We start from the raw sequence: 57,671 nt of genomic DNA on the forward strand, positions 1-57,671 counted from the left end.
GAAAATATGATGTAAGAAGAAAGGCTGATTCGTTATCGGGTCAGTCTTTCTTGCAGCCTTTACGGGTATCCGGAGGCAATAGCCTATAGTGCCAATGGTATGTAATAGACACTAACTAATAAATGCGTTAGAATTGAAAAAAGACCGTATTCCATACGTTTTGCATCGTTTTATAGAATAGATTTGGAGGTGTCTAGGCATGACAAATACAAATGAATACATCGTTCCCCTCCTGCCGCTACGAGGGCTGATTGTGTATCCGTCCATGGTTTTGCATTTAGATGTGGGAAGGGATAAATCTGTCCAAGCATTGGAAAAGGCTATGGTTGATGACCATCTTATTTTTCTGACGACCCAAAAAGATACAGCGGTTGCCGAACCGAACGAAGAAGATGTATATAAGATGGGAACCTTAACAAAAGTAAAGCAAATGCTGAAGCTGCCTAATGGTACGATCCGTGTGCTGGTTGAAGGTTTAAAGCGGGCTGAGGCTGTTTCATTTATAGATCAGGATACGTATCTATCCGCTTCTTTAAAAACATATGAAGACCCGGTTGAAAAAGATGCCGAACATGAAGCGTTAATGAGAACTCTATTGGCTTCATTCAAGCAATACATAACCACTGCCAAGAAGAACAGCAATGAGATATACAGCGCGACTGCCGATATTGCCGAGCCTGGCCGGTTGGCGGATATTGTCACTTCCCATTTGCCGCTGCAACTGAAAGGGAAGCAGGAAGTGTTGGAAGCAATCGATGTAAAAGAGCGTTTATCGATTGTTATTGATTATATCAACAATGAGAAAGAAATCCTGCAATTGGAGAAGAAAATCGGAGAACGTGTCAAACGTTCGATGGAGCGCACCCAAAAAGAATATTATTTGCGGGAGCAAATGAAAGCTATCCAGACAGAATTGGGTGAAAAAGAAGGGAAAACGGGTGAAGTTAGTGAGCTGGCTGAAAAGATTGAAGAAGCTTCCATGCCGGATCATGTAAAACTAACGGCGTTAAAGGAACTGGACCGTTATGAAAAAATCCCAGCAAGCTCTGCTGAAAGTTCAGTGATACGGACATATCTCGACTGGCTATTGGCGCTTCCTTGGAATTATAAGACTGAGGATGACCATGATCTCCATAAGGCAGAACGCATTTTAAATGCAGAGCATTTTGGATTGGAAAAGGTCAAGGAGCGTGTATTGGAGTATTTAGCAGTCCAGCAGCTGACGCAATCCCTAAAGGGTCCTATTTTATGCTTGGCAGGACCTCCAGGTGTTGGTAAGACTAGTTTGGCAAAATCGATTGCCACTTCGCTTAATCGCCATTTTGTTCGTGTATCGCTTGGCGGTGTCCGAGATGAATCTGAGATTAGGGGCCATCGGCGCACGTATGTCGGCGCTATGCCGGGGCGTATTATCCAAGGAATGAAAAAAGCGGGAAGCTCGAATCCTGTTTTCCTATTGGATGAAATCGATAAAATGTCCAATGACTTTAGGGGTGATCCATCCTCCGCTATGCTTGAGGTACTGGATCCCGAACAAAACCATACATTCAGCGACCATTATATTGAAGAAACATATGATTTATCGAACGTGATGTTTATTGCCACTGCCAATAACCTGGCCACTATACCTGGCCCTTTGCGCGACCGGATGGAAATCATTACGATCGCGGGGTATACGGAATATGAGAAACTGCATATCGCCAAGGAACATCTGCTGCTTAAGCAAATTAAAGAGAATGGCTTGAAGAAAACGCAGCTTCAGATTAAAGATGATGCCTTGATGTATATTATCCGTTACCATACGAGAGAAGCGGGAGTCAGGGGCCTGGAGCGCCAGTTGGCCAGCATTTGCCGCAAAGCAGCGCGAATCATTGTTTCAGGTGAAAAGAAAAAGGTCATAGTCACTGTAAAGAATATCGAGGGATTTTTAGGAAAAAAACAATATCGCTATGGACAGGCTGAAAAAGATGATACAGTAGGAGTTGCGACTGGTCTTGCCTATACGACTGTCGGAGGGGATACTCTCCAGATTGAAGTGACATTATCCCCGGGGAAAGGAAAGCTTTCTTTAACCGGTAAACTTGGCGATGTCATGAAGGAATCGGCTCAGGCCGCTTTGACATGCGTACGTTCCAAGGCTGCTGAACTGGGCATTGAGGAAAATTTCTACGAAAAGAATGATATTCACATACATGTTCCGGAAGGAGCTGTCCCTAAAGATGGGCCTTCTGCGGGAATTACGATGGCTACGGCCATTGTATCGGCTCTAACCGGCAAACCAATCCGGAAAGAGGTAGGCATGACCGGCGAAATTACACTAAGAGGCCGAGTACTTCCAATCGGTGGATTAAAGGAAAAAACGCTCGGTGCACACCGTGCTGGTTTAACGACCATTATTCTTCCTAAAGACAACGAAAAAGACATTGAAGATATACCGGAAAGTATCCGTAAAGACTTGACGTTTTATCCTGTTTCAAGTGTCGACGAAGTATTAGCTATTGCATTGGCAGGAGGAAAATAGTATGAAAGTAACAAGCGCAGATATTGTTATTAGCGCTGTAAAGCCAGAGCAGTATCCGGACACACATTTACCGGAATTTGCATTGGCAGGACGATCGAATGTAGGGAAATCATCTTTCATCAATAAGATGATTCAACGGAAAAGCCTTGCCCGGACTTCTTCAAAGCCCGGAAAAACTCAGACACTGAATTTCTTTATCATTAATGAGGCGCTTCACTTCGTCGATGTTCCGGGATATGGATTTGCGAAAGTATCCAAAACGGAACGTGCTGCATGGGGGAAGATGATTGAGACATATTTAACGACAAGGGAACAGCTTCGTGCTGCTATCCAAATTGTTGATTTGCGCCATCCGCCGAGCAAGGATGACATCATGATGTACGATTTCTTTAAACATTATGAAATTCCATGCATCATTATTGCAACAAAAGCAGATAAAATTCCGAAGGGAAAATGGCAAAAACACTTGAAAGTTGTCCGCGAGACGTTGCAGGTGGAAAAAAGCGACCAGTTGATTCTTTTCTCATCTGAAACAGGATTGGGGAAAGAAGAAGCGTGGAAAGCCATTCGGGCATTTATGTAGGATCTTAAAAGAGGCAGACATAGCAGTCTGCCTCTTTTGCTTTACCTTTCGGTTGCCGTTTGTTTGATTTTGACAGGAATGAGCATGCCGGAAGAATCCCGATACACAATATGGTCTCTTGTGAATTTTGTCGGGCTGTCTATGCCTGCTGCTGCAGCAAGTGTAAAAATTCCTTCGCGCAAGGACAATATATAATTGCATACACGCTTGGACTTCTCTTCTATATCCAAGGCTTTCTGTAGCTTTGGATCGGTAGTGGCGACCCCTACTGGGCAAGTATTCGTATGGCAAACTTGAGCCTGTATGCAGCCGACAGAAAACATCATTCCGCGGGCGATATTGACAAAGTCGGCTCCTAACGCCAATGCCAATGCGACTTTATCCGGGGTGAGCAGTTTTCCTGATGCAAAAATATGGACTTTATCACGGACGCCAAATTCTTGAAGCACATCGTGGACATAAGGCAATGCAGATAGGATGGGAACTCCAGCAGAATCGGCCAACTCCTGGAACGATGCCCCTGTGCCCCCCTCTGCTCCGTCAATCGTGATAAAATCCGGATGTTGTCCCGTACGTGCCATATAGGACGCCAGCGAGCGGATGTCTTCAGTATGCCCGACAACAAGCTTAATGCCGACTGGCTTCCCGCCTATTTCCCTCAACTGTTCTACAAAGTCGAACATTTCCTTAAATGTTCCGAATTCACGGAAACGATTCGGGCTATCTATGCTTTTCCATGCTTCTACATTTCTGATTTCGGCGATTTCAGGTGTGACTTTTTTGCCGTCTACATGTCCGCCCCTTGTTTTGGCGCCCTGTGCCAGCTTTAATTCAAATGCTTTTACTTCAGGGATCTTGCTCTTCTTTTTAAATTCCTCCCATGAGAAGTTTCCATCCTTCGTCCGGTAGCCGAATAAACCAGGGCCAATTTGGCTGATGATGTCCACTCCACCCTTTAAATGATGGTCAGTGAGACCGCCTTCCCCAGTGTTCATCCAAGTTCCGCCAGCCATCCCGAGGCCGGTTGACAGTGCAGTGATCGCTGATTTCCCCAGTGCTCCGTAACTCATGGCAGATTGGCCAACGAGACCTTTAGGCTGGAATGGCTGCCTGCATGAATCTTTTCCGATAACGGGAGCGTTTTCATCAGTGAGTAAATATGGATCCGCTTCCGCTTCCTCCCGATGCTCTTTGCGGGAAAATAGTTTTTCATGGTCAATGACATATACTTTTGTTTTCACTTTAGGGTTTTGTTGGATTTTTAATTCTTCTTTCTGTTTGGGAAAGAGCGTATTGGCGATGTAGTATCCCGGTTTTTGAAAATCCCTCTCGGATCCGAATCCCATCATTCTGGATTTATACTTTCCAAAGAGGACAGTTTGCGTATATTCTTTTCTGGAGAATGGCTTGCCTTCTGTATCATTCAAGAAAAGGTATTGCCGTAATTCCGGACCCATTTTTTCGAAAATATAACGGATTTTTCCGAGGACTGGATAATTTCTTAAAACAGCATGCTCCTTTTGCTTGGTATCAAAAAGCCAAAGGGAAGCGATTAAGACGATAGGGATTACAATAATCAATAAAACAAGGACAACTGCGATTAATTCTACAAGGGTGTGAGCGTTCATTGTATTCTCCTTTCAGCACCAACAGTCAGGAAAGAATTTCCCTGATTGTTCTTTTTAGTCACTTCTACCACTAAAAGGAGTAAATAAACGACAAAAAGCGGATGCATGCTCGTTGCGGGCGCAGGACAAAAGCAGGATTCCAAGAGAAACCCTGCATGGCAACCAATTATAGGAGGAAAAAGATTACGGCAATCTCCAGGATGAGGGCGCATATTAAGCGGCCGTAGTAGGGCGATGCTGATTTTTTTGCGTCTATAAAGAATAAACTGTTAAAGAGGATGAAAAAAGAAATAATCAGAAACATGGCGATGAAATTCCCGTGCATGGGATGAAGTGTAAAAAGGATAAACCATTCACAAATGCCGATTAGGGTTATGGCGATAAACCAAAAATCTCGTAGCCTGCACACGGTAGACGAATCTCCTTATTCCCGATCGTAACGGCATGTCCCATGAAACAAAGCGGCGATCGGTTATTTTCTGGATGTATTATATGTATATTCGTACCAGATGCAGGAGCGAATGGATATTATCAAATTGGGTGTCGGTTATCACCTATTTTTAATAAATAGAAGGAGGATGCCGCACCCGATCAAGACGACGGGAACAAGAGAAAAGGAAATGTTTTCTAATATGCCGGCTGAATGGATGGTTTTCATGAAAGAATCATTGAATAAGATAAAAACGGATACGGCCAGAAGTACAATGCCGTGTGCCATTCCTTTGTTTGTCTTTTGAGCCTGCAGCATTACCCCAAGGGAAATGATCAGTATAAAGACTCCTACATTATTCGACCATAGATGTATCGTATTGATGACATGGAAATGGATACCGAATCCTAGAAAAGCCACACCCGGAAGAATTTGTTCATATTGCTTGCCTTTATACGCCTGGACTAGGAATGCGATACCAATGATACAAAGCAAGGATGGCCATGTGTACATTCCTGAAAATAAAGAAATATTGGATTGGCTCAATAAAAAATACAAGCCGAATCCGATTAGCAATACGGGGGAAAATAAGTTTTTCATTTTTAGTCACTTCCTCTTAAGAACAAATTACTTGAGAATCTATTTTTAGTTTGTTACGTTATTAGATAGTAATCATTCTAAATTAGTAATCTGCCATTTTTTGGTGGAATCATGTTCATAGACTATATAAAAAGGTCTTTTCCATCAAGATGGGGCCATTGTTATTTTATCATTTATTCCGGCATAAAACAGTATGGCTTTTCTATGGGAAAGGACAACATATATTGTTTGTCCTAAAATATGGTATGTCAATATATGTTCATAATTTTTAGAGAGTTTAAGGGTTATTAATGCTATAATTATGTTAGAAAACTATGTAATTTTCGTGGGGGTGCGGACAAAGGGATGTTTATACTTGCAGTTGGTTTAAATTATAAAACTGCCCCTGTTGAGATTCGTGAACGTTTGTCATTTGATGAAGCCGAACTCATTGATGCGATGAAGGCGTTGCAGCAAAAGAAGAGCATTTTGGAGAATGTCATCATTTCTACATGCAATCGGACTGAAATATACGCAGTTGTCGATCAAATCCATACAGGACGCTATTATATTAAAGAATTTTTATCTCAATGGTTTGATTTGCCTGCTGAAGATTTCTCTCCTTATCTTTTTATCCATGAAGGGGACCGTGCAGTGGATCATTTATTCCAGGTCAGTTGCGGATTGGATTCAATGATACTGGGGGAAACCCAAATTCTTGGCCAGGTGCGATCAAGTTATTCAATGGCACAATCAGAAAAAACAATTGGAACGGTGTTTAATCACTTATTCAAGGAAGCTGTCACATTGGCAAAACGGGCTCATTCCGAAACAGAAATCAATACGAATGCGGTTTCCGTCAGCTATGCAGCAGTTGAGTTGGCTAAAAAAATATTCGGGGATCTGAATGATAAAAATGTCTTAGTCATCGGTGCCGGAAAAATGGGTGAGCTCGCTATTCAAAACTTGTACAGTGCAGGTGCGAAAAAAGTGTCTGTCATCAATCGGACGCATGCAAAAGCAGTTGTTCTGGCTGAAAAATTCTCCGGCAAGGCAAAAGAGCTTCGTGAATTGCAATGTGCCTTGCTTGATGCGGATATCGTCATTTCCTCAACAGGATCAAAGGAATACGTCATTACGAAAGAATTGATGGGAGCCGTGTCGGGATTGCGGAAGGGTCGCCCGATATTCATGGTAGATATTGCGGTGCCGAGGGATTTAGACCCGACTTTGGCTGATATAGACAGTGTATTCCTTTATGATATTGATGACCTGGAAGGGATTGTCGAAGCGAACTTGCAGGAACGGAAAATTGCCGCCGAAGCGATTTTGATGATGATCGAGAAGGAAATTGCCGCCTATAATGATTGGATGAATATGTTGGGCGTTGTTCCTGTCATTTCTGCCTTAAGGGAAAAGGCGCTTGCAATCCAGGCGGATACGATGGAAAGCATCGAACGGAAACTGCCGGATTTATCAGACCGTGAACGCAAAATTATATCAAAGCATACAAAGAGCATCATTAATCAAATGTTAAAAGACCCTATCCTTTATGCGAAAGAACTTGCAGGCCGGAAGGATCGGGAAAAGGCGCTCGCTTCCTTTATGAATACGTTCAATATTGAGCCTTTGAACCGGGAGGCAAGCCTTCGTCCGATAAAAGAAGAGTCAGCAGCAAATCAAGAGTATACAACTGCTGCAGTCAGGGCTTAAGAGGGAGAAAACATGCTTGATGTTTCAATGACCAGGCTTCAAGAAGCCACAGTCGTTCTATATGCCTTAAGTGTTCTTTTATATTTTATTGATTTTCTTCATACAAAACGGAAGGCAAATCAACTTGCCTTCTGGCTGCTTGCGATTGTTTGGTTATTTCAAACAATCTTTTTATTTCTTTATGTGGATAAGACAGGCCGATTTCCTGTGTTGACTATTTTTGAAGGGCTTTATTTCTATGTATGGGTGCTCATCACATTTTCTTTGGCCTTCCAACGATGGCTCCGAGTTGAATTTATTGTGTTTTTTACAAATATCCTTGGATTTATAGTGATGGCCATCCATACGTTCGCTCCTGAGCAAATGTCTACGCAGATCATGGCAAAACAGCTTGTTTCTGAATTGTTGTTCATCCATGTAACTATTGCCATTTTGGCATATGGAGCTTTTACCCTTTCATTTGTCTTATCGGTGCTTTATCTGATTCAGTATGATTTGCTGAAAAGGAAACAATGGGGGAAACGGCTTCGACGTTTAGGGGATTTGTCGAAGCTGGAGAAATGGTCTTATCTTCTGGCTGTTATCGGCTTGCCGCTCTTATTTTTTGCCCTTGTCCTTGGGTTGCAATGGGCAAGGCTGAAACTGCCGGGGATTTCCTGGTTCGATATTAAGATCATTGGTTCGTTTGTTGTCATTCTTCTATATGGTTTTTATATTTATGCTAAGCATCGGGGACGTTTTTACGGCAGGTCTCTGGCTTACTTGAATATACTGGCTTTCATGATTGTATTAATCAATTTCTTTTTATTTGGTAGTTTATCGGGATTTCATTTTTGGTACGCATAGGAGGATATTATGAGAAAAATAATTGTCGGTTCCAGACGAAGCAAATTGGCCCTCACCCAAACGAATTGGGTTATCCAGCAATTGAAGGATTTAGGATTGCCGTTTGAGTTTGAAGTGAAGGAAATTGTGACGAAAGGGGATCGCATCCTTGATGTGACACTGTCGAAGGTTGGCGGAAAGGGCTTGTTTGTTAAAGAGATCGAGCATGCTTTATTAACGAAAGAAATCGACATGGCTGTACATAGTATGAAGGATATGCCGGCCGTACTTCCTAGTGGATTGACGATCGGATGTATCCCGGAGCGCGAGGATCATCGTGATGTCTTGATTTCCAAAGGGCATAAAACGTTGAAAGAGCTAAAAAAAGGCGCAATTGTAGGAACAAGCAGTTTAAGGAGAAGTGCACAGTTATTGGCTGTACGGCCCGACTTGGAGATTAAGTGGATCAGAGGAAATATTGATACACGGCTTCAAAAGCTGCAGGATGAGGAATATGATGCGATAATTTTGGCTGCTGCAGGGCTTTCCCGCCTTGGCTGGAGTTCGGATGTAGTGACTGAATTTTTGGAAAGCGATATGTGTGTCCCGGCAGTCGGCCAGGGTGCCTTATCCATTGAATGCAGAAGCGATGACGAAGAGCTTTTGAAAGGGTTGTCCCAATTCGCTGATAGTGAAACAGATCGAACTGTTAGAGCAGAGCGGACATTTTTGGATGCGATGGAAGGTGGATGCCAGGTGCCGATTGCAGGTTTTGCAACGGTTGAAGAACAAGGTGAAATTACGCTGACTGCATTGGTAGGGACACCGGATGGGAAAACAATCCTGAAAGAGCAAATCAGCGGAAATGATCCTCGGGAAATAGGCTTAAAAGCGGCTGATGCGATCAAAGCGCGCGGCGGCCAGAAATTGATCGACGATGTAAAAGCCGAATCGATGCAATCATGACAGGCGGGGGATTCATTGAAGGCAAGACAGTGTTGGTAACACGCAGCGAAAACGATGCACCTGCCTTTTCACAGCAAATAGCGCTGCGGGGAGGAATTCCGGTATCTGTACCATTAATCGGTTTCCGCCCAGCTGCTTTAGATGCAAGTGAAATGAATAAGCTGTCTAATCTTAAACAGTATGATTGGCTCATTTTCACTTCCCAAAAAGGGGTGGAGTATTTCAGTAAGCTTGTCCCGAATAATAACTTGCCCCAGATTGCAGCTATTGGGGAAAAGACAGAGTCTTCATTAAGGCTTCACGGAATGGAGCCAGCATTTATTCCTTCTCAATTTGTTGCCGAAAGGTTTGCTGAAGAGTTTCCGGAACAGTTGGACAATCATTCCAATATCTTGATTGTCAAAGGGAACCTGGCCAGGGATATGATCGCCAAAAAGTTGGAAGAAGAAGGCCATTTATGTGATGAAATAGTGATTTACGAGAACAGCCTGCCTTCCTCCAGTGAAAAAAGGTTGAAGAATTTATTGGAAAAAGGGACAATCGATATTGTGACGTTTACTTCATCATCCACTGTCCGCCATTTCATGGAGGTAGTAAACAAAAACCAGCTTCAGCTAGGCCGGATGGTATACGCATGCATAGGCCCGATAGCAGCCAAAACGGCTGGAAGTTATGGTTTGCCAGTTGCTGTGATTGCAGAACCTTATACTTCAGAAGGGCTATTAAGCATGCTCGATGATTATATACAATAAAGAGTACAGTGAAAGGAAGACTGAACAAATGGAAAAAATGCAATTTGCACGCCATAGAAGACTGCGCCGGAATGCAGCGATGAGATCATTAGTAAGAGAGACATTCCTTCGTACCGAAGATTTAATTTACCCTATTTTCATTGCGGCCGGAGAAGATGTCCGCAATGAAATCCATTCCATGCCTGGAATCTATCAATTATCGCTTGATCATCTAATGGAAGAAGTGAAAGAATCGGTAGAGCTCGGCATTCAGGCTTTCATTCTGTTCGGGGTACCTTATGAGCATGATAAGGATGAATGCGGAACAGGCGCTTTTAGCCATGATGGATTAATCCAGCAGGGAATCAGAATGATCAAAGAACAGTATCCCGAGGTTCTAATCGTGGCGGATACATGCCTTTGTGAATACACAGACCATGGGCATTGCGGCATTGTAAAAGACGGAGAAATACTGAACGACGAATCGCTCGGCTATTTGGTCAAAACTGCTGTCAGCCAAGTGGAAGCAGGAGCAGACATTATTGCTCCATCCAATATGATGGATGGTTTTGTTGCCGCCATTCGCGCTGGTTTGGATGAAGCCGGTTACCAGCATGTGCCGATTATGTCTTATGCAGTCAAATATGCATCCGCTTTTTATGGTCCTTTCCGCGATGCAGCCAATGGGGCACCGCAGTTCGGAGACCGCAAGACCTACCAAATGGACCCGGCCAATCGCCTGGAAGCAATGCGTGAAGCACATTCAGACGTGTCGGAGGGAGCTGATTTCTTGATCGTTAAGCCTGCACTGGCCTATATGGATATCATCCGCGATGTGAAGAATGAATTCAACTTGCCCATCGTCGCCTATAATGTGAGCGGGGAATACAGTATGATCAAAGCAGCAGGCATCAACGGCTGGATCAACGAAAAGCAAATTGTGATGGAAACATTGATTGGCTTAAAGCGTGCCGGTTCAGATTTAATCATTACTTATTTTGCTAAGGACGTGGCCGGTTGGCTTAAAGAACAATCATGCAATGGTTAAGCACTATTGTAATGAATAAACTTTCCAGTTAAAAGGAGACCTTTATATGCGCAGTTATGAAAAATCCAAACAAGCTTTTCAGGAAGCTTTGAAGTTAATGCCTGGCGGCGTAAATAGCCCGGTCCGCGCTTTCCGCTCGGTCGATATGGATCCCATTTTTATGGAACGCGGCCAAGGATCGAAAATTTATGATATTGATGGCAATGAATACATTGATTATGTGTTATCTTGGGGACCGCTGATTTTAGGGCACTCTCATCCTGAAGTGGTGGAGGCTTTGAAAAAAGTAGTGGAAAGCGGGACAAGCTTCGGTGCGCCGACTTTACTCGAGAATCAATTAGCCAAGCTAATCATAGAACGAGTTCCTTCTCTTGAGATAGTCCGCATGGTTTCTTCTGGTACTGAAGCAACGATGAGCGCATTGCGTTTAGCAAGAGGCTATACAGGCAGAAATAAAATTTTGAAATTTGAAGGGTCTTATCATGGCCATGGAGATTCATTGCTGATTAAGGCAGGTTCCGGTGTCGCTACATTGGGGTTGCCGGATAGCCCAGGGGTGCCTGAAAGTGTAGCCAAGAATACGATAACGGTTCCTTATAATGATCTTGAAGCAGTCAAAATGGCATTTCAGCAATATGGCGAGGATCTTGCCTGTGTCATCGTTGAACCAGTTGCCGGCAATATGGGTGTTGTCCCTCCGCTTCCGGGATTCCTTCAAGGGTTGCGCGATGTGACAAAGCAATATGGGTCATTATTGATATTCGATGAAGTTATGACGGGTTTCCGTGTCGATTACCATTGTGCAAGCGGCTACTTCGGAATTGATCCTGACTTAACATGCCTCGGAAAAGTAGTGGGCGGAGGACTTCCTGTCGGTGTATTCGGCGGAAAAGAAGAAATCATGAAACATGTGGCGCCAAGCGGAACCATCTACCAAGCTGGGACATTATCCGGTAATCCACTTGCCATGACGGGCGGATTTATGACGTTAAGCCTATTGAATGAAAATACGTATAAAGAATTCAAGCGAAAAGGCGACATGCTAGAGAAGGGAATCAGTGAAGCAGCTAAAAAGTATGAAATTCCCCATACCTTCAATCGTGCAGGAAGCATGATTGGCCTGTTCTTTACAAATGAACATGTGGTCGATTATGATAGTGCCAAAACATCGGATCTTGACTTTTTCAGCCAATATTACCGTGAGATGGCTAATCAAGGCATTTTCTTGCCGCCCTCTCAGTTTGAAGGTTTATTCCTGTCTGCTGCACATAGCGATGAAGATATTGAAAAGACCATTGCCGCTGCAGAGCATGCTTTTTCTGTACTGAAGAAATAAAAAGGTGTAAAAAAACCAGAAGAGTAAACTCTCTTCTGGTTTTTTGTTGATACGTTTAATATCAACCAGCTTTAGTTCGCTGTCAGCGAAGATGTCGGAACAAAGCCGATTTCATTCGAAGTTGTTTTAATGAGTGTCCAGTTCCCTACTTGATAGCCGATTGTTACTTGGTCATTCTTTTTCAGAAGGCCTATTTGTCCATAAGAGACAGAAGGCCCTTTTCTGAATGGCAGCGAATCGGTACTGACCGCCATTTCTCCCACAAATGAAATGGCCGGGCTGTCGATGCGGAGGCTGTAGTCAATGGCTCTGGCCAGGAAGACAGCATAATCAGCACGGATGATGTTTAAACCAGAACCGAATGAACCGTCTTTTAATCCTTGTGCAATTCCTCTCGATTTCAGTGCTTGGGCTGCACCGGATGCAGAATTGCCGTAGCTATAATCAAACGCTCTGCTGATCATAAGGGCCATTTCCCCTCGTGTTACGCTAGCATCGGGTTTAAATGTTCCGTCACTGTATCCGGAAAGGATTTTTTTGTCCACAGCAGATTGGATATAACCGGAAGCAAATGAATTCGAGCCGACGTCCTTAAAGATGGTGGTTCTCTTCGCTCCATCCAGATTTAACGTGCGCCCGATCATTGCAGCGGCTTCAGCTCTGTTTACTTGCCGGTCAGGATTGAAATTGCCGTTTAAATCCCCAGTTACGATATTCCCTTGGGCTAAATAAGCAATTTCTTGATATGCCCGGTAACTAGTTGAGAGATCAGAAAAAACAGATGGCTCGGTACCTGGCTTGTCAATTGGCTTATCTGTAGGTTTATCAGTGGCAATCCCATATTTAACGGCAAAGGCTTGAGTGCTTTCAACACCAGTGGCAGAAACAGAGGTAACCTCATACGTATAGTTTTTGCTTGCCGATGCAGTTTTATCGGCAAAAACGGTATTGCCGTTTGTATTGTAGACTACATCTACTATATTGGCGGGATTTTGCCGAGATCCCCCGGTAGTTGCTTCATATCGATAGATAATATATTTTCTGGCCTGTATGCTGTTTTGGTCTTTAATCGTCAGCTTCATCCCTGAAGCATCCTTTGTTACTTGTACGGAAGTGGGGATAGCAGGCTGAGCAGTATTTTTCCAAGGTACGCCAGGCGTAACGGCTGTGTAATTGTATAGTTGCTGTGTAAGAGCGGTGGCATAGCTTAATCGATTAGCCTGAATGTCTTTTAGAGAAAAATGCATCTGGCCAAGGGCTATTTGGTTATTTCTGTTTGCAATGACCTGGTTCGGGAGTTCCGCTTTATTGCTCCAGGCCTTATCGGTATCCTTGCCAACCTTGTAATCTGCCATGCCGATATATAAATTGACTGGGTGCACTTTTGCATACGTTTGGACTTCCTTGCTCCACCAATCTAACAGAATGGAATAATTGGCCGCCGTACTGCTTCTTGACCAATAGACTTGCGGAGCAATATAGTCAATAGTTCCCGCTTTGATCCATTGTCTTGTATCTGCATAAAGATCATCATAGTTGCTCAATGCTTTTGTATTGCTTCCCGTAGAATCAACGGATTTGTTTCTCCACACACCGAAAGGCGAAATGCCGAACTGCACATGTGATTTCGTGTTTTTGATTGAAGTATACAGTTTCTTGATCAGCTGATTGACATTGTCACGGCGCCAATCCTTCACATTTTTGAATGCTGTGCCATATTTTTTGTAGGCTGCACTATCAGGGAAGGCTTGTCCGGAAATAGGGTAAGGATAAAAATAATCATCCATATGGACGGCATCTATATCATAATTGGCTGTCAGTTCTTTTACAGTAGAAACTAGGTAATCCTGAACTTCAGGAAGGCCAGGGTTCAAATAGTATTGGCTGCCGTATTTCACTACCCAGCTTGGATGGGTCCGCGCAACATTAGTGGCCGAAAGGCTTGTTAATGGCTTACCTGGCATAGTGACCCGATAAGGATTGATCCAGGCATGCAATTCCATGCCCCGTTTATGCGCTTCATCGACCATAATCGCTAAAGGATCATAACCAGGGTTGGTGCCTTGTGCCTTTCCGGTTATATAGGAAGACCATGGAGCTAATTTAGACGGATATAAAGCATCATTCGTCGGCTTTACCTGGAAAATGGCAGCGTTGAATTTTTGCGCTTTCAGCTTGTCCAAAGTAGTTTGTGCCCATGATGTGTACTGTGCTTTTGTCATACCGGCTTTCAAATCGATATTTGAAACGGTCGCAATCCAGGCAGCGCGCATTTCATTTTTGGGTTGGGCATTTCCTGCCGCTTTGCCTTGGAAGGGCATAACACCAACGAATAAACTGATGGCCATGGCAAGTGCCATTACCATTTTAACAATCATTTTTCTTTTCATTCTCTTGTATAACTCCCCTTTGCAGATTGATATATTACAAAACATATATCTTTTTAGTTCCAATAGATGGTTCACGATCAAAAGACCGCTCCTATTGGTTCAATATGGCTGAAGGCGGCATTAACTAGATTCAACATTCCCTTTTTCTTATGAAACACCTTCTTTAACTATGTAATGATTGTTGACTGAAAAATAATGAAAAAAGAATGATTTATGTTTTTCATTATTTTCCAAAAAATTAAACACCATCTATTAGTATATCAAAACATCATACAAATAGAAGTAACCATTTATATCCAGATACCTTGCCGGATAGAGTCTCTGTTCAATATGCCTTGCAAACATACGCGGACATAGGCTTTATGCTAGTTTTGCTTGATTGCATCAATAGATCTATTTGCGATCGCAGTAATCGTTCCGCCTTTAACGGTAAGCCAGTAATCTGTTTCAATTCATTTTCGTATTCTGAAAGAACAAAATCCACTTCCCACTTAGCATCCTGCAGCATCGGGGAATAGATTTGGCTGTCTCTTTCTATTTCCCAGCCTGCTTGCCCAATGAGGTTCCTAATGTCATTGGGTGTAAATAGCGTCCTGATATTAGATTGGCTTTCTTCCTTCCAGCATTCATATTGCGCCTGGATAAGGGCCGCCATAAGATGGGGCATTTGCTCTATATCCATTATTCGACTGTCCCATTCCGCAAAGCATAAGGAAGCTCCCCAACTCCGTGTCCTGTGGAAAAGTTTCTGTAATTCTTCCGGAGATGAAAAATACCAAGAGCAATGGGAAAAAATAATATAATCGAATTCATTCTTCTCGAATTGGACGTCCGGCGATAGTAAGTCGAGATTATACGAAAATTGAATGGTCTTCCCTAATGGAGAATCCTTTAAATAAGTTGATGCTTCCCCCAATGTAAATGGGGCCCCATAGGCGGGTGATGCGATATCGACTGCATGGATAAAGCCATCTTTCCCGGCGGCGTATGCAAGCACGGCTGTCATGTCTCCCTGCCCGCAACCAATTTCCAAAATCCTGCTTCCTTTTTTGATCCCCCAGTAATGTGCCAGTTTGAGCCTGTGCTCTGTTTGAATCTCTTGAATGCTTGTATCCTCTCCATGAATCATACAGTTTACTATATAGTCTATAATTGCTTTATCCATGAATGTCTCCTCCTAGTTATCTGGAAATATAGTAGTATATTCCATTTTATCATTTGTTTGAATGTTTTGAATGATATAGTATTGCTTGTTTATCAGAGTGCCAAAAATTGTTATTCGGCAGTATAATAGTAATGAGTGTAAAAACACAGTCTGGTTGGTAGTCCAGGCATATGGAGGATTCTTCATATCAGTAACCTTCCCCCTCGGGATGTCCGGCACTTGATATATTCATAAAGAGGGGGCTGTTTGCATGAAGCTGACAGTGTATTACGATGGCCAATTTTGGGTTGGCATTTTAGAATGGACTGCAGATGGCAAATGAATGGTCCATCGCCATCTGTTCGGCGTGGAACCGAGCAATGAAGAAATCCTGCTTTTTGTACACGATCGCCTGCAGTCTTGTATGGACAGGACGATTCCGGTCGATGTTGTATCTGATATAAAGAAAAAGAGCAGAAATAATCCTAAGAGGGCTGCACGTGAGGCTGCCAAGGAAATGAAAAAGAAGGGGATCAGCACAAAATCGCAGGAAATTGTAAAGGAGTCAATGGCTGCCCGAAAAGAGTGGATAAAAACGAATTCAAAGGCCAAGAAAGAAGAGCATAAGGCCTTTATATGGCAGAAAAAAATGGAGAAAAGAAAGAAGAAACATCGCGGGCATTGAATGGATGATGCCGAAATATGTAAACGGAAAAAGGATCCTGCCTGATAGGATCCTTTTTAAACATTCTAAGGAATAAACGTATGCAATGGCTTTGCCGGATGAATAAAGGTATCTTGGAGAGAGCATATTACACATACTTTAACGTTATAATCCTTTTGCCCTTCTTTGTCATGAAGGGTTTTTATCTGAAGATTGAGAGGAATTTGACTTTTATAAAAGAAATTTTTATACTTAAGTTACTTAATTATTAAGTAACTTAAGTAATTTGTACGCAAAGCGGGGTGAACTCATTGAATGAAGAAATAGAAAGGTCAAGCACTGCAGAATTGATTTTGGCTTTTATGCAATTCCATAAGCTGAATTGGCAGAGAAGTGCAGTTGATGACCATAATCCGAGTGAGATGAGGCTACTAATCAGCATATTTGAAGTGAACCGGCACAGAGGCAAAGATGTAAAAGCCGCTGAATTAAGCCGAATATTGCATATTTCCCCTTCTTCCGTAACCCAGCTTCTGAATAAACTGGAGAAGGATGGTCTGCTCATGCGGCAAATGTCAGAACGGGACCGGCGTTCCATGCTTGTTTCGCTGACCGATGAAGGAATAAAAGCAGCAGACCAGGGGAGGCAGCGTATAGCGGCGGTCTTTGAGGAACTGGTTGGCTATTTGGGGGAAAAGGACAGCCGACAATTGACAGAACTGATGAATAAGGTTTTTGCCTTTTTTAATCAAAGAAAACTATAGAGGAGGCGCTTTATGATAAAACTATTCCGGCAGCTGCGCCCATTCGTGTGGATAATCTTAGCTGTCTTGATATTAGTGTTTCTGCAGTCTCTATCAGACTTATATTTGCCGACATTAATGGCGGATATTATTGATAAAGGAGTAGTGCAGGAAGATATACCGTATATATGGAAAATTGGCGGCTTCATGCTTGCAGTTGCCGCACTGGGAGCCATTTGTGCGATTGCTGCCAGCTATTATTCCGCAAAAGTATCAATGTCGTTCGGAAAGAGATTAAGGGGGAATGTTTTCTCTCATGTAGAAGCTTTTTCGCTTCAGGAATTTGATCAAGTGGGTACAGCTTCCCTCATTACTAGAACAACCAATGATATCACTCAGGTACAGATGGTCTTGAACTTATTGCTTCGCGTTATGGTGACTGCACCGATGATGGCGATCGGCGGTATTATTATGGCTTTTTCAAGAGACAGCAAAATATCAGTAGTGATTTTAATTGCTGTACCGATTTTGTTTGCTGTCGTGTTGTTCGTTGTCAAAAAAGGGATGCCTCTTTTCAAAAAGGTTCAGGTTAAATTGGACCAGGTGAATAGAGTTCTTCGTGAAAATTTGACTGGTGTACGTGTTATCCGTTCATTCAATACCATTGATTATGAAAAGAAGCGGTTTGATTTAGCAAATGGCGACTTGACGGATATTTCGATTAAAGTTAATAAGATCATGGCAGTGATGATGCCGGCGATGATGTTCATTATGAATATAACAAGTATAGCAATCGTTTGGTTCGGGGCAATCCGAATAGATCATGGCAATATGCAGGTCGGCGACCTAATGGCATTGCTCCAATATGCTATGCAGATTATGTTTTCTATGGTCATGCTTTCTATGATGTTTGTACTGATTCCCCGTGCTTCCGCATCAGCAGACCGTATAAATGAGGTGTTGGAAATGAGCCCTGTCATCAAAGAGACAGAGAAAATGGATATCAACGCTGTTAAGAAAGGCTATGTGGAATTCAAAAACGTTACGTTCAGATACCCAGGTGCAGAGGCGCCGGCATTAACGGATATTTCATTCAGTGCCAAGCCTGGTGAAGTGACAGCTATCATTGGAGGTACAGGCTCCGGTAAATCTACGCTCATCAAGTTGATTCCCCGTTTCTATGAAATTGAAGGGGGAAGCATCGAAATAGACGGAGTGGAAAGCAACCAGTACACACTGAATGATTTACGGGCAAAAATGGGGCTTGTTCCGCAAAAGGCGGTCTTGTTCACGGGAACCGTTGCAGAGAATATCCGATTTGGCAATGAAGCAGCATCAATGGAAGATGTGAAGCATGCGGCGGATATTGCGCAAGCGACCAACTTTATTTCTGCTATGAAAGATGGTTTCGACTCTGACATATCCCAAGGAGGGACAAATGTATCCGGTGGTCAAAAGCAACGATTATCGATTGCGAGGGCATTGGTAAGGAAACCGGAAATCTATTTATTCGATGACAGTTTCTCTGCATTGGATTTTAAGACCGATGCCAAGCTGAGGGCAGCACTAAAAAGCGAAACGAAAGAATCTACCATGTTCATCGTTGCACAACGTGTCAGTACGACTATGGATGCAGATCGGATTATTGTACTGGATCAAGGAAAAGTGGCTGGCATAGGGACTCATAAACAATTGATGGATTCCTGCGATGTTTATAAAGAAATCGTATCTTCTCAGTTATCAGAGGAGGAGATTGCATGAGTAAGCATGAAAAAATGCCGAATAAAGCACCAGGGGGCATGGGACACGGCCATGGCAAAGGCGGAATGCCAGCAAAGAAAGCGAAGGATTTCAAAGGGACGCTGAAGCGTTTGATCCGCTACTTGGCTCCCCATAAAATCAGATTGCTGACCGTATTCATAGCAGCAATCCTGAGCACTATATTTACCATTTTATCACCGAAGTTACTAGGGAAAGCCACTACGAAAATCTTTGAGGGCATTGGTATGAAAATGTCCGGCGCACCCGGTGCATCGATTGATTTTGGTTATATTGCCAATATTTTAATTCTGTTGGCTGGCCTATATGTACTCAGTTCGCTTTTCAGTTTCATTCAGCAGTTTGTCATGGCAGGAGTGGCACAGCGAACTGTCTATACGTTAAGAAAAGAAGCCGATGCCAAAATCAACCGGCTGCCTTTGAATTATTTTGATTCAACCACCCATGGTGAGACTCTAAGCAGAGTCATCAATGATGTGGATAATATTTCAACTACTCTACAGCAAAGTCTGACGCAAATCATTACCTCTGTCGTTACGTTGGTCGGGGTTATTGTTATGATGCTCACTATATCCCCTGTGATGACACTTATTTTATTGCTGACATTGCCATTAAGCGCTGTTGTTGCAGGTGTGGTAGCCAAGAGGTCGCAACGCCACTTTATGGGCCAGCAAAGAACATTAGGCCAGCTGAGCGGCCATGTCGAGGAAATGTATACAGGCCATGAGATAGTAAAAGCTTTTGGCCATGAAGAAAAAGCGAAGCGGAAATTTGATGCCATCAATGAAGAATTGTATGAATCCGGCTGGAAAGCGCAATTCATATCAGGCATTATAATGCCGCTCATGTCGTTCGTTAACAATATCGGTTACGTTTTGATTAGTGTGGTCGGTGGCATTATGGTCACGCAAAAAGCGATCACTGTCGGTGATATACAGGCATTTATCCAATATGCACGCCAATTTTCGCAGCCTATCACCCAAACAGCGAATATCATGAATATTATTCAATCAACTGTTGCTTCGGCAGAACGTGTCTTTGAATTATTGGACCAACCGGAAGAAGTGCCAGAAGAAAAAGCGCCGGTTAAGATTATGGATCCAAGAGGCGAAGTGGAATTTAAGCATGTTTCATTCGGCTATAAAAAAGACGAAATGCTTATTCATGATATGAATATATCGGTAAAGCCCGGCCAAATGATCGCCATTGTCGGTCCGACAGGCGCTGGGAAAACGACTTTGATCAATTTGTTGATGCGTTTTTATGAGATCAATTCGGGTTCAATCCTAATTGATGGAGTGGATATCACTAAAATGAAACGCAGTGATTTGCGCAGCATGTTCGGTATGGTGCTTCAGGATACATGGCTATTCAACGGCACCATCAAAGAAAATATAGCGTATGGCCGTTCTGGGGCAAGTGATGAAGAAGTATTTCAAGCCTCTAAGGCAGCGCATGCCGACCATTTTATCCGGACATTGCCCGAAGGCTATGATACCGTCTTGAATGAAGATGCGACGAATATTTCACAAGGGCAAAAACAATTATTGACCATTGCTCGGGCCATTTTGGCCAATCCGTCTATACTAATCCTGGATGAAGCAACAAGTTCTGTGGATACAAGGACGGAGATGTCGATTCAAAAGGCAATGAATGTATTGATGGAAGGAAGAACCAGCTTTGTTATAGCCCATCGCCTTTCCACTATCCAGGATGCTGATTTAATCTTGGTCATGAATGAAGGCAGTGTAATCGAACAGGGCAATCATGAGGAACTACTGGAGCAGGGCGGCTTTTACGCCGACTTATATAATAGCCAATTTTCCTCCAAGCGTTTAGCGTAAAGGAAGTAGACGAGAATAACTATAAACGGATCATTTTACATGAAGTGATTCAAAAACTGAAAAAATCCGGACTAATATGGAACTCTATTAAGGATTTCATATTATCGTCCGGATTTTTCTTTATTAGATATACTTTTGTCCCAGCTCCATCTTTTTTGTTGTGACTAAGATAACCGTAAGCTCGGTCTGATATTCAAAAGTGTGGAAAAACGGATATTTCCGATTGTTCCCTTTTTGTACTAAACGTATAGGCTGCTTCATAAAATGGTATGGATAGTTACTGTTTTCGTGCAGTGATAGAGAGGAGGAAAGGGTTTGTCGAATCAAAATCAATCATGCTTGCGATTTGCCTTGGAAGAGTCGATTTGGTTCCGGAAAGGCCAAGAGGTTCAAGAATTGTATTCTTTAGCGATTGAACCCGAGGTGACGATATCAGAGCGGAATCAATATATAGTGATAGAAGGATCCTTGCAAGTGACGGGGGAGTATGGCGGAAACAGGGAAAGCCAGGTGTGGAACCAGGAAACGGGAGAGGTGCAGGACCTGCAGCAGCATACGGTGCATGGAGTCATGAGGCGTGAAGACGATGGCGTATTCGTATTCCAGCATCATTTTCCGGTGGATATTTCCATCCCTTCGAGCAGAGTCGATAACCGCCACGCTGTTGAAGTTGATATAGCCTCATTTGATTATCATCTGCCGGAGAAGAACTGCCTGAAATTAATGGCAGAACTCGTCATAACAGGCATTTATGACGGTGAACGGGACGATGCACTTGTTCAAACGGATTATACGGAAGAGCAGCCATTGCAGGATATGGAAGAAGAAGAGTATGATGCCATTCAACCGATTTCTATCCAATTCACCCAAGAGGAAAGTGCAAGCAGAATGGAAGAGGACGGAAATGGTGAGTATGAATCTTTTACGGTGGAAGCCTATGCAATTCCTGAAGATGATAAAGAAGAAATGAGTGAACCTATACAAGGCAAAAACATACAAGTTCCAGAATTCATACGGAAAGAAGAGGAGACGGAAGAAGAGATAGAAGAGGGCAAGGTTGAAGCGGAACGAGAACTGCTGGGTGAATCCGGGCTGGTTGAATCTGCTCGATTGCCAGAAAGCTACGATTGGAATCATTCTTCCGATATTTCTTCTCAATATGAAGATATTCCAATGCCTAATTTCACAAGGGAAGATGAAAGCCAACTGTTGGATATTCCATTTCCGGCATTTTCAGAAATGGAAGGAAGAGCGGATTCTTCCAGCTATCAGAAAGAAAGCGTGTTTGAAGAAATAGAGACCATTTCTTCGGAGAGAAAAGAAGAATTAACAGCCACTGAATCCCAATCCCATCACCAAATATATGCCCCTTCTGCTTTTATTGAAAGTGGGGATGCTGAAGCGCCATCAATTGCGGAGCGGAAGGAAGAAAGCAGCATATATGAGTCTCCTTTGGAAAGTATCCATGCCTTATTGGAACAAAAAGAAAAGCAAGCCATCCATGAGAGGATAGAAAGTTCGTTCAATGGACCTCCGCCACCAGCATCAAGCAGGGAAGACCAAATCTATGAATCATCTGGAGCCAGAAAAGGGGTTGAACCGACATTTTCTTCACGCCCGGAATCACCGCTCGAGGAACCGATCGATCGGGTAGGCGCCCAGCCTGAATCGTCTTCGCAGACAACTGTCGAGACAGCCAAAAAATCTGTGAGCCTTACCGATTTTTTTGCGAAAAAAGAAACGCAGACACAGGCACGGCTCCGTGTGTGCATAGTCCAGAATGGGGAAACGTTAACGGATGTCGCCAGCAGATACTCCTTGAATAAATATGATATTATCGCCTGCAATAATATGAAAGAAGAAGAGGACATCCAAGAAGGGCAGGTTTTATATATTCCGAAAAAAACGGTCCATAAGTAGATCGGTGAATCGGGCTATGCCATGAAAGCGAGGGGATAGAATGGAACGGAGCGAAGAGATTCCAAAACATATTGAGGATATTATGAGTCATTATCAGCTTCGTGTCCTCTATTCAGAAGCAATCGGACGCATTCACAAAATCTATAGCAATCATGGGGTGTATGCTTTAAAAAGCATCCCTCCCGAGCATAGTATGGACTTCATTAAGCATGTTCAAAGACTCTATCAACGAGGATATAATCGGGTGGTCCCTATTTATACGACACATGATGGCCGTTATGGGGTCTTGTACGACAAAAGACTTTACTACCTCATGCCGTGGATGAACAACGATGAAAGCGGAGAACGGAACGAGAAGCATAAGCAAATGTTCAGGGAATTGGCCAGGATGCACACATTGACTGTAAAAGATATCAAGGTTGATGCGGAGGAAAGGGAAGCACACTACGAAAAGACAAAGGACTCGTGGAAGCAGCAACAGCAATTCTTACAGGAATTTCTGGAGCGGGCGGAACGGAAATGGTATATGTCCCCCTTTGAATTAATGTTTTGTTCCTATTACTTCGATGTTTCCCAAGCCCTATCCTTTTCAAGTAAAAAGCTGGATGAATGGTATGAAAAGACCAAAGATGATGAGAAAGCGAGGACTGTCGTCGTCCATGGGAAATTGTCCATCAAGCATTTTCTGTTAAATGAAAGGGGAGCCGGCTATTTCATCAATTTCGAGAATGCCATGCCGGCCCCTGCCCATTTTGATTTATTGCCTTTTTTCACGAGATATTGCCAGACCTACCCCGTAAAATGCGATGAATGCGTAGAATGGCTGTATCATTATTACAAGTATTATCCGATGAGGGAAGAAGAAATGATGCTATTCACCAGTTACCTTGCCTATCCGACTTCCTTTTTGCAAACGGTGGAAATATACCATCAGAAGAAGTATGATGCAAAATCGGAAATGGCCTATGTGTCCCTTCTGCAGCGCAATTATTGGCAATTGAAAAATATTGAATACATGGTGATGAAAATAGAAGAAAGGGAGGCGCAAAAAAAGGCAGCAAAACAGGCTGCAGAACAAAGTCAATCATCCTGACACGAAGAAAAAGAGCATGGCGCACGGACCATGTTCTTTTTCTTCGTGGAAAAAAGGCTCCAGTCTATACGCCGCTAAACGATGGCTCTCCGCTTTTCGCATTGTCCAGCTGCGAGCGCCAGCCCCTCGAGGTCTTAAGCCAAGCCACTGTCAAAGGCGAAGGGCAGCCTTTGTCAGTGCCCCGTCTTAAGCTTGTCGGGTCTAAACAGGCGCTCTCCGCTTTTCGTGTTAAAATATATTGAATTTTAGGCTGAAGGCTGCGGCTACTAGTACGAGGAGGAGGAAGATGTCGAATACGGTCGGGAAGAAAAAGGTGCGCACTGCCTGGAATATACAAATCGGTACGATGAATTGGCAACAAACTGCGCGGACATTCAGCAGCCATGGCGGCTTATTATAAGGATTATATCTTTTTCGCATATCAAACTCACTCTTTCTTATGGATTCATTCAAGAATAGAAGGGTGTTCCTTCATGTATAAAAACCATGCATACTATAAGAAGGGGATAATTGGATATCTTGCAATAGTCTATGGGTGAAAGGCATGTTATGTGAAGGAGTCTACACCCTTTTCTTAATAGCAGAATAAATTATGAAAAATGGGAAACAATGATTGACTACAGATTATGTTTTTCTGTACTATAAGGTTAATTAAATAAATGGAATAGCGATGATCGGGAGGAGTACGTACGATTTCTGCTTTAAGAGAGAAAAGCCATTAGCTGGGAGGCTTTTTAAGCAAGAGCGCACAGAAGTAGCCCGTGAGCTGCTTTTACGAACAATGGAGTAGTAAAAGCCGGTGCAGAGCCGTTAACTGATTAAGCGCCAATCATGCCTTGATACAGCCTGATTGGAATAAAGGTGGTACCGCGAACTGACTCTCTTCGTCCTTTTTACAGGAAGAGAGTTTTTTTATTTGTTCAAAAGTATCTGATTTTTGGGAGGAAAAAATGATGGAAGATAACCAACTATCAATGCCGACAAAGTATGATCCACAAAGCATTGAAAAAGGCCGCTATGATTGGTGGCTTGAAGGCGGATTTTTTAAAGCGCAAAGCGATGACAGCAAGGAGCCGTATACAATTGTTATTCCACCGCCGAACGTAACGGGGAAACTTCACTTGGGCCATGCTTGGGATACAACTCTTCAGGATATCCTAACCCGGATGAAACGCATGCAGGGCTATGATGTGCTATGGCTTCCAGGAATGGACCATGCCGGTATTGCGACACAGGCGAAAGTTGAAGAGAAGCTGCGCAATGAAGGCAAGAGCCGTTATGATCTTGGACGTGAAAACTTCTTGAAGGAAACATGGAAGTGGAAAGATGAATATGCGGGCCATATCCGTGAACAATGGGCTAAATTAGGATTAGGCCTTGATTATTCACGTGAACGGTTCACATTGGATGAAGGGCTGTCCAAAGCGGTAAACGAAGTGTTCGTTACGCTTTATAATAAAGGCCTTATTTATCGCGGCGAATATATCATTAACTGGGACCCGTCAACGAAAACGGCGCTATCCGACATCGAAGTTATTTACAAAGATGTCCAGGGAGCTTTCTACCATATGAAATATCCGCTTGCTGACGGTTCTGGTTTTATCGAGATCGCAACAACGCGTCCGGAAACGATGCTTGGCGATTCCGGAGTAGCCGTACATCCAGAAGACGAGCGCTATAAGCACTTGATCGGAAAAAGTGTCATTCTTCCAATCGTAGGCCGTGAGATTCCGATTGTTGCCGATGATTATGTGGAGATGGATTTTGGCTCAGGTGCCGTTAAAATGACTCCTGCCCATGACCCTAATGACTTTGAAGTAGGCAATCGCCACAACCTGGAACGCATTCTTGTTATGAATGAAGACGGCACAATGAATAAAAACGCCGGCAAGTATGAAGGCATGGACCGTTTTGAATGCCGTAAGCAAATCGTTAAGGATCTTCAGGATCTTGGCGTACTGTTCAAAATCGAAGAACATATGCACTCGGTTGGACACTCAGAACGAAGTGGTGCAGTAGTAGAACCTTACCTGTCTACACAATGGTTCGTTAAAATGAAGCCTCTTGCGGAGGAAGCAATTGCACTGCAGTCAAATGAAGATGAAAAGGTCCACTTTGTCCCTGACCGTTTTGAAAACACGTACCTGCGCTGGATGGAAAATATCCGTGATTGGTGTATTTCCCGCCAACTGTGGTGGGGGCACAGAATCCCTGCTTGGTACCATAAAGAAACTGGTGAAGTGTATGTAGGCACAGAGGCGCCGGCAGATCCGGAAAACTGGAAACAAGACAATGATGTGTTGGATACATGGTTTTCATCTGCTTTATGGCCTTTCTCTACACTAGGCTGGCCGGATGCTGATAATGATGATTTCAAACGCTATTATCCGACTGCAGCGCTCGTAACCGGCTATGATATCATCTTCTTCTGGGTATCGCGGATGATTTTCCAAGGCCGCCAATTTACTCACCAACGCCCGTTTAAAGATGTGCTGATACACGGATTAGTCCGTGACAGTGAAGGACGCAAGATGAGTAAGTCCCTCGGAAATGGAATCGATCCAATGGAAGTTATCGATAAATACGGTGCGGACTCATTGCGCTACTTCCTATCCACTGGCAGTGCGCCTGGACAGGATTTGCGATTCTCTATTGAAAAAGTAGAATCGATTTGGAATTTCTCAAATAAGATCTGGAATGCGTCTCGTTTTGCCTTAATGAATATGAATGGCATGACATATGAAGAAATTGATTTAAGCGGTGAAAAATCCGTTGCGGATAAATGGATCCTTACCCGTTTGAATGAAACCATCGAAACGGTGACAAGATTAGCGGATAAGTATGAATTCGGTGAAGTTGGCCGTGTACTATATAACTTCATCTGGGATGATTTCTGTGACTGGTATATTGAAATGGCTAAATTGCCATTATACGGTGAAGATGAAGCGGCCAAGAAAACAACCCGCAGTATCCTTGCCTATGTATTGGATAACACAATGAGATTACTGCATCCTTTCATGCCTTTCATTACTGAAGAAATCTGGCAAAACCTGCCGCATAAAGGGGAGTCCATTACCACGGCTGCTTGGCCTGTCGTTAAGGCTGAGTTGTCAGATGGCAAAGCTGCAGACGAAATGAAGATGCTAGTGGAAATTATCCGTTCTGTACGGAATATCCGTTCAGAGGTGAATACGCCATTGAGCAAAAAAATCAACCTGATCCTGAAGGCGAAGGATACAGCGATTGAAGCCAGCCTGAAAGAAAATAGCGGCTATATCGAGCGCTTCTGTAATCCTGAACAATTGACAATCGGTACAGATGTCGAGGAGCCTAGCCAGGCAATGACAGCTGTCATTACTGGAGTAGAGGTAGTCATTCCGCTCGTTGGATTGATTAATGTTGAAGAAGAAATCAAACGTCTGGAAAAAGAAGTTGAGAAGCTGAACAAAGAAGTAGAACGTGTTCAGAAAAAGCTTGGCAATGAAGGCTTCGTTAAGAAAGCCCCTGAAAAGGTCATAGAAGAAGAGCGTGCCAAGGAAAAAGATTACAGTGAAAAGCGTGAAGCAGTCCTAAGAAGAATTCAGGAGCTTCAGCAATTATCATAATAGCAACAGCGCCTGACCGGTTCCTCCGGGCGGGCGCTTTGTTTTATTTATAGAAAGGCCAAATCAATAATAGCGGGAGGATTAGCTCCTGTTTGTAAAAAACAGCATAGTTTGCGAAATACAATACGATATAGAGAAGAACGCGGGTGCGTTTATTTCCGAAAAGTTGGATGGTTGTACAGCATTCAGGCAATAGACTATGATAGTAGATAGGAAATGAACAAAGAGGAGACTGGCTATGCTTACAAAGATAGATGATATGTATACATATTTGGCAAAAAGAGAACAACAGCTTGGGATGAATTTTGGCCTGGAGAGAATGCATGAGCTTTTGGAAGGGCTTGGTGTCGACCATCAAAGCATTCGTTTTGTCCATTTGGCAGGTACCAACGGAAAAGGCTCAACACTGCATGATCTGAAACAAATTCTGGCACATGCAGGCTATGAAGTCGGGACATTTACATCACCGCATATTGAAAGTGTCCAGGAACGGATAATGATAAACGATACCTGCATTGAAGAAGCCGACTTTTTGCGGTTATTCAACCAAGTCATAGCCTATATTGAAAAGATGGAGAAAAATAATCTTTTTCCTACTCAATTTGAAATATTGACTGTCATTGCACTTATGTATTTTGTGGAGAAACGTCCGGATATCGTATTAATGGAGACAGGGCTTGGAGGACGGTTGGACTCTACGAATGTCATTACCCCTCTATTTTCAATTATTACAAATGTCTCATATGATCATATGAATATACTTGGTGATACAATTGAAAAAATAGCCTATGAAAAAGCTGGCATTATCAAAAGGGAAAGTTATGTAATTACAGGGGCTAAGCATCCTGACGCATTGGACGTCATCAGGGAAAAAGCACAGAAAGAATCGAGCCGCCTGTTTGTTATGGGAGAGGAATTCAATATGGAAAACCTTGAACCATTGCCGGATGGAGAGTTGTTTTCATACAGCTGGGAGGCAATCCATATGGATGACGTACACTTATCCATGCTTGGAAAACACCAAACCGAGAATGCATCTCTAGCGATTACGGCTGCTTTGCTGCTGCGTCATGCGTTTGATTTTAGGATTCAGGAAGAAGATATCAGGGGAGGCCTTGCACATGCCAATTGGAAAGGGCGGCTTGAAGTCCTGTCGTCTTCTCCATACGTGATTGTTGATGGATCGCATAATGAGGATGGAATGCGCACGCTTGTCAATACACTCCATAGCCGTTTTGCAGGCAAAAGAATCATCATGGTAACAGCTGCCTTGAAGGATAAGGATGTAAGAATGATGACAAGCATGCTGAAGCAGGTTGCAGATTATATAATCTTTACTCAATTCGAAATGGATCGGGCCTTGGATGCGGAATCGATGTCCAAATATAGCTCGGGTACAGAGCACATCGTGATTAAGGAGTGGGATAAAGCGATTGAGCGGGGCTTGGAAATGGCCGATGGGAATACCGTTTTATTAGTAACGGGATCCCTCTACTTCCTTTATTACGCAAGACCTTACCTTGCCCAACGCCTGAACATTTAATATAATTTTAAAAAGCATGCATCTGCTTGCTGGCAGAGTATGCTTTTTTTATTCTTTTTACAAAAAAATAATTGACTAAAAAATCTAAAAATAGGATGATAATAGTCTAAAAGTCATACGAAAGTTACATGTTAGCTGGCAGATCATGAATGGCAGAATAATTGCCGATAATCAGTTGAATATCGTTATAGGAGAGGAAGGATGGAGTATGGCTGCTGAAAATAAAACATTTAAAACAGTTGCATTAGCGTGGCTAGCTATATTCCCTGCTGGCCTCTTGCTGATTCATAAGCTTTTCCCGCCTGTTTATGAAGGGGTGAATCCGGATATTCTGGCATTTATGCTACTTATGATTGTGGTAGCTGCATTTCCGATATTCATTAATGAAACACCGCTCTTTATCCTCCAGGGAATTAGTATGGCTGCATTCCTTATATTCGGCCTTTTTATAGAGATTCTGCTGACGCAAATTGCGGTCATTGCACTTCTCATTAAAATAAGGATCGGCAAAAAAGACCTTTACCGAATCCCGATCAACTCCCTGATGTTTTTTCTCATTTCGATAGGCAGTGCAATGGTTTATTATGCCTTCGGAGGAAATCACGGCACGATTGATATTACGCGCATGGAAGATGTGCTTCCTGTCCTCGCTTATGGCATCGCTTATTTTTGTATTAATCAATTGTTGATTATTTGCATTTTGGTGGCCATCCATAAGAAAAGGAGCGGATTTTTCGGTGCCGATCTTATTTGGGAGCTCCTCTCTTCTGTTGTTGTTTTTCCTATAGGGGTAATCCTCTTTCTCCTCTATCAGGAAGTACAGGTCCTTGCGGTCTTGATTGTGGCCATTCCATTTATAAGCATTGCGGCAATCATGCAATTATATTCAGCTTCGGTCAAATTGAACGAACAGCTGCAGAAAGTAAGTGATATCGGCCAACAACTGGGGAAAAGGCAGACAGTAGCCAAAGTGCTAAATCTGTTTGTTGATAAGGTTTCCGAGCTATTCACGTTGAAACATTTATTTATATACAATATAGAACAGGGCCAAAAACTGAAGCTCTTAAGGCATTATCAAAAGGGCAGCGATGAAATTGATAGTGTATGCCCGAACTTCACAGGCATTGCCCAATTATCCCTCTCCAAAAATAAAGCGATCCGCTTCGGCCGCAAAAGTGAATGGTCAGATATCGGGCAATTTATCATTGGGGACCTTGAAAGCCTGTTGGTTGTCCCGATCACACATAATAACAAGCATGCAGGCGTGTTTATTGTCGCTTCTAATAAGAAACGTATATACGAGCGCTACCATCAGAATATATTGGGGATCCTAGCCTCTTATCTGGTCATTGCGGTAGATAATGCCGTCCACTATGAAGAAACGAAACGAATCAGCGAGCATTGCGAACTGACAGGTGTCTATAACTACAGGTACCTGAAAACTAGTTCTGAAGAAATGTTCGAACAGCTTCTGTCCGGCTCTATCTCCTACTTGTCGATGCTAATGATCGATCTTGACCACTTTAAATCCGTCAATGATACGTATGGCCATGAAAGCGGCAATCGGATATTGTGCCAGTTCGCTTCAATGCTACAGAGTACGGTTGGGCCGGGAGGCATAGTGACAAGATATGGCGGAGAGGAATTTGCTGTTTTGCTGCCTGGAATAAATGAAGAAGATGCTGTTGCCCTAGGGGAAAGGATTAGAAAAGCAGTGGAAGAAACGCCTTTTTCTATCAAAGAAACCTTGAGCATGGGACACGAGAACTTTGTTTCTATCACAGCGAGCATCGGTGTTGCAACTGCTGACAGCCAAGAGGATGACTCTTTGTCGCTATTGCGCAATGCAGATCGTGCCATGTATATAGGCGCGAAGAAAGAAGGCCGCAACCGAGTAGCGGTCTATGAAAAATAAAATTTGAAAAACTTAACAATTATAGTACGACTTTCCACACCTTCTTGGTATAATAAATAGGAAAAATGTCTGATTTTTTCTATTGTGATCATGGAGGTGTGATTTTTTTTATGGATAAAAAGTATGTAAAAAGAGTTTCCTTTTTCGTTATAATGCTTTTGCTGTTTCCTTTGCTTCCTGATCTCAAGGAATTATACCCTACACCCGCAAAAGCGGAAGAAATGCCTAAATTCAATATTTTGGAAATAATCGATCAGACTAAACAATCAGCTGAGAAAAATGGAAGAATTCCTCAAGACATAACAGAACAGATGTCAAAATTAAAACCAATAATCGACTCTAATAATATCCTCCAAAAAACGTATGAGGTGCAGACGATTTCTATGAAGAAATTTGTCGCACAGCGTAATGAACTGGATGGAGAGTATGATGGCATAGCTATTATGGAGGGGGATTATACAACCGACGGCGTAAATGGAAAAGAGCATAATACGACCGCAAGGATGAATGATATTACCAATCTTAAAGCAAAAGAGATTATTGATAACTATATAAGCAAAGGGCAAATGGTTATTATTCATAAGGGCAGTATTGGCAAGGGGAAGATGAAAGCCAATTTTGAGGCATATAAAGACAGTAAGCTAAAGAATATATTAACTTACACTACTAATGATCAAATTAAACAGTTTATGAAAAATTTCTATAGTGATCATACTGAAAGGCCGCGCATGAGTATACCGGATTCATCCAAGCCTACTCTCGAAAATGCTCCTACCTATAAAGCCGGCGATACGCTTTCAATACCAGTCAATATTTTGAAGCCAGCGGATGCAAAAGACAGGGATATGACAGTAAAACTGTACATCGATTCGGATTTTAATGACAAATACGCTGATTCGGAAGTGGTGGCCGAACAAAAAGTGGCTGGCCAGTCGCTGGCATTATCCTATACGTTTCCGAAAGGCTATTCTGGTATCCGCAACTGGAAAGTGGAATTGGTCGATAATACAACACGGTTGAAAGATTACGAGAGTGGCAGAGTCTATTTTAAGGACAAAATGGTCACTGTAAAGGTTTTGCAGGTTTATTCAGATAGTGGTTCATCGTTAAAAGTCAATGATAATATGAATCAGTCTTACCTGAAAAGGAACGGCGAATATGACATCCAAATCACACCTGTTTCAATGAATGACTTTAATAACCGCTATGCTAAAATCATTAACGGAAACTATGATATGGTCATTTTCGGTTTTTCCGATTCCTACAATGTGAACGCTGCTTTAACGCAGGTGTCAGCCGATTATCTAAAGACGTTTATCTCGTCCAAACAAAGTATTATGTTCACTCATGATACGGTATTCCTAAGCAATGATCAGCTTAATAAATCTTCTGACCAAAATAAAAAAGATGAAAATAATAATGTCTGGGTGAAGAATTTTAAAGAGGATACAGGCCAGATGGACCCGCGGACGAACCTTGGCTATGGGGCTCCTAATACTTCTAAGAATACAAAAAGAGTGAATGAAGGCTTAGTGACCAATTATCCATTCAAGCTAACTGAAGACCTTGAAGTGAATAATACCCATAATCAATACTATACATTGAATCTGGAAGATCCAGATGTCATTCCTTGGTATAACATTGTAGGTAGCAACCGCGATGTGAATGATAGTTATAACCATTATTATATGTACTCAAAAGGAAATATTACGTACTCAGGGACTGGGCACACTCCGAAAAATTTCCCGCAATCGGAACAGGAACTATTCGTGAATACGATGTACCGGGCATTTTTAGGAAGCAACCATGCTCCGGAAATTACTGTATTGGCGCCGGCAGAGGGGGCAGAAATCCCTTCCAACCAACCAATCGGCCTATCCTACATTATTGATGACTATGACTTGAAGGATACAAAATTGAAAACAAACGTTTATTTTAACGGCAAAGAAGTTTTTAGCAATCATGATGTCACAAGCGGAACAACGATAACCCAATCATTGGAGCACAACTTGCCTCAAGGTGGATCTCTTGAAATTAAAATTGTAGCTACCGACAGCAGTGGTGCTGAAGTGGAAAAAATAGTGAATGTAAAGGTGAAGAAACTGGACGTAAACCTTGAAGTGAAGCGGACTACCGATGCGAAAAATCCAACGGAAACCGGGAAACCGGTATCCATCGATTACACCATCACTCCAAGAGACATTACTGGCTCCGCTGTCAGCAATGTGCAGGGCGATACGTTAACGATCAGCAATGTAGTGTTCCAAGAGCATCTGCCGTCTGATCTGAATGTTGTCCTTGCGCATTCCACTGACGGCATGGCCATACAAGGCGACAGCAAATCAGGCATAACCGTTACAAATAATTTGGGTGCCATTACGTATAAACGAAGCGGAAATCGTTTTGTTGCCGATCCAATCACGTTCAGATTAGCTGTAACACCGGAACGGAAAGGGTCATTTGTATTGGATGATTCAAAAATAAAATACCAGGACTTCAATGCGAAAAATGGAAAAATGACGGAAGGTCCATTTAATACACTGACCATAGTAGCAGATTTAGCGTTAAAGGGAATTGAACTTCCCGACCAATATGTGGTCAGCAGAGATTCGGCCAAAAACTTTTCACTCGACTTGAAATTCCTTCCTGTCGATGCAGGAATTAAAGAGATCAAATGGAAAGAAGCAAGTGGCGGCACTGTTTTACAGCTGGATCCAGCAACGGGTGCCGGAAGGGCATTAAAAGCAGGGGAAACGGTGATCGAGGTGCAGGTAACCGATCATTTCGGAAATGTCTTTACCAAAAAAGCCACGGTAAGGGTGCGGATTCCGATTAATAAACTAACGGCAGAAGACTTACGTATCCATGTCGGCGAAGAAAAGGAATTAAGGGTATCAACCGATCCTGCCGATGGAAAACCGACGCTTGAATATACACTTGCCAACAAGGAAATGGCTTCATTCAATAAAGATTCATTTGAAGTACTAGGCAAGAAGGAGGGTGAAACCCTTCTTACTTTATTCGGTTATAACAGCGAAGGGAAAATGATCGAAAAAACGGTGAAAATTACAGTAGTCCCAGTCTTAATTTCCAAAATCATGATTTCTCCTGATGAGATAAACATCAAAAAAGGAGATTCTTATTCGGATTTCACTATTAGAATTGAACCGGCGAATGCCACTGAAAAGAACCTAATTTGGGAATCCTCCAACAACAGTATTGTCCAGGTCACAAAGCCAGGGAATATAAAAGGCGTAGGGACAGGAACAACCGAAGTAGTGGTTTATTCGCCTGACCGAACCATCAAGGACATCATTAAAGTCACAGTAGGTTCGAAATTGGAGGGCATTAGAGTACCTGAGAGTATCACGATCGAAAAAGGCGAAAAAATAAAATGGCCGATTGAATTGGTGCCGGCAGATGCTTCCGATGTTGTTTCTACAAATGTTGAAGTGAAAAATGGCTTTTTTGTTGCTGTATTAAATGACGGAACACTAGAAGGATTGAAACTGGGCGAAACCACTATGATCACAACTGTCGTTTCCGAAGAAACAACCTTTACCGCACATACTAAAATCACGGTTGTCGGAAAAGGCGAAAATAGAGAGGAAACGGATTTGTATTAATTGAAAGGGTGCTGAATCGGCTTGAATGCCGATTCAGCCTATTTTCTTTCCGTGGTCGAGGGAGTTGGGGAGTTATGACAAAAAGAGTGAAACAAGGAATGGCGCTTTTAATAGGCATTGCCGCAGTTCTGGCGTTACTTATATGTTCTATGCGGGGGCCAAGCGACGAAGAGATAGCCTCGCTGCAAAAAACATTGTTTATTGCGATACAAAATGGGAATAGTGGTGACGTAAAAGAAGTGCTCGCCAACAATGAAGAACTGGCCAATGAAAAGAAAGATGGAATCTACCCTTTAGAGGAAGCCTTGGCTGACCAGCAATACCGAATCGCATCAATCCTGTTGGACAACCATGCCAAAGTAAGGGATAAAACAGTATTGGAAGCTGTTGCCCTTATGGTGGACCATATCCACGTAACCGTTTGGGACGATAAAAAAGTTGCGGAGCGGTTAAACGTCTTTGAGCGGCTTATAACAAACAATAAAGAGTGGGTAAAAGCAACAGATCAGCAGGGGAATACAGCCCTTCACTATGCTGTGCTGCGTGGAGATAAAGACGTCGTGGCCCTCATGGTCAAACACCATGCAAATATCCGCGCGGTGAATAAACAACAGGAAACAATTCTTCATAGTGCAGCTGTCCGGGGGGACAGAGGAACAGTTGCCTTTATTCTAAAGAAAGCGCCTATCCTAATCAATAAAGTGGATAAAAAGGGGAACTCACCTTTTGTAAAAGCGATTGAAAATAAACGCGCAGACATATATGGTCTCTTGTTGCAGGCAGACAGCCGCCAGTTGACGAAAGTGAACAAAAACAACGAGACACCCTATGATGTGGCAATGATTCTTGGGGATAGGGGTACGATTGATTATTTGAAAATCAAGGGAAATAAAGACTAAACGAAGGGGCGCAGACATCCATCTGCGTCCTTTCATTATGTCCTTACTTTTCGATGATATTATCCGTAATCACATCAAATTTGGATACTTTCGGTAAAGCGTTTGATTTGCCGATGAACAGCCGTTTATTATTTTTTACTTTTAAGCGGGAAGCGCTCTCCGCTGAACTTGGTGTGAAGAAAATCTGATTGCTGTTTTCACTTGCTTCGCCTCGATAAGCGTTAAGAGTCAGATCTTTTTTCGCGAAAATGCTCCCGTTTACACGGACAAGGGAACCTACGCCATAAATATCGGCTGAACTGTCAGTATACAGGAACCCATTGATGGTGTTATTTTTACTGGATGAAGCAAATTTATCATAGATGGCCAGCTGCAGCCCTTCCTTCGCCATCAAAATGAAGCCTGTTGGCTGCGACTGGTCCATTGTGGGCGGGTTGATTATATTCGTGTTGGTAAAACTTGCCTTGCCAAGGGAATACATGACAGAGTCAATAGTAAGCGAGCCCTCGAAAAATACGTCGCCGGTGACCAAAATATTGCCGTTTATCGTCATTTCGTTCGAGAAGTGGGCATTTCCATTAATGATGAGCCAATGATCCTTCCCGATGTCCAATGAGTCCGTATCAATATAGGTGTCTACCTCTTTTTCATAACCATTATAAAAATAATTGCCCGGACCTTTTTTCGCTATTTCGGAGAAGCTGTTTATCTTAATAAGATGGCTGGATGTCTCCTCGTTTAATTTATCTATGATTTCTTCTTTGCTGCTGTCTTCCGTCAGTCCGGATATATCAGCGCCTGCCTGGGATAATTTATCCAGAAATGACTGTTCCAGTTTTAAATCCACAAAAGGATCTTTATTGACCACCGGTGTTTTATCAGGCGAAAATGCTTGTATTGCCTTGTTTTTGTCCTGCCAATGGCTAGCTTGCAGAAGGAAAGGAAGCTCTGTTTTTTCATTCACCTGATAGCAGCCGGAAGTACAGTGCCGATAATGTGACGAACCATTGTCCTCCAGATAAATGGTGCTTTCAGCAGAAAGGGAAGGGGTGCCGGTGGCCACGCTCAATTTTTCCCCACTGTACATATAATTGGCCTCACGGCTAACAAATAATTTGTTTCGGGCATAGATGTCTCCATCTATCGAAGCGGCTCCGTTGATGTACAGGTCGCTTTGCGATCCGACAGCATACTTCATGAAGCTGGGCATGGCTGTAATATAAACGAGCTGCTCAAAGGCATCCTTTTTGCTTCTGGCCAAAAGAACCCTTGTCTGGCTCTCTCCCACATTAAATTGCGGCTGGTTGGAAACATCGGTAATTGTATAAAAATCACTATATTCCTCATTCATTTTCTTCAGGAATTCGCCAAGAACTTTATCCTCGGTTGTTTTTGCGCTCAGCTGTTCATTATGTTCATCGACAAATTTCTTGATTTGGGCGATCGCTTCCTTAAGGGAAGTCATATGTACAATCGTTTCCTTTATTTCTGTTTCACGATATTCTGTGCGTTTGCTGCCTTGTATTGTAACGGATAATAAGACCAATCCAAGCACGGTGAAAATGAGAAGCATCAGTAAAACGGTTAATAAAGAAGATCCATTTTCATTCTTATTCATGGGATTCCTCCATTTTTAAAATCCAAATGAGCTCTTATAAGTAATGGGTTCTCTTTTAATGAATGAGCCTGCAATCCCTTTTTTAGTCGATTGAAGGATCAATGTCATTTCGATAGTGCCGGATGAGCATTTACCTTCCTTGCATTTTCCAGAGCTGCCGATGGTTATACTGGATTTCGAGAGGCTATCCTTTGGGTCTTCCCCCAGTATGGAAGAGTGCGGGGCTTCAATTTCTACAGTGCGGTCAATGCTGCTGCCCTTCCTTCTGATATGCAGTGTGTTCCGATTCGGTTGTTCTTTTGTAAAATAAACGTCTATCAGCATATCTTTTTGGGGTTGGTCTTCCACTATATACTCTTCAATGTGTTTTTCGCCAGCTCTGACAAGTTCGATCCCGAGCTTATCTCCATCTGCCGATTGCCAGTTCTCGATTGTCCGAGGTGAATTTTGATAGAATTCATTCATGACCATTGTAGCTATATAATCGGCATCGTCCCGCAGTTCCGCTTCGACTTTCACTTTTTGGTATAGCCCGAAACCAGTAGCGAATAAAGAATAGACAATCGCAAGGACAATGGAGGAAAGTACAATGGACAGCATCAGTTCAATCAATGTCATTCCTCTTTGTGAATGCAGTATTTTATTCATTTTTAATGACTCCCTCGACTGTCATCTCTTGTTTATTCCATTCTATTTCCACTTTTGCATCCAAAAGATATTTATAAAGGGAAGAATTTGAGCTGTCATTTGTATATTGGCGGTTTGCAATGGTTATAGTGCCTTTATAAATGACGTCATTAATCTTTGAGTTGATTCTCTTTTGGCAATAATCTCCGCCTAGATGAAGAATTCGGCAATTATCCGCTGTGATTTCAATTGTTTTTTCTCCTTGCTTGCCCAAGGTGCCTTGTGCGGCAAGCAGTTTATTCATGTCTTCAAAATCCTGGCTCTCTACATAATTCAATACATTTCTAGCGACATTAACGGCAACGGTCCGATTTTCATTTTGTTTGGCGAATAAAAAGGACTGTGAAAAAAAGCCCATGATCGTTATAGTCGCAATTCCGAGCAATGCCACGGCAAGAAGGACCTCAAGCAAAGTGAATGCCTTATCATTTCTAATTAATGCAGATAATTTCATTAAAGTCACTTCTTTCCAATCTTGTTAATTTATTATACAATATCCGTAGCGGAAATTATGACGAAAGTCTCATTTTTTGCAATTTTTTTAGATACGGGGTGAAGACAATCGAAAAAATTATGTTTACAGCGATCGCATCCATTCTTTTAGTCCTATTTTTACTTTTCATGCCAAGCAAACTTACTTGGAAAGGAAAATGGATACTAGGCGGATCTTCCGTTCTCATGGCCTCGCTGGCATCCTTTTCTATAGATATCGTCCCTTTATGGGAAATTTCGGGGCTTCTTATTATGCTGCTGCTTTTGCTTTCATACATCTTGGCCAATCGTTTGGGGCCAATGCTATTTGTCTCTGATTCTAATGGGATTGAACAGGGCACAGATTTTTTGTATGAAAACCCTAAGAAAGAATCCCGTAAATTGTTTGTCGGAACAAAAAAAGAAGAAAGTCAGTTGGCGGATATCACACCTCCCCTGGATCAATTGGAATGGTCGGCTGAAGCTGATATCGAACTAGCGGAAGAGAAGGGTTCTGCTTTGCTTGATGCTGAAGAGGAAGGAACAGCCGAGCCTATTGAAACCCACGAAGAGAAAGCTGAAGCTGATTATATTCTTCCTGAAATAGAGGAAGAATACTTGCCGGTTTTCAGTGGGCCAGAGGATAAAGGTACTCTTTTGGAGGGAAATTTGCAGGAGCATAGCGCCAGCCAAGCTGAGCCGCATCCAGAGAAACTGGAGGAGATAGATGAATCCACTTATGGTCTACCTGAAGCAAAAGAAGAATATTTGCCCATTTTGAGTGATCCAGAGGATGAGGTTGCTCTTTTGGAGGGAAACTTGCAGGAGCATAGCGCGGGCCAAGCTGAGCCGCATCCAGGGGGACAGGAGAAAAGAGAAGAATCGATAGATGAAAGCGAAGTTGAAATGTTTATTTCTCCCCTGGAAGAACTATTGGCTGAAATGGATGGACCCAGTGAGATAGAAAGCCATACTCTGATAGATACAGAGAATGGGGTTTCTGAGTGGAAGGAACTGCGCGGGCCAATAGTAGAGAGCGCTTCGGAAATAGAAGAAATCTCAATCGATTTACCTGTTCTCCATGATGGGGAGGTAGGCTTATCCTTTGAAGAATCCTTGACGGGGGAACAGGAAGAAGACGTTTCAGTGCCCTCTGGTGAGCTGGACTCTTTCCATCTGGATAGCATGATGGACTTGGAAGCCGATGTGCCTCTGGTAATGGCGGAGGAATTACATAGCCGGTCCCTCGAGGAAACGGCTTGGCAAAAGAGAATGCTGAAGACCTTCCTCGAGCAAATTGAATGGACAGTCGCCAACAAAAGCAGCTTGGAAGCGGAAAAGCTGATTAAAGCATATATGGACAAATACACATACAAAAGTGCGTATTATCTGTTCAGCAAGGAGTTAATGGGCTTATATATCCGTTCAAAGCAACTGGATAAACTGGAAGAAGCCCTTGCCGAGATGAAGGTTGAATTATCAGCATATCCTTTGCTCATGGAACAATTGCAATATACTAAACAACAATTAATAGACAGTAGCAACTAAAAAACGAAAAGTGGATTAAGGGTGTGGAGAGAATGAAGAAAAGTGCAGAAATAACAGAGTTGCCTATTATCAGCATTCAGGATGGCACTGAGGTTGGGAAAGTGAAGTCATTGGTCATCAATCCAGAAAAAGGGACGGTTGATTTTTTAACGGTCGATCATGAAGATTGGCAAGTGAGCATCAGAGCCATCCCGTTTAAGAAAATCATCGGTATAGGCGAGTATGCCGTGACGGTCAATAATGAAGGAGCAGTCATTGATTTAAATGAAATTCCGATAGCCAATCAGCTAGTCAATAAAAAAATCAAAATTATCAATACAAAAGCCATTACGCGCAAAGGGCAACTATTAGGTGAGATAACGGAGTTTTTTGTAGATGAAGAGAATGGAAACATCATGGGGGCATGCATGAAACTGGCTGATCGTGAAGTGGTCCTTTCTTCAGAAGCTGTATTGACATACGGCCGTGACATCATCATTGTAAGCGACGATGCGGACAGCCATTATTTTCCCGATTCAAAGAGCCTGTTGAACGGTCTTATGGCAGAAGAGCAAATGGAAGAAGCAACGATCACAGTTTCGGCACAGCCAATGGATGCGGAAGAGGCGTTAAGAGTGAAACAAATTACTCTTTTAGAAGGAAAGCGGGTTAAGAAAGATATCATCGATGAGGACGGGGAACTTCTTTTTGAAGAAGGGACCGTTTTAAAGTCAGAAGATATTAAGAAAGCGCAAAACGGTGATCCGAGTATCATAGTGGACTTGTCGATGCATGTTGAAGCGTAACCAGTAAAAGGGGCGTTGTAGTTGAGGACCGCACATGTTGTAAGAATATTTCTACTAATGTTTGCATCGACGGCATTCATTTTTTCCTTTACGTTCTTTGGCGTAAAAGCCTATCAGAATTTCGTTGAAGAAGATGATATTTTTATAGAGAACACTGATGTTGCAGGCTTTGACTTGCAGGGAAAGACGAAACAGCAGGCTGAATCACTACTGCAGACAGCCGTTTCTGACTGGAAGAAAAACACCGTGTTCACCTTTCGTTATAAGGAACGTTCGTACGTAGTCGATAATGGAATCTTTCAGTTCAATATACCGGAAACGCTTATCCGGATAACTGGGGGCAACAGCAATGATTTACAGGCACATGTAAATAAAGAATCCTTAAAGGACCAATTGAAGAATGTTTCGCTATCCATTGAACCAGATGCATTTAAACTTGAAGATTTACAGAATCAATTAGCTTCCAGTGCCGGGCATCTTGAAAAAGGGAGCCATTCCTATCAGCTAGAGCGTTTTTTAATCGACAAGAATAGTGGTGGAACTATCCTTTCTAAAGGCACAGCCACCGCAACAGGCATCAACAAGGAGCTAACCAGTTTCGTAAAGGCTGTCCCAACTATTGAATTGAAAGGAAACAGTACTTTTTCATTTGGCCAATTTCTTATGAAAAGCGGTACAAACGCTTTTACTGATCAGACTTTGAGCCAGGTTGCTTCGGCTATCTATGAAGCTATTTTGCCTACCAATTTCACAATTCTGGAAAGAAATATTGGAGCATCCCTGCCTTCTTACGCCAAATTAGGCTATGAAGCAAAGGTAACCGCAGATGCAAAAGTAGATTTGGTATTTGCCAATACGAACGCTTCGGAATATACGATAGCATTCACCTATAGAAATGGTGCCTTTGATGCAGTATTAAAAGGAAGCCCTTTTCTTTATCGTTATAAAGTGGAACAAAAAGGCAGCCAATCCTTCGAGCCAAAAACGATTGTCCAATTTGATACTTCCTTTCCACCAGGGATGGTTCAATTGAAAACAGCGGGGCAGAAGGGGCAAAGAATCAAGATGTATAGAATCATATATGATGAGTCAGGCTCGCAGCTGAAAAGAGAAATGATTGCCGATGATTTCTATGCACCTGTCCATCGAATTGAAATCCACGGGCTGACTGTACCGGTCATTGAAAAAGACATAAGCAATGAAACGGATGGCATTTCGGAGGAGAATACCGGAAAAGAAGAGAAAAAAGCTGAAAAAAGCGAGGACGGCGAGCACCCTGACAATGGAGGGGTGAAAGAGGAAAAGCAACCGGAAGGGAACGAGGATGCAGATAGTGAGCAAAACAAGGAAAGCTCTGAAAATGATTAGAGTAATAAAACGGAAAAAGAAGAATGGCCAACGAATTTTAAAAAGATGTGGGTGATACAATGCCACAAATAAGAAAGCGGCTAGGGGATCTGCTTGTCGAAGCGCAAATCATTACGGAACAGCAGCTGCAGGCTGCCCTTGAAGGGAAATCGCCCAAGCAAAAGCTGGGCGATGCATTAGTGCAAAAAGGATTTATTACAGAACAGCAGTTGATTGAGGTGCTTGAATTTCAATTGGGCGTCCCCCATGTCAGTTTATATCGCTATCCTTTTGATACGTCATTATTCAATGTAGTGCCGAAGCAGATTGCACAGCGGAATTTGATCGTTCCGTTAAAAAAAGACGGTGATAAGCTGTACGTCGCCATGGCGGATCCGATGGATTTTTATGCCATTGATGATTTGCGCCTGTCCACCGGATTTGAAATAGAGACGGCAATCGCGACCAAAGATGATATTCTCCGTACAGTTACGAAATATTATGATGACGAAGGCATAGATGAGATTTTGTCCAGTGCCCCTACCATTGTGGAAAACAAGGAAGAACAGGCGGCTGAACAGGATTCGCCTATCGTACGGCTCGTCAATTCAATCATCACAAACGCCATTACACAAAAAGCTAGTGATATCCATATCGATTCGCATGAAACAAAGCTTTTGATCCGTTACAGAATTGATGGCGTTTTACGGACTGAACGCATCCTTCCTCGGCATATGCAAAATGTATTGATTGCAAGGCTGAAAATCATGGCCAAGCTTGATATTACTGAACACCGTATTCCTCAGGATGGACGCATTAAGATGATGCTCGAATTTCGCCCGGTCGATATCCGTGTCTCTACGCTGCCGACTATTTATGGAGAAATAATAGTTCTGCGGATCCTCGATATGTCCGCTGCATTGAATGACCTTGACCGCTTAGGTTTCAATAAGCTGAACCTGCAGCGCTTTAATGAGATGATCGAAAAGCCGACAGGTATTGTTCTGATAACAGGCCCGACCGGCTCCGGAAAATCCTCCACATTATATGCGGCACTCAACCGGCTGAATAGCGAGGAAGTCAATATTATCACAGTTGAAGATCCGGTTGAATATCAGCTGGAGGGCATCAATCAAATCCAAGTGAACAGTGGAGTCGGGATGACCTTTGCGACCGGATTGCGATCCATTCTTCGGCAGGATCCGAATATTATTATGGTTGGGGAAATCCGTGACCGCGAAACAGTTGAAGTAGCCATACGGGCATCGTTGACCGGCCACCTTGTGCTCAGCACGATCCATACGAATGATTCGCTATCCACGATTACACGGCTGATGGATATGGGAGTGGAGCCTTTTTTGGTAGCATCTGCATTAAGCGGGGTGGTCGCCCAGAGGCTGGTCCGAAAAGTATGCCGCGATTGCGCTGAAATCCATGAACCAATGAAGCGCGAGGTTGAAATATTCGCCAAACGAGGCATGAAGATCGACCGGATCACAAGGGGACGAGGCTGTGCATCATGCAATATGACCGGATATAAAGGCAGAATCGCGATACATGAAATATTGGTCATAAATGATGAAATGAAACGAACCATCATTAACGGAGAAGCCTTTACGAAGCTGAGGGAGCTTGCCGAAAAGAATAAAACCGTTTTTCTGATTGATGATGGGTTGCTGAAGGTGAAGCAAGGCTTGACAACGACAGAAGAAATTTTGCGGGCTGCGATTTTGGAATAGAGGGGTATTATGAAGCATTCTGTAGATTTAATACTAAGGGCCGCCTATGAATTGAAGGCGTCGGATGTCCATTTGACAGTCGGCGTGCCTCCAATCATGCGGCTGAACGGAGAATTGAAGAAGTATGGAAAGGATTTTTTGCTCCCTGAAGACACAGAACGAATGGCGCGTGCCATGATACCGGAAGGAATGTGGGATGTGTTCAGGGAAAGGGGCGAGCTTGATTTTTCCTATGCGGTGAAGGGCATATCGCGATTCAGGGTCAATACATATATGCAACGGTCAAGCATCGCAATGGCCGTCCGGATTGTCCCGACAAGAATCCCGACGCTTGAAGAGCTTGATCTGCCGCTTATTCTGAAAAGGGTAGCCGAAAAACCGCAGGGGCTTATGCTTGTGACCGGACCGACCGGAAGCGGAAAAAGTACAACGCTTGCCGCTGTCATTCAATATATGAATACCGTCATGCGCAAGCATATTATCACTCTGGAAGATCCAATCGAATATTTGCACAAACATAACACATGCATCATTGACCAGCGGGAAGTAGGTTTCGATACCAATAATTTTGCCAATGGCCTGCGCGCTTCGCTTCGGCAGGATCCAGATGTGATCCTTGTCGGGGAGATGCGCGACCTGGAAACCATCCATACAGCCATCACGGCTGCTGAAACAGGGCATTTAGTGTTAGGGACGCTCCATACATCGAGTGCACCATCCACGATCGATAGAATCATTGATGTATTCCCGCCTGCCCAGCAGCCGCAAATCCGCATTCAGCTGGCATCTGTTCTGGTGGCGATCATGTCGCAGCGCCTGTTTCCGACCGCTGATAAAAAAGGAAGGACAGCTGCCACAGAAATTCTGATTAACAATGCGGCGGTATCGAATTTGATACGCAATGAAAAAATCCATCAAATTGTTAATATTATGCAGACATCAAGAGCCCAAGGAATGCATACATTGGATAGCAGTATTAAAGAACTCGTCCGAAAAGGGGCCATTACGAAGGAAACAGCCGATCCGTTCATCGGGGAAAAGGTGGACTAAATGGCTAAATTCCAATATGCAGGCCGCGATCGAAAAGGTAAGACGCAAGGAAGCCTCATAGCCTCATCCAAGCGTGAAGCAGTCGTAAAGCTGAGCCAAACAGGCATCAAGGTCATTTCAATCGAAGAAGTGCAGCAATCGGTCCTGTCAAAAAACATTATGATTGGAAATCCGGTCAAATTGCACCAATTTGTCATTTTTCTGCGCCAGTTTTCCACACTCCTGAAAGCAGGAGTGACAATGGTCGATACGACACGCATTCTTGCCGACCAGACCGATAATAAGCATTTGCGCTCCGCCCTTCTCGACATTGAACAGGATTTACGCGAAGGCAACCCGTATTCGGCAGCCAGCGCCAAACATAAAAAAATCTTTGCACCGATGTTCATCAATATGATTCGCGCTGGGGAAGCGGGAGGGAACATGGATGAGTCGCTGGACAGGCTCGCAGCCCACTATGAAAAGCAGCATGCGACCCAGCAAAAAATCCGTTCCGCACTAGCCTATCCGGTTGTAGTCGGCATCATGGCGATTGCCGTTTTGATTTTCCTGCTGGTGGCCATCGTCCCTACTTTTGTCGATATGTATGCCGATTTTGGCGGTGATTTGCCAGCCATAACGGTATTCGTTTTGAAGGCAAGCCACTTTATGCAAGCGGCTTGGTATGTCATTGTCATCGCCCTTATTGCGTTTATCGCCCTTATTTCGTTTATCAGCAAGAACAGCTCGACCAAATATTACTGGGACCTGTTCATTTTGAGAATGCCGGTCTTCGGCAAGATGATGCAAAAAGCTGTACTGGCGCGGATGACGAGGACGTTAAGCTCCTTGTTTTCTTCTTCTGTCCCGATTTTGCAATCAATGGCCATTGTCGAGGAAGTGGTCGGCAATAAAGTCATCGGCAATGTTGTGAGAGAATCGCGCGATGCCTTGGAGAAAGGGCAGTCGATTACGATTCCGATGAAGGCGCACTGGGCGTTTCCTCCGTTAGTCACACAAATGATTGCAATCGGCGAGCAGACAGGGGCGCTGGATACGATGCTCAATAAAGTCGCCGATTTCTACGAGCGGGAAGTGGAGGTTGTCACCGACCAATTGAAATCGCTGATCGAACCGCTCATGATCGTTATTTTGGCTGCGCTTGTCGGCACAATCGTTATCTCCATCATGGTGCCGATGTTCGATATATTCAACCAAGTGAACAAGCAATAAATTATACTATTCTTCTCGAGAAATATATGTTAATTTTTCCATTATATTGTATAATTAATGAGTAAAAAGAAGTAAGTAAAACGAACTAGAAGGAAGGGAAAGAAATGAAAAGGTTAAAAGAAAAACTAAGGGATATTCTGAATAATGAACGGGGATTGACGCTGATTGAGCTATTGGCGGTCGTCGTTATTCTTGCCATCATCGCAGCGATTGCCATTCCGAGCATCGGAGGGCTGATGGATAATACGAAAAAAGATGCACACGTGGCGAACGCGGAGCAGATGATTAGTGCTGCTCGAATGGCTGTTACTGCTGATCAAGAATTAACAACTGGAAAACATTATTACTCTTTAAAAAGGTTAATTGATGAGAAGTATTTAGAAAAAATAAAAGATCCTGATAAAGGAACATATGATGAAGGAACTTATACAAAAGATGAAGAGGTACCAGTTAAACAACCAGAAAGTGGATCTTATGTAGAAGTTGACGGTGGACAAATTACAGCTGTGAAGTTAGTGAATAAAGGTGGTAAAAAGGTTCGTGGGGTTCAAACTGAAGGTGGTGCACCAATAGTTTTAATTGATCCTGCCACAACAGGAAGTGGGAACAAACCTGCAACAGAAGAAAAAGCGCATGATTTGACTAGAAAAGATGTTAATGAAAAGAAAGATCCAAGTTAATGTTTTTTGGGCTTCTATATCTCTTCATCCTCGGCCTAACCCTCGGCTCCTTCTATAATGTAGTAGGTTTGCGGGTTCCTATGAAGCTATCGATTGTGAAGCCGAGGTCGGCTTGTCCGAAGTGTAAGCATGTCCTGAATGCAGGTGAATTGATTCCGGTTGTATCCTATATTATGCAGAAGGGGAAATGCCGGAGCTGCAAAGCGCCGATTTCCCCGCTTTATCCGTTGATGGAGCTATTTGCGGGTGTGTTGTTTGCTATTTCCCCTTTGTTGATTGGATGGAGTAGTGAACTTCTTTTTGCTTATGCGCTTATTTCGCTTCTTGTCATTGTGACTGTATCCGACTTGGCTTATATGCTTATTCCAGATAAGATCCTGCTTGTTTTTGCAGCTATCTTTCTGCTATTGATGTTTTTTCTGGATACTCTGCATCCGCTTGATTCCATTTTGGGCGCTGTGGCCGGATTCGGCATTCTGCTGCTGATTGCATTGGCCAGTAACGGCGGCATGGGAGGCGGCGATATAAAGCTGTTTGCGGTGCTTGGATTTGCGCTTGGTGTAAAGCTGACTCTTTTAGCGCTATTTTTTTCTGTCCTATATGGAGCGGTGATTGGGCTCATCCTCATGCTGGCCGGCGTAGTGAAAAAAAAGCAGCCTGTCCCATTCGGCCCGTTTATCGCGCTCGGCGCGTTGACTTCCTATTATTTCGGGGAAGCCATCGTCCATTGGTATTTCGGCGTCCTGTTATAAAAGCAATACATATGTTAGGAGACACATTATGGCAATATCCCTCTTTAATCGAAGCAATAAAACCATCAATCTTGAAATCAATGACCATAGCATCCGTTATGCTGAATTGAGGCCGGGGAAAATGCCCGCACTCCATGCAACCGGAGAGTTTCTGCTGCCGCCAGGGATTGTGAAGGGCGGACGGATCATTGAGCATGAAACGTTAAAAGCCATTCTTGAAGAGTGCATCGGTGATTGGCGCATCCATCGGAGAACGGTGCGGTTTATTGTGCCCGACCAATTCGTCGTAATGAAAAAGATAACGATCGATAGTGAAGTGAATGAAGATGAGTTAGAGGGGTATTTGTATCTGCAATTGGGGACTTCCATCCATTTGCCCTTTGAAGAACCTGTTTTTGACACGTATATCCTTGGGGAGAATGAGGGTCAAAAAGAGATTCTTCTTTTTGCGGCATCAGAGGAGATTATCAAGCAGCAACAACAACTGCTGGCTTCATGTAAACTCTCCCCTGCTGTTGCGGATGTCTCTCCTTTAGCTTCCTACCGCCTGTTACACTATTTGGATAAAGTGAAAGAGGATGAACATTTCCTGCTCCTTCAGTTCGATTTATACGGTGTCATGATATCCATTTTCTTTGACCATAAGCCTCTTTATATGCGTTATGTCCCCATTTCATCTGAACAAGACCAGTGGGAGCGGGAATTGGCCGGTGAAGGGAAGTACCGTTGGGTGCTGCAGGGAGGAGAGGAAGCCTATTTCCAGCAGTTTGAAGATACATACAAAGAAATTGAACGGGTTGTTGCGTTTTATAAATACAATATGAATAATTCCTTAAACGAGGTGACTTCTATTGTCCTTTGCGGCGACCACCCATTTATGCAGCGTATTGGCCGTGATTTGGCTGAACGGTTTCCGGTGAAGCTGCAAATAATCGATGATCACGCACTGTCCATTCTGGCGGATGGAGAGCAAGTTTCTTCCTATTATTCTGTCCTCGGCCTTGGTTTGAGAGGGGTGCAGTAGATGTTGGTAGAAATCAACCTTCTGCCTAAGAAGGAACCTAAGAATATATTATTCGCTATTCTGATTGCTGTTGTAGGCCTTTTTTTTGCCGCCGGCTGTGTTTATCTGTATTGGACGTTGAATAACAATCAGCAAAAGGTTGAACATCTTGAGCACCAAATCCAATCTGTTCAGCAGCTTGCGGTATTGGAGCAGAAAAAGCAAGGGGAGGAGCAAAAAAAGGATTCGTTGTCCGAACTGCAGGCTCTGATTGATTGGTCTGAAAAGTATCCAGTCAAAACAGTGCCGCTTATTCGGGAACTTGTTGCATTATTGCCTGAGCGTGGCTTTTTTATGGCCTTTTCTTATACTGCAGATGGAAGCGTTCAGCTGACTGTTCAGTTCGATTCATCCAGCCAATCCGCACAGTATTTGAATGAGCTGCTGCACTCGAAGTGGATAGCCGATGCCAAACTTTCTTCTCTTTCTACTTCCGCTGCGATAAAGGATAGCGCTCTTGAAACGAAATCGAATGAGAAGCCAGAAGGAGAGAAGGATGAGTCTGATAAAGCAGAATCTTCCTTAACTGGCAAGCACAGTGATTCCGAAGAAAAGAAGAAAAAATCGCAGCTCCTTGGGAATGAGCCTTATCTTCCGCGATATACGGCTCAATTTGAGCTTGCGCTTAATAAGGAATTCATGCAGAAACAGGAGCAAGCGAAAGAAAATGCACCGAAGGATAAAGAGGGGAATGATGCCCAATGAACAATTCTCTTTCTAAAAAACACATGCTGATTGTCGTTGGCTTTTCTTTGGCGGCAGCCGGGCTGATTGCCGGTATATTCTTCTGGAAGGTATACCCGCTGCAATCAATGATTGGGATGAAACAAGATGAACTGTCCAACCAGGAAAGACTATTAACCTCCATACAATTAAAAGCAGCTCCTGTTAAAGAAGTATCCTTCGAAAAGAGTACGGAGCTGCAGAAAAAATTGCCGGTTAAGCCGCTTACGCAGCAACTTATATTGAATATTGAAAAGGCGGAAACAATCTCAGGAAGCTTCGTGCAGAATCTGTCGTTTGCTGAGGAGGGCTCTGGTGAAGGTGAAGCAGGCGATAATCCTCCTTCCGCAGCAACTAGCGCTGAAGGGCTGGAAAAGGTATCTATCTCTTTGAATGTCCAATCTCCTACCTATGAAAAGTTAAATGACTTCCTGGATACTATTGAAGGCATGCAGCGGTTATTGACGATTGATCAACTGACTTTTACGGGGGAAGAAGAAACAACGTCTGTTGAACAGTCCGCTTCACCGCTTGATTTCACTGTCAATCTGTCGGCTTATTATGCCCCCGGGCTTCAGGATTTACAAAAGGATGTGCCTGAAATGGCTGACCAAACCCCTGCCGGTAAAGCTAATCCTTTCAATAACCATGAAGGCAGTGACAGATAAAGTGGGGGGTATTCTTAAAAGGGGTTGTTGGCGAGATGAAGGCAATGGATGAAAAAGGGCTTACTCTGATTGAAGTAGTGGCTGTTGTAGCCGTTCTTGCCATATTAGCGGGAATTGCTGTTCCAACCTTCCTTAAAACGATCGATGGAATGCGCAAACAGGCGTATGTGGCAAATGCAATTGCTTTGAAAGATGCAGCCACCTTTTATGTGAAGGACCTGCTTGTCCATGAAGAAGAAATCCCTGTAGAAATCACATATGAAATGTTGCTTTCCCATGGCTATATCGAAGGGATAAAAGATCCTGATTCAAGAAAAATGTGGGAGATCACAAATGCGAGTTATCTGACGACAGAAGGGGAAACGGTATCCCATGTATGCTTGCAGGGCGATAAACGGAAACTGTGCGGGAAGAATGGGGAAACGCCAGTGGCCATACATGGAATGGACAAAGAAGATGTCATTGATAAATAAGCGAATTTTGACGAACGCTAATGGGAATGAGACGACAAAAGTCTTGTTCTTTTTTTTTCGCCTATGATACGATGAAGCAAATGTCGAGAGGGGGAGGCTGCCGATGGACAAGCTAGGCCGAAGAAATACAATAACGGTCACATTTGATCAGGAGCACCAGCAAAAAAAGAAAAAACAGGAGAAAACCTCTGAAAGAAAGGCGAAAGCCATTATCCGCCCTCCTGAAGTGGAGGAGATTGGAAGCGGGGAGAGTCAGGAAGTACCTTTAGCTTCCCTAAGTGAATCCGGGAATACGGAAGAGATGTTCGAATGGAAACTTCCCCAGCAGGTGGAGGAAAGGGAGGACGGCAATAGTGGCGAGTCTATTTTTTCCCATTCATTGCAGAAAAAGAAAATCCAACGAAAAGGAAGGAATATCCAGCATTTCTTTATTGTCGTTGCCATTGCCGTCATGATTGGGGCGGGATTTACATATATTGCGCTGCAGACAATCTCCACCAACGGTAACGCCGCCAAGCCAATCGTAGCTCCTCTGCCAGAAGGAGCTGTAACGCAATCAGCAGGGGCGAAGACCATTACCATCTCCCCATTGGATATTTCCGTCGTCCAGGGGGATGTGTTCAGCGATAAAGAAAGAGCTGAAAAGTCACAGCAATTATTCAAGTCTAAAGAGATTCCTTCCATTGTATTTCATAATGAGGACAAGTATTACGTTTTGCTATTTGCTAGCGAAAATTTGGACCGAGCCAAAATGGTTGCTGGCGAATACCGGAAGAAAGGCATGGATTCCTATTGGAAGTCCTTTACGCTTGAGGCTCCGTCCGATAAAAAAATCAATCAGGCTGATGCGAAATTATTGGAAGCATCAAGGGCTTTATACAGGGAGCTGAATTCTTCCTCTACTTCCATGATGTTGGGGGAAAAGGCAGTAAATGAGGCGGCAGTGAAGGAGGCTTCAGCGAAATTAAAAGAGATTGAAGCTAAAAGGCAGAAGCCGTCTGATATGGGTGCGGCCCTTCTCAAGGCTGCTGAAGTAAACGATTCGGGTGATTCAGTGAAAAAGGCATTGAAGGTGCAGGGAGAGCTGCTCGATTTTTTGCTGGCATATCAGTCTTTTATCAAATGAAAGTGAAAAATCCCTACGGCATCCCTATGGCCTGAATGGGATTTTTTTGTGTAAGGAGAAACTTTTTATGCTGCCCATACGTCTGCATGAGTAGAGAAAAATTTGTCGAAAGCCTTATTGTGAACTCTGTAAAACTTTGGTACGATTAAGCTGTATCTCTCTTTTATATAATGCAAAGGTTCAGGTGACTTACATGAAATCATTATTATTAGCTTCTTCATCCCCCCGCAGAAAAGAACTTCTGGCTTTACTGGATCTTCCCTTCCGAACATTTTCCTCAGATATTGATGAAACGATCCAGCCCGGTACACCCCCCGAAGAAGCTGTTAAACAGCTTGCGTACAAAAAAGCTTTGGCAGCCAGCAGCGTATACCAGCAGTCAATTGTGATCGGCTGTGATACAATAGTTGTGCATAACGGGCAAATCCTCGGCAAACCTAAAGATCATAAGGATGCTTTCCGCACGCTATCCATGCTTTCAGGCCAAACGCATGCTGTCTATACGGGCGTGTGCATCATGACCAATGAAACCTATACTTGCTTTTATGAAAAAACAATGGTCACGTTTTGGAAACTGGACAGCCGTGATATTGAGGCTTACATCGACAGCGGCGAGCCTTTTGACAAGGCGGGGTCATATGGGATCCAAGGGAAGGCCGCATTGTTTGTCAAGGGCATACAAGGAGACTATTATAGTGTAGTCGGCCTGCCCGTTTCCCGCCTGGCTCGAGAATTATCAACATTTCGCTGAAAGTATTCGGCTAAAAGCCTTCCACCGTATACCATTGTATATAGGAAGGAAGATATTTTTGAGCGATACTATGATGATACGGGATTTCCCGCATAGTGAAAGGCCCCGTGAACGTTTCCTGAGAGAAGGGCCTGGCAGCCTTTCCAATCAAGAACTGATTGCTTTAATGATCAGGACAGGCACAAGGAATGAGTCGGTACTTCAATTGTCGGAACGATTAATAAGTACTTTTGACGGCTTACGGCTGCTTCAGGATGCGTCGATCGAGGAATTGACGAGTATAAAAGGGATGGGTGAGGCAAAAGCCATCCAATTATTGGCGGCAGTCGAAATAGGCAAAAGGATCTCGAATCTTTGTTATAAAGACCGATATGTCATTCGATCTCCTGAGGATTGTGCGAATTATTGCATGAATGATTTACGTTTCCTGTCGCAGGAACACTTTGTCTGCTTGTTTCTTAATACAAAAAACCAGGTGTTGCACAGGCAAACTGTTTTTATCGGCAGCCTGAATGCTTCCATAGTACATCCAAGAGAAGTATTCAAAGAAGCATTCAGGCGCTCGGCGGCATCTATAATCTGTGTCCATAACCATCCATCGGGAGATCCTACCCCGAGCAAGGAGGATATAGATGTCACTAAGAGATTAATAGAATGCGGAAAGCTGATCGGCATAGATATTTTGGACCATTTAATTATCGGCGAAAAAAAATATGTCAGTTTAAAAGAAAAAGGATATTTATGACACTATCATAATATTTGACGATGTAATATAATATTATTTATGATTTTTTAGTATAGTGTCGAAAATAATGAAAAACATACAGTGGTTTATACTAATGATTGTAAATCACTTTAACTTGAGCGAAGTTTAGAAAGGGAGATACACTCATGTTTGGAATTGGAACAAAAGATCTTGGAATAGATTTAGGTACAGCTAATACACTAGTATACGTTAAAGGAAAAGGCATCGTTGTAAGAGAGCCTTCTGTTGTAGCATTTCAAACGGACTCAAAACAAATTGTGGCAGTTGGTAATGATGCCCGCAATATGATCGGCCGTACACCTGGAAATGTCGTGGCTATGCGCCCGATGAAGGACGGAGTAATTGCGGATTATGAAACAACTGCAACAATGATGAAATATTATATGAACCAAGCGCAAAAGAAAGGCGTTTTCGCCAGAAATCCATACGTTATGGTATGTGTTCCATCTGGCATTACTGCTGTTGAGAAACGTGCTGTAATCGATGCGACCAGACAAGCGGGAGCTCGTGACGCTTATACGATTGAAGAGCCGTTTGCGGCTGCAATCGGTGCTGACCTTCCTGTTTGGGAACCTACAGGAAGCATGGTTGTCGATATTGGGGGCGGTACAACGGAAGTGGCCATCATTTCATTGGGCGGTATTGTAACAAGCCAATCAGTACGTGTGGCAGGAGATGAAATGGACGAGGCGATCGTCAACTATATCCGCAAAACATATAACTTGATGATCGGTGAGCGCACTGCAGAAGCTGTAAAAGTAGAAATCGGTTCAGCAGGCGATTTTGAAGGTATTGACAATATGGAAATCCGTGGTCGCGACCTATTGACTGGATTGCCGAAAACAATTGAAATCACTGCAGAAGAAATTTGCGAAGCCCTTCATGATACAGTGTATGCTATTGTTGATTCAGTGAAAAATACGTTGGAAAAGACACCGCCTGAATTGGCTGCTGATATCATGGACCGAGGCATTGTCCTTACTGGAGGCGGCGCATTGCTTCGCAATCTGGATAAAGTTATTTCAGATGAAACGAAAATGCCTGTTATCATTGCAGAAAATCCGCTTGATTGCGTAGCAATCGGAACCGGAAAAGCACTTGACCATATCCATGAATTCAGAAGTCGTGCAAAATTATAATAAATAAGACTTAAATCTCTTCACATTCTCCTGTATACTGGAGAATGTGAAGAGATTTATTATTCTTGTCTGACCTTTCGGCAAAAAATTTCCTAACTATTTTAAAAGTGTATTGAGGTGTAGTCATGCCACAGTTTTTTCTGAACAAAAAACTTATCGTGCTTCTTGTAAGTATCATCATTCTCGTGGCATTGATTGGCTTTTCTTTAAAGGATAAGAAAAATGTTAGTTGGCCAGAGCAATTCGTAAAAGATACAACCGGTTTTTTCCAGCAATTGTTTCATGCACCAACACAATTTATTGCCAATTCATTTGAGGATTTACGCAATCTGCAAAAAACATATGATGAGAATGAAAAGTTGAAGGCGCGCCTGGATGAATATGTCCAACTGAAAGGGCAGGTCCAGGAGCTTAAAAATGAGAACGAAGAATTGCGGGACAATTTGAAAATTGAAGATGATTTAAGGAAGTACACTCCGATTCGAGCAATCGTTATTGGAAGAAACCCTGACCGTTGGCAGGAAATTATCCAAATCAACAAGGGGACCCAGGATGGCGTTAAGAAAAATATGGCTGTCATTACGGCTAAAGGATTGATAGGGAAAGTGAAGACGACAACCCCTTTCCATTCTACAGTCCAGCTTGTGACGTCCATGGATCCAAAGAACCGAATCTCAGCTAAGATCCAAGTGGGTAAGAAGAATGCATACGGGTTTATTGAAGGATATGACAATAAGAAGAAACAATTATTGTTGAAAAAAATAGATACAGATATTAAGGTGAAAAAAGGATCTGTCGTCACGACGTCCGGATTGGCTGTATTCCCTGAAGATTTGCCAATCGGTACAGTCGAAAGTGTGAAGGTGGACCAATACGGCTTGACCCAAACAGCGTATGTGAAGCCTTTTGCTGATTTAGGTGAAATCGAGAATGTGATGGTTGTCCATCCTGCACTTGACAAAAAATTCGGCAAGGATAATTCGGATACGGAGGAGGACGGACTGTGAGAAAGCTTGCAATCCCATTAGTTGCCGTTCTCCTGTTTATATCGGAAAGCCTGTTCTCAAGTATCTTTTCTGGAGAAATAGTTCATGGCGATTGGATTTTTGTTCCTCGCTTCATCCTGATTTTCCTAGTGTTTTATGCTGTTTACGGCAAATATTGGCCTGCACTGTGGTATGGAATGGTAATGGGGCTGATTTATGATATAACTTATACGGAAATCTTAGGGATTTACCTATTTATGTTTCCGATCGTTACTTATCTTATTTCCAAGGTAATGAAAATATTGCAAAATAACATCATAATCGTTTCAATCATGTCTTTGGTTGCTATTGTTATACTGGAATTCATTGTGTACGGCTTTAATTTGATTTTGGGCTTCACCGATATTTCAGTCCAGGACTTTCTGACGATTCGACTCCTTCCGACATTGCTGCTTAATCTGGTGGTACTGGCCATTTTTGCTTACCCGCTCAGACGGCTTTTCCTTAAGTATGCAACCGAAGAAAATGGGGATTCAATCTTCAATAAATAGCGCTATAAGGGTGTTTTAAAGGATTATGCTTCATTAATGTAGAATATAGAATTGTTGAGGTGGATGTTCGTGATAAATAATAGAAACATGCAGAATGTTATGATTAAAGGCACGAAAGATGGACTGACCCTCCATCTTGATAATTCTAGTTCTTTTGAGGATATTATTGTTGAATTAAAAGAAAAACTGTCCAGTTCATACCGGATGCAAAAAGGCGATGAAAAATTAAGAGTCAATGTGCATACAGGTAACCGGCAATTTTCTGAAGAAGAGCAACAGCATCTGATATCCGTCATCGAGAACAACCATAAGCTTAAAGTTGAGAAAATTAATTCAAATGTCATTTCTCTTCAAGAAGCAAGCAATCTCTTAAATGAAAGTGAAATTAAATCTTTAGTCGGCATAATCCGGTCGGGGCAGGTTATAGAAGTGACCGGCGATCTTCTTCTCATAGGAGACGTTAACTCCGGCGGTGTAATCCGAGCGACAGGTAATATTTTTGTCGTAGGGACTATCAAGGGTAGAGCCCATGCGGGAAGCAAAGGGGACAAGCAGGCCGTTGTGGCGGCTGGCCGCATTGTGACTGCTCAAATTAGCATTGCCGACGTACATATCGCTACGGTTACAGCCGTGCCAGAAAAATCTTTGAATCTTCACTGCGCCTATTTGGACGACCATCAAGAGATGAAGTTTGAACAAGTTCGCACATTGAGGGATTTGAGACCTAATTTAACTAGATTAGAAGGGGGACTCTAATCGTGGGTGAAGCTATAGTCATTACATCAGGCAAAGGCGGCGTCGGAAAGACGACGACCTCTGCGAATCTAGGTATTGCCCTTGCTATACAAGGGAAAAAAGTGTGCTTGGTTGATACGGATATAGGATTGCGAAATCTGGATGTCATAATGGGTCTGGACCAACGCATCATTTATGACTTGGTCGATTTGATCAAGGGACGGTGCAAAATGCATCAGGCGCTTGTCAAGGACAAACGTTTCGATGATTTGCTCTTTCTTCTGCCGGCAGCCCAAATCACTGATAAAACAGTTATAACTCCGGAAGAAATGACCGAATTGATTCATACATTAAAGCAAGATTTCGATTATATCATTATTGATTGCCCGGCAGGCATCGAGCAAGGCTTTAAAAATGCCGTTGCGGGTGCAGATCATTCCATTGTGGTCACTACGCCCGAAACAGCTGCTGTCCGTGATGCAGATCGGGTTGTGGGACTTTTGCAGCAGCATTTGCCTGCCAAGAAACCGATGCTGGTCATCAATAGAATTCGCCCTCATATGATGAAGGACAAGGAAAACGTCGAAAGCCGTGACAACGGTGAACGGCTTGATATTGAGGGGATCACAAGATTTCTTGACCTGGAATTAATTGGCATCGTTGTGGATGACGATAATGTGATTAAAGCATCAAATCAAGGTAAACCGATTGCTTTGGATCCTAAAAATCCGGCTTCTATTGCTTACCGCAACATTGCCCGGAGGATTCTTGGAGAATCTGTTCCTTTGGAGAAAATGGAACAATCGCAGCCTGGCATGTTCAGCAGGCTGAAAAAAATATTTAGCGGTCGATAATTCAAAAAGAGCGTTCAGCATCATGCTGGACGCTCTTTTTTTCAATCAGATTTAATCGGTATAGATTGGACAAGGGGTTCATATAGTGTTAGTACCAATCTGTTTGAAAAAGGAGCATGTTTTGTATGATGACTGATGAAAGAAGGAGAGAAATTCATAAACGTATAAAGGAAATGAAAAAAGAGAGGGATAACCCGGATGATTTTACTCCGAAATCCTATTCCTCAACCTATTCTTCCTCCTATGAGCGGTCTGATGAAAGCCGTTTTCCCTTATTCCGTAAAGATCTATTTTTATTGAAAGTGCTTGGATCTGCACTTTTGTTCGCCGGTGTGGCGCTTATGTACAAATACCCCGTAGAAAAACTGGATACGGCAAGGGAAGTAGTGGCTTCAACATTTGAAAAAGAGATGCAATTTGCA

Annotated in this window: 48 protein-coding genes, 1 pseudogene and 1 other annotated feature (2 of these 50 running past the window's edge); of the genes and pseudogenes, 41 read left to right on the top strand and 8 right to left on the bottom strand. The window is 43.0% G+C overall.

Annotated elements, in window-relative coordinates:
- From lonB to yihA, 3 genes are all read left to right on the top strand, one after another.
- Positions 1-15, top strand: partial view of an ATP-dependent protease LonB gene (lonB, locus tag ABC357_RS03235; RefSeq protein WP_412886119.1) — the 3' portion only. It extends 1,656 nt beyond the left edge of the window; the window shows 15 of its 1,671 coding nt (coding positions 1,657-1,671); its start codon lies off the left edge, out of view; the stop codon is at positions 13-15.
- A gap of 184 nt (positions 16-199) precedes the next feature.
- Positions 200-2,521 carry an endopeptidase La gene (lon, locus tag ABC357_RS03240; RefSeq protein ID WP_412886120.1) on the top strand — a complete coding sequence of 774 codons (2,322 nt, stop codon included), beginning with the start codon at positions 200-202 and terminating at the stop codon, positions 2,519-2,521.
- Between the two features lies 1 nt (position 2,522).
- Complete coding sequence (gene yihA, locus ABC357_RS03245) at positions 2,523-3,104, top strand: ribosome biogenesis GTP-binding protein YihA/YsxC (protein ID WP_412886121.1); 582 nt, start codon at positions 2,523-2,525, stop codon at positions 3,102-3,104.
- 41 nt (positions 3,105-3,145) lie between these two features.
- Here the strand turns inward: yihA and ABC357_RS03250 are convergent, their stop codons facing one another.
- Both ABC357_RS03250 and ABC357_RS03255 read right to left on the bottom strand, forming a co-directional pair.
- Entirely contained in the window at positions 3,146-4,732 is a 1,587-nt protein-coding gene (locus ABC357_RS03250) for an FMN-binding glutamate synthase family protein (protein WP_412886122.1), read from the bottom strand.
- A 550-nt stretch (positions 4,733-5,282) separates the two neighbouring features.
- Positions 5,283-5,762 carry a LiaF transmembrane domain-containing protein gene (locus ABC357_RS03255; protein ID WP_412886123.1) on the bottom strand — a complete coding sequence of 160 codons (480 nt, stop codon included), beginning with the start codon at positions 5,760-5,762 and terminating at the stop codon, positions 5,283-5,285.
- Between the two features lie 345 nt (positions 5,763-6,107).
- Between ABC357_RS03255 and hemA the strand changes: the two genes are divergently transcribed.
- Genes hemA through hemL form a run of 6 tightly spaced genes read left to right on the top strand, consistent with a single transcriptional unit; the run spans position 6,108 to position 12,360 of the window.
- The gene (gene hemA / locus ABC357_RS03260) at positions 6,108-7,454 is read left to right on the top strand and encodes a glutamyl-tRNA reductase (RefSeq protein WP_412886124.1); all 1,347 of its coding nucleotides are present in this window, start codon (positions 6,108-6,110) and stop codon (positions 7,452-7,454) included.
- A 12-nt stretch (positions 7,455-7,466) separates the two neighbouring features.
- A complete protein-coding gene (locus tag ABC357_RS03265; RefSeq protein ID WP_412886125.1) occupies positions 7,467-8,300 on the top strand; it encodes a cytochrome C assembly family protein in 834 nt (277 codons plus the stop codon).
- 9 nt (positions 8,301-8,309) lie between these two features.
- On the top strand, positions 8,310-9,245 hold the full coding sequence (gene hemC / locus ABC357_RS03270; RefSeq protein ID WP_412886126.1) for a hydroxymethylbilane synthase: 936 nt from the start codon (positions 8,310-8,312) through the stop codon (positions 9,243-9,245).
- Positions 9,246-9,274: 29 nt separating this feature from the next.
- Positions 9,275-9,997: a uroporphyrinogen-III synthase gene (locus tag ABC357_RS03275; protein ID WP_412886127.1), complete on the top strand. Its 723-nt coding sequence runs from the start codon at positions 9,275-9,277 to the stop codon at positions 9,995-9,997.
- A gap of 28 nt (positions 9,998-10,025) precedes the next feature.
- Positions 10,026-11,024 carry a porphobilinogen synthase gene (hemB, locus tag ABC357_RS03280; protein ID WP_412886128.1) on the top strand — a complete coding sequence of 333 codons (999 nt, stop codon included), beginning with the start codon at positions 10,026-10,028 and terminating at the stop codon, positions 11,022-11,024.
- 46 nt (positions 11,025-11,070) lie between these two features.
- Positions 11,071-12,360: a glutamate-1-semialdehyde 2,1-aminomutase gene (gene hemL / locus ABC357_RS03285; protein ID WP_412886129.1), complete on the top strand. Its 1,290-nt coding sequence runs from the start codon at positions 11,071-11,073 to the stop codon at positions 12,358-12,360.
- Between the two features lie 71 nt (positions 12,361-12,431).
- Here hemL and ABC357_RS03290 read toward each other — a convergent pair whose 3' ends face one another.
- Both ABC357_RS03290 and ABC357_RS03295 read right to left on the bottom strand, forming a co-directional pair.
- Positions 12,432-14,750 carry a family 10 glycosylhydrolase gene (locus ABC357_RS03290; protein WP_412886130.1) on the bottom strand — a complete coding sequence of 773 codons (2,319 nt, stop codon included), beginning with the start codon at positions 14,748-14,750 and terminating at the stop codon, positions 12,432-12,434.
- A gap of 325 nt (positions 14,751-15,075) precedes the next feature.
- On the bottom strand, positions 15,076-15,915 hold the full coding sequence (locus ABC357_RS03295; protein ID WP_412886131.1) for a class I SAM-dependent methyltransferase: 840 nt from the start codon (positions 15,913-15,915) through the stop codon (positions 15,076-15,078).
- Between the two features lie 250 nt (positions 15,916-16,165).
- Here ABC357_RS03295 and ABC357_RS03300 point away from each other — a divergent pair.
- The 6 genes and pseudogenes from ABC357_RS03300 (at position 16,166) to ysxE (ending at position 23,937) form a co-directional block, all read left to right on the top strand.
- A pseudogene (locus ABC357_RS03300) lies at positions 16,166-16,579 on the top strand (YjdF family protein).
- Positions 16,580-16,869: 290 nt separating this feature from the next.
- A complete protein-coding gene (locus tag ABC357_RS03305; protein WP_412886132.1) occupies positions 16,870-17,322 on the top strand; it encodes a MarR family winged helix-turn-helix transcriptional regulator in 453 nt (150 codons plus the stop codon).
- 12 nt (positions 17,323-17,334) lie between these two features.
- A complete protein-coding gene (locus ABC357_RS03310) occupies positions 17,335-19,062 on the top strand; it encodes an ABC transporter ATP-binding protein (protein ID WP_412886133.1) in 1,728 nt (575 codons plus the stop codon).
- Positions 19,059-20,924: an ABC transporter ATP-binding protein gene (locus tag ABC357_RS03315; protein ID WP_412886134.1), complete on the top strand. Its 1,866-nt coding sequence runs from the start codon at positions 19,059-19,061 to the stop codon at positions 20,922-20,924. Before ABC357_RS03310 ends, ABC357_RS03315 begins: the two co-directional genes overlap by 4 nt.
- Before the next feature lie 315 nt (positions 20,925-21,239).
- A complete protein-coding gene (locus tag ABC357_RS03320) occupies positions 21,240-22,844 on the top strand; it encodes a LysM peptidoglycan-binding domain-containing protein (RefSeq protein WP_412886135.1) in 1,605 nt (534 codons plus the stop codon).
- A 40-nt stretch (positions 22,845-22,884) separates the two neighbouring features.
- A complete protein-coding gene (gene ysxE / locus ABC357_RS03325; RefSeq protein ID WP_412886136.1) occupies positions 22,885-23,937 on the top strand; it encodes a spore coat protein YsxE in 1,053 nt (350 codons plus the stop codon).
- Between the two features lie 228 nt (positions 23,938-24,165).
- Here the strand turns inward: ysxE and ABC357_RS03330 are convergent, their stop codons facing one another.
- Positions 24,166-24,357 carry a hypothetical protein gene (locus ABC357_RS03330; RefSeq protein WP_412886137.1) on the bottom strand — a complete coding sequence of 64 codons (192 nt, stop codon included), beginning with the start codon at positions 24,355-24,357 and terminating at the stop codon, positions 24,166-24,168.
- Between the two features lie 241 nt (positions 24,358-24,598).
- Positions 24,599-24,832: a binding site (T-box leader), on the top strand.
- 58 nt (positions 24,833-24,890) lie between these two features.
- Here ABC357_RS03330 and ABC357_RS03335 point away from each other — a divergent pair.
- The 5 genes from ABC357_RS03335 (at position 24,891) to ABC357_RS03355 (ending at position 35,525) form a co-directional block, all read left to right on the top strand.
- Positions 24,891-27,542 (top strand): valine--tRNA ligase, encoded by a 2,652-nt coding sequence (locus tag ABC357_RS03335; protein ID WP_412888561.1) that lies wholly within the window; start codon positions 24,891-24,893, stop codon positions 27,540-27,542.
- Positions 27,543-27,780: 238 nt separating this feature from the next.
- On the top strand, positions 27,781-29,085 hold the full coding sequence (locus ABC357_RS03340; RefSeq protein WP_412886138.1) for a bifunctional folylpolyglutamate synthase/dihydrofolate synthase: 1,305 nt from the start codon (positions 27,781-27,783) through the stop codon (positions 29,083-29,085).
- A 145-nt stretch (positions 29,086-29,230) separates the two neighbouring features.
- A complete protein-coding gene (locus tag ABC357_RS03345; RefSeq protein WP_412886139.1) occupies positions 29,231-31,000 on the top strand; it encodes a sensor domain-containing diguanylate cyclase in 1,770 nt (589 codons plus the stop codon).
- A 110-nt stretch (positions 31,001-31,110) separates the two neighbouring features.
- Positions 31,111-34,626: an Ig-like domain-containing protein gene (locus ABC357_RS03350; protein WP_412886140.1), complete on the top strand. Its 3,516-nt coding sequence runs from the start codon at positions 31,111-31,113 to the stop codon at positions 34,624-34,626.
- 74 nt (positions 34,627-34,700) lie between these two features.
- The gene (locus ABC357_RS03355) at positions 34,701-35,525 is read left to right on the top strand and encodes an ankyrin repeat domain-containing protein (protein ID WP_412886141.1); all 825 of its coding nucleotides are present in this window, start codon (positions 34,701-34,703) and stop codon (positions 35,523-35,525) included.
- 43 nt (positions 35,526-35,568) lie between these two features.
- On the opposite strand, the gene ABC357_RS03360 is transcribed toward ABC357_RS03355, so the two are convergent.
- The 3 genes from ABC357_RS03360 to ABC357_RS03370 are packed head-to-tail and all read right to left on the bottom strand — an operon-like array spanning position 35,569 to position 38,284.
- The gene (locus tag ABC357_RS03360) at positions 35,569-37,143 is read right to left on the bottom strand and encodes a hypothetical protein (protein ID WP_412886142.1); all 1,575 of its coding nucleotides are present in this window, start codon (positions 37,141-37,143) and stop codon (positions 35,569-35,571) included.
- A gap of 15 nt (positions 37,144-37,158) precedes the next feature.
- Entirely contained in the window at positions 37,159-37,791 is a 633-nt protein-coding gene (locus ABC357_RS03365; RefSeq protein WP_412886143.1) for a PilW family protein, read from the bottom strand.
- On the bottom strand, positions 37,784-38,284 hold the full coding sequence (locus ABC357_RS03370) for a prepilin-type N-terminal cleavage/methylation domain-containing protein (RefSeq protein ID WP_412886144.1): 501 nt from the start codon (positions 38,282-38,284) through the stop codon (positions 37,784-37,786). The genes ABC357_RS03365 and ABC357_RS03370 overlap by 8 nt, the downstream gene beginning before the upstream one ends.
- A 98-nt stretch (positions 38,285-38,382) precedes the next feature.
- Here ABC357_RS03370 and ABC357_RS03375 point away from each other — a divergent pair, with 98 nt between their 5' ends.
- The 21 genes from ABC357_RS03375 to ABC357_RS03475 all read left to right on the top strand — a co-directional run.
- Positions 38,383-39,849 (top strand): hypothetical protein, encoded by a 1,467-nt coding sequence (locus ABC357_RS03375; RefSeq protein ID WP_412886145.1) that lies wholly within the window; start codon positions 38,383-38,385, stop codon positions 39,847-39,849.
- Positions 39,850-39,881: 32 nt separating this feature from the next.
- The gene (locus tag ABC357_RS03380) at positions 39,882-40,634 is read left to right on the top strand and encodes a PRC-barrel domain-containing protein (RefSeq protein ID WP_412886146.1); all 753 of its coding nucleotides are present in this window, start codon (positions 39,882-39,884) and stop codon (positions 40,632-40,634) included.
- A gap of 57 nt (positions 40,635-40,691) precedes the next feature.
- Positions 40,692-42,002 carry a VanW family protein gene (locus ABC357_RS03385; protein WP_412886147.1) on the top strand — a complete coding sequence of 437 codons (1,311 nt, stop codon included), beginning with the start codon at positions 40,692-40,694 and terminating at the stop codon, positions 42,000-42,002.
- A gap of 59 nt (positions 42,003-42,061) precedes the next feature.
- A complete protein-coding gene (locus ABC357_RS03390) occupies positions 42,062-43,720 on the top strand; it encodes a GspE/PulE family protein (protein ID WP_412886148.1) in 1,659 nt (552 codons plus the stop codon).
- Between the two features lie 9 nt (positions 43,721-43,729).
- Positions 43,730-44,770: a type IV pilus twitching motility protein PilT gene (locus tag ABC357_RS03395; protein WP_412886149.1), complete on the top strand. Its 1,041-nt coding sequence runs from the start codon at positions 43,730-43,732 to the stop codon at positions 44,768-44,770.
- Positions 44,771-45,982, top strand: a complete 1,212-nt coding sequence (locus ABC357_RS03400; protein WP_412886150.1) for a type II secretion system F family protein — start codon at positions 44,771-44,773, stop codon at positions 45,980-45,982.
- Between the two features lie 104 nt (positions 45,983-46,086).
- Complete coding sequence (locus ABC357_RS03405; RefSeq protein WP_412886151.1) at positions 46,087-46,662, top strand: prepilin-type N-terminal cleavage/methylation domain-containing protein; 576 nt, start codon at positions 46,087-46,089, stop codon at positions 46,660-46,662.
- Complete coding sequence (locus ABC357_RS03410) at positions 46,662-47,414, top strand: prepilin peptidase (protein WP_412886152.1); 753 nt, start codon at positions 46,662-46,664, stop codon at positions 47,412-47,414. Before ABC357_RS03405 ends, ABC357_RS03410 begins: the two co-directional genes overlap by 1 nt.
- A gap of 28 nt (positions 47,415-47,442) precedes the next feature.
- Positions 47,443-48,438, top strand: coding sequence for a type IV pilus biogenesis protein PilM (gene pilM / locus ABC357_RS03415; RefSeq protein WP_412886153.1), 996 nt, complete (start codon positions 47,443-47,445; stop codon positions 48,436-48,438).
- A complete protein-coding gene (locus tag ABC357_RS03420; protein ID WP_412886154.1) occupies positions 48,439-49,182 on the top strand; it encodes a PilN domain-containing protein in 744 nt (247 codons plus the stop codon). It abuts the gene before it with no gap.
- Complete coding sequence (locus tag ABC357_RS03425) at positions 49,179-49,868, top strand: GspMb/PilO family protein (RefSeq protein ID WP_412886155.1); 690 nt, start codon at positions 49,179-49,181, stop codon at positions 49,866-49,868. Before ABC357_RS03420 ends, ABC357_RS03425 begins: the two co-directional genes overlap by 4 nt.
- A 35-nt stretch (positions 49,869-49,903) precedes the next feature.
- A complete protein-coding gene (locus tag ABC357_RS03430) occupies positions 49,904-50,341 on the top strand; it encodes a prepilin-type N-terminal cleavage/methylation domain-containing protein (protein ID WP_412886156.1) in 438 nt (145 codons plus the stop codon).
- A gap of 103 nt (positions 50,342-50,444) precedes the next feature.
- Positions 50,445-51,467 (top strand): hypothetical protein, encoded by a 1,023-nt coding sequence (locus ABC357_RS03435; RefSeq protein WP_412886157.1) that lies wholly within the window; start codon positions 50,445-50,447, stop codon positions 51,465-51,467.
- Between the two features lie 193 nt (positions 51,468-51,660).
- Positions 51,661-52,218 carry a Maf family protein gene (locus ABC357_RS03440; RefSeq protein ID WP_412886158.1) on the top strand — a complete coding sequence of 186 codons (558 nt, stop codon included), beginning with the start codon at positions 51,661-51,663 and terminating at the stop codon, positions 52,216-52,218.
- A 70-nt stretch (positions 52,219-52,288) separates the two neighbouring features.
- Positions 52,289-52,963: a RadC family protein gene (gene radC / locus ABC357_RS03445; RefSeq protein ID WP_412888562.1), complete on the top strand. Its 675-nt coding sequence runs from the start codon at positions 52,289-52,291 to the stop codon at positions 52,961-52,963.
- Between the two features lie 146 nt (positions 52,964-53,109).
- Positions 53,110-54,123: a rod shape-determining protein gene (locus tag ABC357_RS03450; RefSeq protein ID WP_412886159.1), complete on the top strand. Its 1,014-nt coding sequence runs from the start codon at positions 53,110-53,112 to the stop codon at positions 54,121-54,123.
- A gap of 125 nt (positions 54,124-54,248) precedes the next feature.
- The gene (gene mreC, locus ABC357_RS03455) at positions 54,249-55,130 is read left to right on the top strand and encodes a rod shape-determining protein MreC (RefSeq protein ID WP_412886160.1); all 882 of its coding nucleotides are present in this window, start codon (positions 54,249-54,251) and stop codon (positions 55,128-55,130) included.
- Complete coding sequence (gene mreD / locus ABC357_RS03460; protein ID WP_412886161.1) at positions 55,127-55,660, top strand: rod shape-determining protein MreD; 534 nt, start codon at positions 55,127-55,129, stop codon at positions 55,658-55,660. The genes mreC and mreD overlap by 4 nt, the downstream gene beginning before the upstream one ends.
- 63 nt (positions 55,661-55,723) lie before the next feature.
- A complete protein-coding gene (locus tag ABC357_RS03465; protein ID WP_412886162.1) occupies positions 55,724-56,416 on the top strand; it encodes a septum site-determining protein MinC in 693 nt (230 codons plus the stop codon).
- 2 nt (positions 56,417-56,418) lie between these two features.
- Entirely contained in the window at positions 56,419-57,249 is an 831-nt protein-coding gene (gene minD / locus ABC357_RS03470) for a septum site-determining protein MinD (RefSeq protein WP_412886163.1), read from the top strand.
- Positions 57,250-57,374: 125 nt separating this feature from the next.
- On the top strand, positions 57,375-57,671 hold the 5' end (the start) of the coding sequence (locus tag ABC357_RS03475; protein WP_412886164.1) for a peptidoglycan DD-metalloendopeptidase family protein. It continues 456 nt past the right edge of the window; 297 of the gene's 753 nt are visible here — the first part of the coding sequence; it begins with the start codon at positions 57,375-57,377; the stop codon falls past the right edge of the window.

This window comes from Bacillus kalamii (genome assembly GCF_047238185.1).
Lineage (GTDB): Bacteria > Bacillota > Bacilli > Bacillales > DSM-1321 > Bacillus_AD.

Coding starts and splice junctions, on each gene's coding strand:
- lon (WP_412886120.1), top strand. CDS start 200: ATGACAAATACAAATGAATACATCGTTCCCCTCCTGCCGCTACGAGGG.
- yihA (WP_412886121.1), top strand. CDS start 2,523: ATGAAAGTAACAAGCGCAGATATTGTTATTAGCGCTGTAAAGCCAGAG.
- ABC357_RS03250 (WP_412886122.1), bottom strand. CDS start 4,732: ATGAACGCTCACACCCTTGTAGAATTAATCGCAGTTGTCCTTGTTTTA.
- ABC357_RS03255 (WP_412886123.1), bottom strand. CDS start 5,762: ATGAAAAACTTATTTTCCCCCGTATTGCTAATCGGATTCGGCTTGTAT.
- hemA (WP_412886124.1), top strand. CDS start 6,108: ATGTTTATACTTGCAGTTGGTTTAAATTATAAAACTGCCCCTGTTGAG.
- ABC357_RS03265 (WP_412886125.1), top strand. CDS start 7,467: ATGCTTGATGTTTCAATGACCAGGCTTCAAGAAGCCACAGTCGTTCTA.
- hemC (WP_412886126.1), top strand. CDS start 8,310: ATGAGAAAAATAATTGTCGGTTCCAGACGAAGCAAATTGGCCCTCACC.
- hemB (WP_412886128.1), top strand. CDS start 10,026: ATGGAAAAAATGCAATTTGCACGCCATAGAAGACTGCGCCGGAATGCA.
- hemL (WP_412886129.1), top strand. CDS start 11,071: ATGCGCAGTTATGAAAAATCCAAACAAGCTTTTCAGGAAGCTTTGAAG.
- ABC357_RS03290 (WP_412886130.1), bottom strand. CDS start 14,750: ATGAAAAGAAAAATGATTGTTAAAATGGTAATGGCACTTGCCATGGCC.
- ABC357_RS03295 (WP_412886131.1), bottom strand. CDS start 15,915: ATGGATAAAGCAATTATAGACTATATAGTAAACTGTATGATTCATGGA.
- ABC357_RS03310 (WP_412886133.1), top strand. CDS start 17,335: ATGATAAAACTATTCCGGCAGCTGCGCCCATTCGTGTGGATAATCTTA.
- ABC357_RS03315 (WP_412886134.1), top strand. CDS start 19,059: ATGAGTAAGCATGAAAAAATGCCGAATAAAGCACCAGGGGGCATGGGA.
- ysxE (WP_412886136.1), top strand. CDS start 22,885: ATGGAACGGAGCGAAGAGATTCCAAAACATATTGAGGATATTATGAGT.
- ABC357_RS03330 (WP_412886137.1), bottom strand. CDS start 24,357: ATGCGAAAAAGATATAATCCTTATAATAAGCCGCCATGGCTGCTGAAT.
- ABC357_RS03335 (WP_412888561.1), top strand. CDS start 24,891: ATGGAAGATAACCAACTATCAATGCCGACAAAGTATGATCCACAAAGC.
- ABC357_RS03340 (WP_412886138.1), top strand. CDS start 27,781: ATGCTTACAAAGATAGATGATATGTATACATATTTGGCAAAAAGAGAA.
- ABC357_RS03345 (WP_412886139.1), top strand. CDS start 29,231: ATGAATGGCAGAATAATTGCCGATAATCAGTTGAATATCGTTATAGGA.
- ABC357_RS03350 (WP_412886140.1), top strand. CDS start 31,111: ATGGATAAAAAGTATGTAAAAAGAGTTTCCTTTTTCGTTATAATGCTT.
- ABC357_RS03355 (WP_412886141.1), top strand. CDS start 34,701: ATGACAAAAAGAGTGAAACAAGGAATGGCGCTTTTAATAGGCATTGCC.
- ABC357_RS03360 (WP_412886142.1), bottom strand. CDS start 37,143: ATGAATAAGAATGAAAATGGATCTTCTTTATTAACCGTTTTACTGATG.
- ABC357_RS03365 (WP_412886143.1), bottom strand. CDS start 37,791: ATGAATAAAATACTGCATTCACAAAGAGGAATGACATTGATTGAACTG.
- ABC357_RS03370 (WP_412886144.1), bottom strand. CDS start 38,284: ATGAAATTATCTGCATTAATTAGAAATGATAAGGCATTCACTTTGCTT.
- ABC357_RS03380 (WP_412886146.1), top strand. CDS start 39,882: ATGAAGAAAAGTGCAGAAATAACAGAGTTGCCTATTATCAGCATTCAG.
- ABC357_RS03385 (WP_412886147.1), top strand. CDS start 40,692: ATGTTTGCATCGACGGCATTCATTTTTTCCTTTACGTTCTTTGGCGTA.
- ABC357_RS03390 (WP_412886148.1), top strand. CDS start 42,062: ATGCCACAAATAAGAAAGCGGCTAGGGGATCTGCTTGTCGAAGCGCAA.
- ABC357_RS03395 (WP_412886149.1), top strand. CDS start 43,730: ATGAAGCATTCTGTAGATTTAATACTAAGGGCCGCCTATGAATTGAAG.
- ABC357_RS03400 (WP_412886150.1), top strand. CDS start 44,771: ATGGCTAAATTCCAATATGCAGGCCGCGATCGAAAAGGTAAGACGCAA.
- ABC357_RS03405 (WP_412886151.1), top strand. CDS start 46,087: ATGAAAAGGTTAAAAGAAAAACTAAGGGATATTCTGAATAATGAACGG.
- ABC357_RS03410 (WP_412886152.1), top strand. CDS start 46,662: ATGTTTTTTGGGCTTCTATATCTCTTCATCCTCGGCCTAACCCTCGGC.
- pilM (WP_412886153.1), top strand. CDS start 47,443: ATGGCAATATCCCTCTTTAATCGAAGCAATAAAACCATCAATCTTGAA.
- ABC357_RS03420 (WP_412886154.1), top strand. CDS start 48,439: ATGTTGGTAGAAATCAACCTTCTGCCTAAGAAGGAACCTAAGAATATA.
- ABC357_RS03425 (WP_412886155.1), top strand. CDS start 49,179: ATGAACAATTCTCTTTCTAAAAAACACATGCTGATTGTCGTTGGCTTT.
- ABC357_RS03430 (WP_412886156.1), top strand. CDS start 49,904: ATGAAGGCAATGGATGAAAAAGGGCTTACTCTGATTGAAGTAGTGGCT.
- ABC357_RS03435 (WP_412886157.1), top strand. CDS start 50,445: ATGGACAAGCTAGGCCGAAGAAATACAATAACGGTCACATTTGATCAG.
- ABC357_RS03440 (WP_412886158.1), top strand. CDS start 51,661: ATGAAATCATTATTATTAGCTTCTTCATCCCCCCGCAGAAAAGAACTT.
- radC (WP_412888562.1), top strand. CDS start 52,289: ATGATGATACGGGATTTCCCGCATAGTGAAAGGCCCCGTGAACGTTTC.
- ABC357_RS03450 (WP_412886159.1), top strand. CDS start 53,110: ATGTTTGGAATTGGAACAAAAGATCTTGGAATAGATTTAGGTACAGCT.
- mreC (WP_412886160.1), top strand. CDS start 54,249: ATGCCACAGTTTTTTCTGAACAAAAAACTTATCGTGCTTCTTGTAAGT.
- ABC357_RS03465 (WP_412886162.1), top strand. CDS start 55,724: ATGTTCGTGATAAATAATAGAAACATGCAGAATGTTATGATTAAAGGC.